This is a genomic window from Kitasatospora purpeofusca (assembly GCF_036010405.1).
In the GTDB taxonomy this organism is placed as follows: Bacteria; Actinomycetota; Actinomycetes; order Streptomycetales; family Streptomycetaceae; genus Kitasatospora; species Kitasatospora purpeofusca.
The window spans coordinates 1,775,978-1,831,069 of sequence record NZ_CP108561.1 but is presented as its reverse complement, the minus strand read 5'-3'; the positions used below and the strand labels follow the sequence as shown (position 1 = coordinate 1,831,069).

Here is a 55,092-nt window from a genome sequence, read left to right as displayed (position 1 = left end):
GCTGGGCCCCGATCACGACGAGCAGCAGCAGCTTCGCGCCGGTCGCTCCGACCGCGTCCTGGAAGATCTGTGCGGGCGGCACGGCGGCGGCAGACGCGCCGGCGTAGTCCTGGACGGCGAACAACAAACCGGCCAACAACACCGTGCCCGCCAGCAGGGAGACCCAGATCGAGCGGACGATGCCGCGCGGCGCGGCGACCCTGGCGTCCTTGGTCTCCTCCGACAGGTGCGCGGATGCGTCGTAGCCGCAGAACGTGTAGCCGCCCAGCAGCAGGCCGATCGCCGAGACGTAGATGGGGCTCGTCCAGCCGGTGCCGTTCTCGAAGTGCGTGAACACCCAGCCCACGGACTGGTGGTTGGAGGGGACGACGGTGAGCACGCCGACGATCAGGGCGACGCCCAGCAAGTGCCACCACACCGAGACGGCGTTGAGCAGGCTCACGACGCGGACCCCGACGACGTTCAGCAGGGCGTGCAGCACCAGGACGCCCGCGAAGATCGTCAGAATCAGGCCCGGCGTCGGGGCGACCCCCCACTGCAGCCCGGCGAACGCGGCGATGAAGCTGGCGGCGCCGTAGTCGATGCCGGCGATCCCGCCCAACAACCCGAGGAGGTTCAACCAGCCGGTCGTCCATCCCCACCGCGGACCGCCGAGCCGCTGGGCCATGTAGTAGAGGCCCCCGGACGTGGGGTAGGCACTAGTCACCTCTGCCAGAGCCATGCCGACCAGCAGCACAGCCAGGCCGACGCCTATCCAGCCCCACATCATCACCGCCGGGCCGCCCGTCACCAGGCCGAACCCGAACAGCGTCATACAGCCGCTGAGCACCGAGATGACCGAGAACGACACGGCGAAGTTGCCGAACGACCCCATACGGCGGACGAGTTCGGGCTCGTAGCCAAGGGAGCGAAGATGTTGATCCTCGGGTCCGGACGCGGTGCGCTGGGGCCAGGACATGGCGGAACCTCCAGAGGAAGACGGGGATCGGGCCCGGCTCGGCGCCGGGCGAAGGACTGGTCGGTGGCGGTCAGCCGGTGACGGCGTAGGACTGGACCATCGCCTGCCGCAGCAGCTCACCCGGCCGGTCCGCCGCCAGGCTCTGCCAGGGCTGCAAGGAGATGAACGGGGCCATCGCGGAGAAGACCTCGGCGGCCTCCCGGCGTTGGCGGCTCGCCCAGAGCGCGTGGGCGAGGTGGCTCTCGTCCGCCACCGGCCACCGGCTGCCCTGCCCGAGCGCGGCCCGCCAGTGCCCGAAGGCACGTAGCACCGTGTCGCGGACCGTCTCGTCGTTCGTCCACTGCAGCTGGACCGCTTCCTTGCGCTCGGCGCGGCGGTAGCGGTCGACATACAGGTACAAGGGCAGGGCGTGCAGCGCGGAGCCCTCCGGCCAGATGGCCTTGTAGGCCGCGAGAAAATCGGTCGCCGGGCCGCTCTCGCCGCAGGCCAGCCAGAAGCGGAGCATCCGGTGAAACGCTTCCCGACCCCACGGGTCGGTCCGGCGGGCCTGGTCGAACAGCCCCCACGGACCGGGCGGAAGCATCTGGTCCGGAGCCGGAACCCTGTGTTCGAGCCGCGCCTGCCCGAGGTCCAGCTGCGCGAGGGTGAGCAGCCCGAGCCACGGCACGGGATCGCCCCCGAGCACCGAAGCTGCCAGCCAGCACCACTGCCGAGCACGGCCTTCGAGCGCCACGGTGTCCCGCGAGGCCGGCTGCCGCTGGCCGACCAGCAGCGCCTGGTCGACGGCGACGCGCGTGTGCAGCGTGGTCAGGCCGAACGCGGCGGGCTCCTCGGCGCCCCAGTGACGCAGGACATCGTTGTGGCCGGCCACCGCGCCGAGGACCTGGGTGCGCGACGCCCACAAACCGGGGTCGCCCCAAGAGCAGGCCAGAAGCGTGCGTGCCGACCACCACTGCCCCTGCCTCAGCTCCTCTACCGCCGAACGCAGTTCACCGTCGTGACCGGCGGGGTGCTGCACGAGCTGATCGGCAGCCGTGGGCGCTGATGGCATGACCTGTTCCCCCTTCGTGGTCTGTCGAGTGCCGTCCCGGGCCGGCCGGTGAACCGAAGACGCGGGCAGGACGGCCAGCAGATAGCCGGATGCACCTTCGGTCGAGCAGGCAGACGGGAGTTGACTGGATCACCTCGCGTACTGCGGTTCAGTGATCGGCGACTCACTGTCTCGTTCTGGCCAGAACAGCGCCACGACAGCCGGGTGTCATCTGTCAGATGGCGATGTCAGCAACACGTCATCGAGACGTCATCTCGTCAGATCGCGCTGTGAAAAGCCTTCTTGTCGGGTATTGCTAGAGCCAGGCTCTCCCCGCGCAGGTCGCGGTCGGGCCAGGTTGAGACCACGGGGGCGGAGGCTGCGAAATGGCGAACAAGACGCTACTGGGTGCCCTGGTCGAGAAGGAGGGGTGGGAATTCCCGGACTTTCAAAGGGAATTCAGGGGCGCCGGGAACGAGCTGGCGCGCAACCTCAAGGACTCGCGGTTTCGCAACCTGGACATGTCGGAGGCGACGTTCCGGCGCTGGGTCGCGGGGACGGTCAGCCGGCCGACAGGGGTGTTCGTGCAGACGATCCGGCACCTGTTCGACGACAGACCGATCGCAGAACTCCTCGCTCCGCCCCGCGAGGGAGACCCGACCGCACTATCCCGGCAAGACCTTGAAAGAGAACTCGCGATGACCGCACGTGAAGCATCCGACCACGCCGCTTCCGTTGCGTCCGCCTTCCTCTCCGACCTGTCCATCGAACAGGTCCAGGAAGACGTGCGCCGACTCGCCCGCACCTACAACAACCGGCCGCCGTTCGACGTGCTCCGCGAAGCCCGGCAGCTCCGGGCAGATGCCGAGGAGCTCCTGGACCGCACCCACATTCCCGAACAGCGCCAGCAGCTGCTGATCGCGATCGGCCAGACGACGGCCTTGCTCGCCATGACGGCATTCGACCTCGGCTCCCTGGGCGAAGCCACCCGACTTGCCCGGTCCGCCGGTATGTACGCGGAAGCCACTCGGTTCAACCCCCTGGCGGCGTTCGCGGCCGGCACGCTCGGCATGCTCGCCTACTGGGAGGGCCGCCCCAGCGAGGCGATCCGCTTCATCCGCCAAGCCAACTCCTTCACCGGGGTCGGTGCGGCCGGCCGAACCCGCATCGCCGCCATCGAGGCCAGGGCCTACGGTCACCTCGGCGACCGGCAGCGAGCGACGACTGCGGTCGAGCGTGCACTCGACCTCGACACTGCAGAGGTGGATGACCTCCACGACGAGGTCGCCGGGGAGTTCCTCCACGGCCCGGAGCGGATCTCGCGCTCGCACGGCACAACGTTCCTGCTCCTGCGGGACAGCGCGGCTGCCCAGGAGCACGCCCGGCATGTGCTGGAGCTTCAAGCCGCCCTGCCCGAGGCGCAGCGGATGCCCCGGATCGAGGCGGAGGCGCGGGCGGACCTTGCAGCGGCGCTGATCCTCGGCAACGAGCTGGACGAGGCCGCGGAGGTGCTGAAGCCCATCACAGCGCTCGCTCCCGAGCGTCGCGCCGCAGGGCTGGTCGAGCGAGTCGTCCACGTCGGCCGACTGCTCACCACGGAGCCCGCCAGGACCTCACCCGGCGCCATCGCGCTCAAGGAAGCGCTGGAGGAGTACACCCGGGTGGCCGCCCCGAGGCAGATCGTCGGTGGCAGCGTCGCACGACTCGCTATCGAATAAGCACCGCAGTTCGACAGGTGTGGGGGGACCGGCACCGTGCCGGTCCCCCACTGCGGTCACCGCAAAGAGTCGGCGGCGGCCAGGATTTCCCGTTCCCGCCCCGGGGCGATGCCGTGGGCGGACGCGCGGGGGTGCGGGACCGGTGAGTTGCCAGCCCGGAGCCACTCCCAGGTGTCCCGCACCGTCTCCTCCAAGGGGCGGCAGGCGAATCCGGCCGCGTAGGCGGGTCCGGAGTCAACCAGCCAGACGCCCTCGTTGGTCCGCCACAACGGCAGCTCCGTCCACTGCCGCACCTCGTGCTCCAGCAGTACCCCATCCGGCACCCAGCGCAGCTCACCCCGGCTTCCCGTCACGTCCAGGCACGCCTGGAGGAAGCTGCCCATCGTGTCCCGTCCGATCGGCGCGGTCACGTTGTGGACTCCGCCGCCGGGCCGCTCGGCGGCATCGACGGCGAAGCGCGCGACATCGCGCACATCGACCGGCTGAATGGTCTTGCCCGAACTGCCAGGGGCGAGGATCTCGCCGCCTTGCTCGGCTCGACGGAGCCACCACGGGAGCCGGCCGACGTACTCGCCCGGACCAAGGATCACCCCAGGCCGAAGCAGCCAGGAACGGTCGGATCCGAAGGTCTCGACCACGGCCCGCTCACCGCCGGCCTTCTGCCGCCCGTAGTGGAGATCAGGGCCCAGCCAGCCCTCCGGGTTCCGGCCGTAGTCGCTCCCGGCGTCGGCGGGCCCGTCCATCAACGGGTCGCCCACCTTGAGAGGGTGGTCCGGCCACCCCGCGTACACCGACACCGTCGAGACGTAGACATAGCGGTCGGTGGTGCTCTCCAGCGCCCTCGCGCCGGCGAGCACCACCTTCGGCGGCTGCTCGCCGGCCGAGGTGTCGATCACCGCGTCCCACGGACCCTGCGCAGCCAGCCGGGCCAAGTCCTCAACCGACGTCCGGTCTCCCAGCACCTGCCGTACGCCGGGCAGAACAACTCCCGACCGCCCCCGGTTGAACGTCGTCACACTCCAGCCGCGCCCCAGCGCCTCCTCGACCACGGCCTTGCCCAGAAACCAGCCCCCACCGACCACCAAGATGTCCATGCCCGGCATCCTGCCCAGAACCGGTGCCCGCTGGCCACCCCGTCGCAGCGCCCGGGCCAAGTCGCCGCAGGTCGGGGCCCTGATCGTGGCGAAGATGACACCCCGATGACACTCGTGTGCGAATCCGCTCGCCAGATGACAGGCAGACGCCATGGCCCTGTCAGTCGTTACTCGGAACACTTGGCCACTCACCCGCTGCGACGCCTTCCGGCTTCCCGGAGGACCGAGCAGCGCCACGGGGAGAGGAGATCCGATGGAGAGCGCCGCACCCGCGGTCCAGCCGGAGGAGGAGGGCGGCCTGCTGGTCGCCGTCCGTGGCATCCGGGCCGCGCGTTCCCGGGCCGACGTGCCGTCCGACAACACCGGCGGCAAGTCCGACCAGAACGACACCTGAGCAGGAAGCCCACGATGCCCGAGACCGCCTCGTGGGCGGTGCGCCTGGGTGGGGACCAGTTCCTCACCCAGGCGCTCCACCGCTCCTACGCCGTGATCCCCGCTGAGGGGGCGGACACCGCCCCCCTCCTGTCCTGGGACGACCTCAACACCATCCTCGCCACCCACCGAATCGAGCCGCCCCGACTACGACTCTCGAAGGACGGACAGGCCGTCCCCGTCGGACGCTACTCGACCCCCGCCACCAACCGGCGAGGGGTGACCTGGAACCGGCTGCACCCCGCCCAGCTCCACGCCCAGCTCGCCGAAGGCGCCTCGCTCGTGGTGGACGCGATCGACGAGATCCACCCGCCGATCCGCGCCGCAGCCGAAGCACTGGAGCGCTTCATCGGCACGCCCGTGCAGACCAACCTGTACGCCTCCTGGACCCAGCGGGAAGGCTTCGGCCGGCACTGGGACGACCACGCGGTCGTTGTGGTCCAGCAGTACGGGGCGAAGCACTGGCGTCTGTGGGAGCCGACCCGGCAGGCCCCGACCTTCCGCGACGTGGACTCCCCGGAGGAACCCGAGGGCGAGCCGGTTGCGGACTTCGTCCTCCACCCGGGCGACGTCCTGTACCTGCCGCGCGGCTGGTGGCACAGCGTCACCGCCGACCAGGGCAGCGAGTCGCTGCACCTCACGTTCGGACTCGTGGCCCAGACCGGCGCCACTCTCCTCGGCTGGCTGATCGACGAGCTGCACGAGAGCCCCGCCGTACGGACGGATGTGCCGCTCCACGCCGCAGCGGACGAGCAGGCCACCTATCTGGCCGACCTGCGGAGCGCGGTGCTCACCGCGCTGTCGGACCCCGACCTGATCGACCGCTGGGCCTGGTCCTCCGGTACCACCCACTTCGGCCGGCCGGCCCCGTCCCTGCCCTACGTGGAGGCCCTCCCCGCGGACAGGGAAATCACGGTGCGGATAACCGCCCCGCGCGCCGATATCGCCAGCAACCCGGCCGCCGGGACCGTCACCCTGTCCGCTGCCGGAACCGCGTGGGACTTCTCCGAGCGGGCCGCGCCCGTCCTGCAAGCCCTGCTGACCGGAGACACGGTCAGCATCGGGGCCCTCGCCGACATCGCCGACCTGGAGGTCAAGGACGTGGCCGGCGTCCTGACCGTCCTCGTCGAGGGCCAGGCCCTCGCCGTCGTCGGGGTCGGCCGGTGAGCCCGGTTCTTGGCCTGGGGACCTACCGGGTGCGCGGCGTCGGCGAAGCGGCGCGCACCGTCCTCACGGCCGGGGCGAAGTGGATCGACACCGCCCCCAACTACGCCCACGGCCGGGCACACCACGACCTGGCCCCAGCGCTTGCCGAACACCCGACTGCCAAGGTGACGACGAAGACCGGCTTCCACCCGGACGGCCGCCACAGCATCGCCCCCGAGGACGTCCGCGCCCAGACCGAGGAATCGCTCGCTGTCCTCGGTCGTGCCGACATCGTCTTCGTGCACAACCCCGAACGGTCCGACCGCGACCGGCAGCAACTGCATCACAACCTCCGTGCCGCGTTCGCGGTGCTGGAGGAGTTCGCACAGGCTGGTCGCGTCGGAGGTTACGGCGTCGCCACCTGGGCCGGCTTCACCAACCAGGCGTTCACCATCGCCGAACTGATCGCGCTGGCCGGCGAAGCAGCCGGGTCGGTGAACCACCACCTCGCTGGCGTACAGCTGCCGGTCAGTCTCGTCATGGCCGAGCCGATCGACCAGGCCCTCGACGGAGCAGGCCCGCTCGTCGAGGCGCGCGACGCCGGGATGGTGACATTCGCGTCTGCGCCCCTGCACGGAGGCGAACTACCGGGCCTGATGACACCCGAACTGGTGAACCTCATCCAGCCGGGATCGACCCCGCACACCGCCGCGTTCCAGCTCATCGGGGCCTGCCCCGCTCTGGACGTCGTCCTCACCTCGACCAGCACCCTCCAGCACTGGGAGGATGCCCGGGACGCTCTCGCCCAGCCGATCCCCGACGAACGACTCAGGACGGTGCTCGATGTCCTTTCAGCCGGATGACGACACCCGGAACGACCTGACGGCAGCGCACACGAAGGCTGCCGGATTCCTTGGCCTGGTGTGCACCGGACCGCAGGTCTTCGGCACCTCCGGAACCACTGTGGGTTGCCGGGCCGAGAACGTCTGGCTCCGGGTCTCCAGGAGCAGCCGCCTTCAGGTGCCCCGGCCGACCGGCCAGGGCGCCCTCGGCGCTGAACAGCTCGTCCCTGCCTCCGTCCCGCGCCCCCGGCTCCACGACACCGTGGACTGGACGGAGGCCGGCTGGTTCTACCAGGCCGACGTCTTCGACCTGGTAGGTTCCACGGTCTCGTCAACGCCGGACCTCCGCGATGACCCCGGCCTGGACGACGGCTGGTGGACCGGGCTACGGAACGCGCTGGCCGCCATTGCAGAAGCACCGGGCACGAAGATCACTCTGCGCCAGGCGTGGGTTGATGAGGTCGTCCCGAAGTACCTCGGCATCCCAGCCCCTGTCGAAGTCGAGCGGACCACCGGGCACGGTGATCTCCAATGGGCCAACCTGACAGCCCGGCCGCTCAACATCCTCGACTGGGAGCGCTGGGGTCTGGTGCCGGTCGGCTACGACCCTGCGGTCCTGTGGGTCAGCAGCCTCCTCGTGCCCACGGTTGCGGACCGTATCCGCCAGGAGTTCGCTGACATCCTCGATACCCCGGTCGGACGCGTGGGCCAGCTCATCGCAATTGCGGAGATGCTGCAGGCCGTTGACCGCGGGTACTACCCGGAACTCGCCCCTCTCCTCGCTGACCGGGCACGTGAGCTGACCGGTGTCACCCCACCACAGGGCACCGACGCCGGCCTCGTCCGGTAGACCATGGACCTTCGGCAGGAGCCCGTCGATCGCGTCCTGGACCAAGTGGAGCAGCGCCTCGGCACGAGGCTGGACCGGCGCAACGTGGTGCGCAAGCGCCGGACGGTCGGAGCTGGCACCGATCGCGGCAGCTGGACCCGGGTCGAACGCCGCCCCTGGGCGCGGGCGCGGGAACAGGGCTGTGGCGGATTCGAAGCCGCAGCGGTGTTGGCCGGCGTGGCGATGCCACGCTGGTACGGGTCGACGACATGGCAGGACCCGGAAGACAGGGCGATCTGGCACGCGGACGAGACCTCGCTGCTGCCCGAGCTCCCGGTCGGGGCCGCGGTGGTGAGCGTCGACCCGGAGCTGCCGGATAAGTGGTGGTGCTCGCTGAACGCCTCGCTGGCGGTGCTGGCCGTTCACCGAACGGCTCGGGTGGCGGCCCCGGACACCGAACGGATCACGCAGCAGCTGGTCGACGACACAATTAAGGCCGCTTTCCCCGGAGCGCACGAGACTCGGGTGGAGCAGTGGTGTCCTGCTCACGCCGACCTGAACTGGGCGAATGTCACTGGCCCTAGTGAGTTCTGCATGTTCGATTGGGAGGACTGGGGAATGGCGCCACGTGGACTCGACTCGGCGTCGCTGTACGCCGCCTCCCTTGCCGTACCGGCGCTCGCGGATCGGGTACGCAGGGAGCGCCGGGCAGATCTTGAGAGCCGCGACGGGATGGTGATGCAGCTGTTCGTGCTGGCGAAGATCGTCGGGCCACACGCCGGTCCGAACGACCCGCGAATTGGGCCAGCACACCGGGAGGCTGCGCGGCTGATTTTCGCTCTTCAAGGGGACTGAACGACTGAACGTCACCCTGCCTACAAGGCGCCGATGTCAGCGAATAGGAAGGAGTACGCATGGACCCGACCACGCGCCGTCCGGTCGGCCACGACGCCGAGGACATCGCGAGCGCGAAGGAGCGAGGCTGGAGCTATCTGGCGCCCATCGACGACGCGTACCAGGCGAGCGAGATCACGGCCGCCGAGTGGCACACCGCCGTCCTGGGCGTCATCGAGCCGACCTACCTCAACGGCGACAACCCGCGGGCCCAGTCCGGCCACAGTGGCGACGAGGCCCGCTGGCGAGAAGCCCGCAGCCTGCTCGTCGACCTGCTCCCGCCTCACGGTGGGACGTTCCTCGACATCGGCTGCGCCAACGGCCACCTGATGGAGAGTCTGACCGACTGGGCGGCCGAAGCCGGGATCGTCATCGAGCCCTACGGGGTGGAGATCTCCACCGCCCTTGCCGACCTCGCCCGAACCCGCTGCCCGAAGTGGGCGCGTCGAATCTGGACCGCCAACGCGATGGGCTGGAAGCCTCCATACCGCTTCGACGCCGTCCGCACCGGCGTGGACTACGTGCCGGCGGACCTGCGTGGGGCGTACGTGGCCCATCTGCTGAACCATGTCGTCACCCCAGGCGGCCGATTGATCATCGGCGTGTACAACGAGGAACGAGACCAAGTCACAACGGCGGACCTGCTGCGGTCCTGCGGCTACACCCCGGCCGGTACCACCACACGAGACCACCGTCACCCCAAGATCCAGTACAAGGGTCTATGGCTGGCCAACGCTTGATTGAGCGCTTCTCTGCTAGCGCGGCACCCCGCCGCAGGACACCGACCCCGGCCGCGTCCGGGTGGACGTTGGACCTCCGGCAGGAGCCCGTCCATAGACCAGGTCTCCGCCGAAACGGATGCTCAGCCGCTCATGGCCTCGGCCTGAGATGCTGACGCTCGCGCCACCGTGACACCGAGTCGACGTGCCCCGTGTTGTGGAGTCAGGGACGATCAAACAGTCCCGCCTTGGCGCCCGCGAGGAAGTCGTCCCACTCACCCGCTGCGAAGAGAAGGGGGTCTCGGTCAGGATTCAGCGAGTCGCCGGTGCTGACGAGCCCACGGTCGAGAAACGCGACCCGAAGGCAGTTGCTCCCGCCGGTACTTGCTGTCAGCCACGTCGCGCGTTCGAGTTGGTCCTTGACCCAGGCCGGATCAAGGGAGTTCTTCTCTTCTGCCGTGACGATGCTGTCGGAATCGGACACTGAGTGGTGGGGTGCGAGATCGTGGGTCACGAGAGGTCCTTGGCGATTTGAGCGAGGAGTTCGAGCGATTCCTTCGGCGGTAGTGCGTCCGTCTTCAAGTGATCGCTGGTGGTGTGGTAGTCGGTGACGGTGTCGGGGTCGTTGAGGTGGAGGGCGGTCTTCATGCCCTCGATGGTGACGGAGTCGTGTCCGGTCGGGAACGTCCACGCCATGAACGGGCCGTCGCAGCCGGCATGCGCGCCGCGCGAGAGCGGGATCACCTGGATGACGATGTTCCTGTGCGTGCGGGCCAGTTCGATGAGGTGCAGTGCCTGGGCGCCGGCTGTGGCCCGGCCGCCGACCTCCTGGCGAAGTTGGGCTTCGGTCAGGACCGCCCGAATCCTAAGCGGGGCCTTGCGGGAGAGGGCGGCATGTCGGCTGTTGCGCCGCACGGTGATGAAGCGCTCGATGTCCTCGTCACTCTTCCAAGCACGGCCAGCGATGATCACGGCCAGCTCGTAGGCGTCGCACTGGAGTAGGCCGTGAACGGCCACGGGGGACCAGATGAACAGGCTGGATGCGATCTCCAGGTTGGCGAGGTAGTCGCCGAGTGGGTCGTCGGCGACACCGGGGTAGCGCTGGTGCCAGTCTTGATCGCGAGCGTTCCGGACCATGTCGCGCCAGGCTTCCTGCACCGCAGGTTCGGTGATCCCAAGAACCGCGAAGAAGTGCGGGAGTTGTTGCGGCTTGATCCCCTGAGTGCCGTTCTCGATCTTCGAGATGGTGGACGCGGAGCCGTATCCGAGTTCGACGGCTGCTTGTTCAACGCTCCAGCCGAGGCGCTTGCGGGCAAGCCGGACCTCGCTGGCGAGACGGCGTCGCCTGGGTGTCGGCTCGACGGGCACTGCGGCACCTCCCCTTCTTTAGGAAAGGCTAGCGCTTGGACAGCTGCTCGCATATGCCGGTTCAGCGAAAAAGACAGTGTTTCCTTTCCGATCCTCTTGCCGTTGGTCTGACGTAGCGTCATCATCGGTTCACGGTCGGAAACGGGACCGCGCGCCAGCCTACGTGGAGAGGCGCCCCCCTTCGGCCGATCGAACCTCGTTACACCACAGCCTGGTTGCTGCTCGCGGGCTCGACCCTGGTGCTACGACGTCGGTTCTGCGACGCGGCCGGGGCAGCTCTTCGCGGACTTCCGGGCGGACGGGAGGCACACGTGGATCAGACAACCGTCTTTGCGGCACTCACTACTGGTCCGGAGCGGGAGGCCGCGCTCGCGGCGCTGGGCGACGGCCCTCGGGCCATCGACTGTCCGGAGCTCGGCAGCGGACGGCTCGTCTTCACCCGCTACCGGGAGGTGCGCCACCTGCTCAGGCACCCGGGGTTCGTCTGCGCGCCGACCGCTGCCGGCCTGCTGGACGAGATCAACCCGGACCTGCGTCCGGCGCTGGAGCCGGTGATGTCCTGGGTGCTCTACGCGGATGCGCCGCAGCACTCGCGGTTGAGGGGCCTGTTGGCGCGCGCGTTCGCTCCGCGCCGCATCGCCGCCTTGGAGTCGCAGATTTCGGTGGTGGCAGATGCGTTGGTCTCGCGGTTCGTGAGGGCCGGCGGAGGTGACGCGGTGCGCAGTGTCGCGGAGCCCCTGCCGGTTCACACGATCTGCGCGTTGCTCGGCATTCCGGAAGGCGATCGGGAGCTCGTCAAGGGCTGGTCCGACGACGTCATCCTGCTGACCGAGCCGACGCTCACCGACGGCCAGGAGAAGCGGCTCGCCGCCGCATGGGCGGGCCTGTGGGACTACTTCAGCGGGCTCGTCGAGCGACGCCGTATCCATGCGTCCGCCGATATCGTCTCGGCCCTGGTGGAGGTGGAGGAGCAGGGTGAACGCCTCACGCTCGAAGAGGCCGTCTCCAACCTGATCGCTCTGCTGATCGGCGGCCACGAGACAACAACCGGCCTGATCGGCGCGGTCCTCCGGGCGATCGCCGATCACCCGGGGGAGGCCCGGGAGGCAGCCGCTTCGGCGGAGTCCGTCGGAGGCTTCGTCGAGGAGGTCCTGCGCCTGGACGGCCCGGCGCTCATCACCGCCCGGACGGCCGCGGAGGACTGCGAGGTTCTCGGCATACCTGTGCCCGCGGGCCGGCGCCTGGTCCTGCTCCAGGCATCCGCGAACCGCGACCCGGAGGTGTTCGAGGACCCGCAGGAGTTCCGTCCCGGCCGGCGGAACCCGCACGTCGCCTTCGGCTACGGCCCGCACGCCTGCTTCGGTGCCGCGCTGGCCCGCATGGAGGCCGCCGCAGTGCTGCGTGCCGTCGCCCGGCGGGGTTGCCGGCTCCATGCGGAGGACGGAGTGGTCTGGAAACCCTCGCAGGTGATCCGCTCCGCCACCTTCCTGCCGATGCGCGTCGAGCGGGAGGCGGACCGGTGATCCTTACCGGCGAGGCGATCCGGCGGTTCATCGGCCGGGGCGAGATCGTCTTCTCCCCGTACGACCGGGCCGGCGTCAACCCGAACAGCATCAACTACCACCTGGGCCGAGAGCTCAAGGTCTTCGACGATGCTGCCGGCACCTGGACGGGCGTCGAGCTGCCGGAGGACGGGTTCGAGCTGGAGCCGCATCGCATGTACCTCGGGCACACCGAGGAGGTGATCGGCAGCAGCCTGTTCGCGATGCGGCTGATCGGATGCAGCAGCAACGGCCGCCAGGGATTGTTCCTGCAGCTCTCGGCCGATCTGGGCCACACCACGTCCTGTCACCGTTGGACGCTGGAGATCGTCGCGGCCCTGCCGATGCGGATCTACCCAGGCATGGTCGCGGGCCAGGTCTCCTTCTGGCACAACACCGGGATCATCCAACCCACTCCGGCGACCTACGCCCTCTTCAACCACGCCTGCGAGACCCAGCCGCCGATGATCGGAGCGCCGTCGTGATCCTCACCGGACCCCAGATCGCCCGGGAAGTCGAGCAGGGCCGCATCAGGATCGACCCGTTCGACCCGGCCCGGTGCACCACCAACAGCTACGACCTGGCGTTGGGCAGCCTGGTCGGCGTCTACCTCGACGAGGTCCTGGACCCGAGGCACGAGCCCAAGGTCGAGTACCGCGAGATCCCGTCGACCGGGTACCGCCTCGAACGCGGCGACTTCGTCCTGGGCCACACCGTCGAACGCTTCGGCAGCGACGCGCTCGTCCCCATCGTGCACGCCAAGTCCGGGTTCGCCCGCCGCGGGACGTTCGCCCACTGCACCGCCGACCTCATCGACCTCGGCTTCTACGGCCGCTCCACCCTCCAGCTGTACGCCACTCTCCCGACGCTCCTGTACCCCGGCATGCCCGTGGCGCAGGTCAGCTTCTGGCAAACGTTCGGGGAGATCGACCAGCTGTACGACGGGAAGTACCAGGGCGCGGACGGCCCGATGGCCTCGCGAAGCCACCTCGACGCCTGGGCGGTGGCCGCCCGTGGCTGACAACGGCTTCGACCCCATCCGTCGCGGATCCGCCTGTCCGTTCGCCGCCCGGGCCCGCATCGAGGCTGCTCCCGACTACCCGGGGACCGAGCCGTACGAGGCCGGTCTGGCAGCCGGGCCCGTCCTGGCCGACTTCGCGTGCCGCGTGGAGGACGAGGAACTCGACGGCCTGGTCCTCCAGCTCACCGACCCCGGCCTCGGCGCCACCCTCGACGCCGTCGCCACCACCGTCCGAAAGACCGTCACCGGCCTGCTAGCCGCGACCGGCGCCGACCCGGCCGCCGAACTCGCGCACGCGGGTGCCGACGGCTGGTGGCTGCGGCTGGCCGGCATCCGCTGGTTCCTCGTCGTCTTCGCCCCCTGCTATCCCGGCACCTCCCCGCGCTCCACCCGAGGCTCGGCCTCCACCTTCCTCCTCCTCCAACCCGTTCACTCCTTCGACCGGCACGCCACCCCCAAGGGCACGGTCATCGCGCCCGCCGTCCGGGAGCGCATCCGCGACGCCCACCACGCCGCCGGCACCCCCTACGACTCCGACCTCGCCCAAGGGACGACCGAGGCAGCCAAGTTCGTCGCCGCACTCGGCCCCGGTGACCCGCCCGTCGCCTGGTGGCGCCCCGGCCCGACCGAACCGGAGCAGACATGACCACCACCAGCCTCGCCACCCTGGCCGACGCCATCGCCGCCACGCACGGCTCCACCGCACCCACGACGTGGGACGCGCCCACCGAACTGCTCAGCGCCGCCGCAGTGCTGTTCACCACCCACCCCGCCGACGGCACCGACGAACTCCTGGCCGGTATCGCCCGACTTCTCGGTCACGGCCCCCACCCCGCCGTCACCCTCCATGCCGACCCGCCCGCCCGGGGCCCGCGTGAACGGGACATCCTCCACCACGCCCTCGCCACCGCCGCCGAACCCGGCCGACCGCCCTGGCCCCACGGCCCCGCCGACCCCGCCCGCCTGGCCGCCACCGCCCACGCGCTCACCGTCACCATCCCCTGCCGCCTGACCGCCCTGCGCGCCGCTGCGGTCCTCCACCTCCTGCGCCTGCTCCCCGACACCGACGAACACCTCCACCGCGACCTGATCCGCCGCACCGCCTGGCTCCTCGACCCCCGCACCGACGACCCGGTCACCCTGCTGCTGACCCTCACCGCCTCCGACGACCCGCTCGCCCCGACCCCCCGTAGCCGCACCCACACGCGTGAACGCCCCCTGGAGCCACTCCCGCTCGCCGATTGGGACCTCTGGCCGGCTCCCGACCAAGTCCTCACCCTGTCCGGGCGCATCACCGCGGTCCGCGCGCACAGCCACATCGTCTTCGCCGACCTCGCCTGGGACCGCCACAGCGCCCAGCTCGCCGTCGACCCCACCGCCGGTGCCGACCTGCACGCCGGCGACCTCCTCGCCGCCCGGGGCACCTGCTCCACCAGCCGCTCAGGCCGCCCGACCCTGTTCGTCCGCCACCTGGAACGCCACGAGCCCGGTGCCCCACCGCCGTTACCGGGCGCCGCCCCGCTCACTCCGCTCCTCGGCCCGCTACGCGCGCACCTCGCCGCCGCCGACTTCCGCGAGACCATGAGCCCCGTCCTCACCGACGGCTACTTCGGCGGTGCAGCACGGCCGTTCACCACCTGGGCGCACGCCGCCGGCCGCCGCCAGTACCTGCGCGTCACCACCGAACTCAACCTGCTCGCCGTCATCGCGGCCGGCACCGCGCGCTGCTACGAGATCGGCCCGAGCTTCCGCAACGAGGGCCAACGCGGTCGGACCGCCGTCGAGTTCGTGATGCTGGAGGCGTACGCCGCCGACCTCACCCTCGACCAGGCCACCGTCTACCTCGCCGACCTCGTCACCGCCACCACGGGCATCACCGCGCCACTGGCCCGCCGCACCTTCGACGACGCCTTCGCCGAGATCAGCGGAATCCACCCCGCCGACACCACCGCCGTCCGGGCCCTCGCCGCCGAGCGCACCCCGTACACCGCCGAGCACACCGACGACCCCGACCGCCTCGCCCGTCGCCTGTGGCGCCACAGCGTCCGGCAGCACCTGCGCGGCCTGACCGCGATCACCCACATCCCCGGCCCCGCCTCCCCCCTGATCGCCGGCACCGGCCGCCGGGCCCAACGCGCCTGGCTCTACGCCGACGGCCTCGAACTCGCCGAGATCGCCGCCAACGAACGCGACCCCCACCAGATGGCCGCAGCCTTCGCCACCCAGTTCACGGCCGACCGCCACCTCGCCCACCGCACCTACCAGCAGGTCATCGACCTGTACGACAGCGCACTGCCCCCGTGCGTCGGCTTCGGCATGAGCGTCACCCGCCTGGCCGGCCTGCGCCCCGCCCCCGTACCGACCCAGCGCCGCACTCCCGCCCGTACCACCGAAAGGACCCCATGACCATCACGACCCAATGGCCCCTGTCCACGGTGCCCAGGTCCGCCGACGCCGTCCGGGCCGCCAGCTACCCCGACTTCGTCGCCATGACCAACCAGACCAACGTCATGCCCGGCGCCCACGCCACGCTGAACACCTGGGCACTGCACTCCCGCCTCGGCACCCAGCACCACCTCCTCGACGCCGCGTGCACCACCGGCTTCACCTCCCGCGAACTCGCCCGCCTCACCGGCTGCACCGCCACCGGGTTCGACCTCAGCCACGACTCGGTCGCCCTCGCCCGCTACAACCACCGCCTCCTCGACCCCACCCTCCGCCTCACCTACCACCAGGCCGACGGCACCACCTACCGGCCCGAGCACACCTTCAGCCACATCGCCGTCGGCGCCGCCCTCGGCTTCTTCCCCGACCCGCCCGCCATGGCGAGGCGGCTGCTCGGCTTCCTGGACGACGGCGGATACGTCCTCGCCGCCCCGTTCTGGGCCCCCGCGCCACTGCCCGAGCGTGCTGCCGCCGTCCGCCGCGAGGTCTTCGGCATCACCAGCCCCATGGAGACCCGCGAGCAGGCCCTCGCCCTGTTCGCCGGCCTCGACGTCCTCCACCAGGCCGACCACACCCTCACCGCCGAACCCGCCGACGCCATCGAGCGCTACTGCCGCTCCACCGTCGACCGCGCGTGCGAGCAGAGCGGCAATACCGACCCCGCCGTCCGCATCGCCATGACCGAGCGCCTTCGCGAGATCAAGCACGCCACCAACACCCTGCGCGCCCACCAGCGCTACACCGTGCTGGTCCTGCGTTACGACGCCCGCGCCTACCCGAACCGCTACGTCGAGCTCTTCTGACCGCCCGACGGAGAAAGGTCCCGACCGTGTTCGTCTTCGTCAACGGCCCGTTCGGTGTCGGCAAGAGCACCACCACCGCCCTGCTCGCCGAACGGCTGCCCCAGGCCCTGGTCATCAACCCCGAGGCCATCGGCCACATGCTCTGGGCCCAGCTCCCCGAGGCCCTGCGCACCGAGGAGTTCGAGCTGGAACCGCTCTGGCCGCCGCTCACCCACTGCATGCTTGACCAGGCCGCCCGGGCCTACGAACGCCCGGTCATCGTCCCGATGACCATCGCCCGCCACACCGTCTTCGACCGAATCGTCCGCCCCCTGCACGAGGCAGGCCACCACGTGCACCACTTCACCCTGCTCGCCCCGGCCGCCGTCATCCGCGCCCGCCTGCGCGAGCGCGGCGAAGGCCCGGACAAGTGGGGCCCGCTCAGCTGGGAGGGCAACCAGGTCGAACGCTGCCTCGAAGCCCTGCGACAACCGGCCTTCGCCGAGCACATCGACACCGAGCACCGTCCGGCCGCCGAGGTCGCCGACGAGATCCTCACCCGCACCGGACTCCAACCCGAAGCCTGACCCGACGCCGAGGGCCGGGCCGGAGCAGCACGCTCCGGCCCGGCCCTCGGATGCTTTGGCGAGGAAGCCGGCGACCATGGCCCCGGCCTCCCCGCGCTACGCGACGGTCAGCAGCGACCGGATCCGGTCCGCTCCGAGCGCCAGCAACAGGGTGGGCAGCCGCGGGCCGGTGTCCCGGCCGACAAGCAGCTCGTACAGCAGCACGAACAGCTCCCGCTGGGCCACCTTCAACTCCGGTGACGCCGGAGCATCCAGCGGAAGGCCCGCCAGGACCTTCGGCACCCCGTAGACCAGCGACGTCAGCCCATCGAGCGACCAGTGCCCGTCCAAGCCGTCCAACAGCAGCTTCAGCGCTTCCCGCTGCGCCGCCGGCAGCTGCTCCAGCCGCTCCCGGTCCGGCTCAGTGCGGACCTGGGTCCGCTCCTCGGCCGGGACGTAAGTACTCACCCACGCCTGCGCGCGGTCCAGCCGGGGCCGGGCATCCTCCAGGCCCGCCAACGGCTCCTCAACGGTGAAGTCCCGCAGAATACGAAGAGTCTGCTCCGGGTCGCTGGCCGCCACGTCCGCCACCGAGGCCAGCGTACGGAAAGGCAGTGGGCGAGGCGTGGCCGGCAACGGGCCGGACGCCGGGCCCACCGAACGGGCCCGCACCGCCGCCTCAAGGTCCGTTGCCGTACCCGAGGCCACCTTGCGGCCGAGTGCGTCCCACTCGTCGTAGACCCGCAGGATCTCCCCGTCCAGTGCGATCTGGAACGACTGCCGCGGCTGACGCCGGTTGTAGAGCCAGCGAAGCACCGCAGGCTCCAGCACCTCCAAGATGTCGATCGGAGTTGGCACGCCACCCTTCGAACTGCTCATCTTGGCCATACCACTGATTCCGACGAAGCTGTACCCGAGGTAGGACGGGGGGAGCCCGTCGAACACCTCACGCACCACCTGCGACCCGACCGTGAAGGACGAGCCCGGCGAGGAGTGATCGACACCGCCGGCCTCGAAGGTCACACCCTCGAACGCCCAGCGCATCGGCCAGTCCACCTTCCAGACCAGCTTCCCGCCATCGGTCTCGGCCAGCGCGAATCCGCCTCCGTGGCCGCACTCGCACCGATATTCCATGGCCGTACTGGCGTCATCGAAGCTGGTGACCGTTGTGGAGTCCCGGCCGCAGATCTCGCAGTACGGCCGGTAGGGGTAGTAGCCCCCGGCGCCGCCGGCAGCCACGTCCTCCTCGTCCTGCTCCACCTCCACGTCGGTCTTCTTCGTCCGGTACCGCCCGAGGACGCCGTCGATCTGCTGTCGGTGACGCATCGCGTGCACGACCTGCTCGCGGTAGGCCCCGGATTTGTACATCTCCGTCTGGCTGATCTCGTCGACCTCGACGCCGAGTTGGGCGAGGGCCGAACGGAGTGGGGCTTTGAAGTGCTCCGCCCAGCTGTCATGTTCGCCGCAGGGATCGGGCACCGCGGTCAGGGGTCGTCCGATGTGCTCGGCGAAGCCGGCCGGGACGCCAGCCGGCACCTTGCGGAGCCGGTCGTAGTCGTCCCAGGACAACAGATGCCGACACTCCAGCCCCCGGCGCCGAATCTCGTCCGCCACGAAGTGCGGCACCATGATCTCGCGAAGATTCCCCAAGTGCACCGGCCCGGACGGACTAATTCCGGATGCGCACACCAGCGGAGCCCCGCCACGGCGTTTGCCCTCGGCGATCACCTGGTCCGCAGCGGCGACCACCCAATCGCTCTGTTGCTTCACGCCCATGTCAAGTCCTCCGGCTGATGGGAATTCAGGTGGTCATAGATTAGAGCCGAAATCAGCTGATCCGAACCACAACGCGACGGTGCGTCACCGCCGGCACGTCCCTTCCGCGACCGCGCCCGGTTGGCAGAGGTGGGGGCGAGCTATGCAGGGATCATGAACGAATCCACCTGGCCCGCCGACTGGACCGACCGCAAGGCCGGTCTCGACTGCGGGATGTGCGCCAACCGGGGCCTGGAAGGCGCCGGGTACGCCTGCGCATCCTGAAAGGCAGCTACGCCGACGTCTACTTGAACCGGGCCGTCCTGCGCGGATACGCCGTGCGATCTGGAACGGCACACGTCTCCGAGCCGACCCAGCTCACCCCGGAAGAGGCGGTCGGCTTCTTCGACGAGGTGCTCCTCGCAGGCCGCGCGACCGAGCAGTGCCTGCGACTGGCCAAAATGAACTACGAACTGGTCCCACACCTCCACGCGCACGTGATCCCAAGGCATCGCGACGACCCCGCGCCCGGTGCGCAACTGCCCTCGGTGCTTCTCCAAGGCCGCTCCGCCCACGACCACCAGTTCGACATTGACACATTGAGCCTGCGGGAGTCCCTGAGCTGGTTCCCCGAGCCCTGTCGGTCTATGAGCAGAGCGGGCGAGCGAGGGCTGACGCCCGAAGCAGGTGGGCAGTCCAGCAGTGCGGGCAACTCCCGCCACAGGGACTGCAACCGCGTGCCCGGACTGTGATCGAGGTCGCTCGAACTGGGCTTCCGGTCATGGGACTTGTCTGTGCTACGTTCCGTAGTCCAATCGAACACAGGTGACCCCGGCGGTGCGCTAACACCCCGGGGTCCGGCAACAGGAGCTGTTACTCCCTTGCAGGTACATCGTAGCGCCCACGCGCGCAACTACACCGTGCTGCCCAACTCCATCCTCCAGGACCGACGGCTGACCATGGCCGCCCGCGGCCTTCTCAGCGACCTTCTGTCCCGGCCCAAGCGCTGGCGCGAGGACGCCCGGCAGATGGCCGACTCGGGCCCCGACAGCCGGGCGGCGGTCCGCAAGGCGCTGGCCGAGCTGATCGAGGCCGGCTACTACGTGGTTCGCAAGATCCGCGGGGCCGACGGGCGGATCCGCAGCGAGGCGCACGTCTACGACACCCCGCAGCTCCCGGGCCTGAAGGCCGCCGAGGAGCTGCTGGAGGCGGCAAAGCCGCAGGTGGGGCCGAGTGTGGCGCGTCCGGCGTCCGGTGTGCCGGACTCCGGTGGTGCTGGCGTCCTTGTACTAAAGGAACTGGAGAAAGAACCCTCCCTCCTTGTGCCCGGGGACGACGGTGACCGGAGGGCTTCCGCGCCGTCGGCGCGGCGCCCGGAGCCGAAGGGCGGGAGGGCGAAGGCTTCGATCGAGAACCTGGAGGGACCGCTGAGGGCGGCGGCCCTGGCCCTGTACCGGGTGCTGAAGGACGAGCCGCGTCTGCGGCTCGGCGAGGCGGAGGTGGTGGAGCTGGCGCCGCTGGTGGGGCGCTGGCTGGCGGCGGGCTGCGGTCCGGCGGAGCTGGCCGCCGCGCTGCTGCCGGGGCTGCCGGGACAGATCTTCTCCCCGGTGGCGGTGGTGCGCGACCGGCTCCTTCGCAAGATGCCGCCCCCGCCCCGCCGGGCGGAGCCGTCGGCGCCCGTGCGCACGCACGAGTGCGACAACTGCCAGGCTCCGATGGGCAGGCCGGGGCTGTGCGGGCCATGCTCGGGACGCTCCGGCCCCGTTGTCGCCGGGATCGGCAGCGGCGAGCCGTACACGGCGGCCGGGGCGGCGCGGGCCCGGGCTGCGATGCGCGGGCGGCGGCAGCCGGCCACGGTGTGACAGCGGGTACGCCGAGGGTGCTGTCGGCCGTCCCCTCCCCTCGAAGGGACGGCCGACACGGCTTGGCGGGGCTAGAGAACGGCGGAGACCGGGGTGGTGGTCAGGTCGCTGATGTCCTTGGCGGCCCGCAGGGTGTGGTGGATCAGCGGGCGCAGGTCTTCCGGCATCGTGCTGGTGGGCTTCAGCAGCAGGACGGAGCCCATGACCTGGGAGCGCCAGAACACGGGGGCCGCGACGCTGTCCCATCCCGCCATGCACTCCTGGCGGCCGATGGCGTAGCTGCGTTCGCGGATGACGAGCAGGGAGTCGGCCAGCTGCTGGTTGTCCCTGATCACGCCGGGGCCCGCGGTGGGGGGCACTTCCTCCGCGAGGACCTGCTCGCGGGCGTCCTGCGGCAGATAAGCGAGGATCGCCCGGCCGGAGGCCCCGGTGCGCAGCGACCGGGAGACCGAGACGACGTCCTCCGCCGTCATGCCGACCTCTGCCGGGTCCATGCCGCCGATTTCGTAGTCGGTGCACAGGCGCTTCGCGCCGCCGAACGCCGAAAGGACGTAAAGGAGGGCGAGGCCGCCGGTGGCCTGGTGGAGCCGGACGAGGTAGGTGTGCGTGCCGGTGGCTCCCGGAAGGCGGTTCATGGCCTGGACACCGGCGCGGGCGGTGCCGGTGCCGAGCCGGTACATGCCTCGGCCGACCTGCTCGAAGATGTGCTTGTCGACACCGTCCTGCAGGATGCGGTGGGTGGTGGCCTCGGGCAGCTTGGCCACGCGGGCGATGTCCCGCAGTGCGTGGACATGGCCCGGAAGCTGGGCGAGCGCCTGCTGGACCACGTAGGCGCGGGCGGCGAGGGAGCCGGACTTCGCGGGTTGTGCATTGCCCTGACGCTGCGCGGGAACGCTGTCCTCGCGCGCGGTGCTGATGGTCATGTGTAGGTTCCCCCAGAGGGTTAGTCGTGCCCTTCCGGGTCGCGACTGGGAGGTCGCCTGGCCCGCGCGGTGGGAGCCGGCGAGGAGCGGTGACCCCGGGGTCAGTTGCGGACGTTAAGGACGACCTTGCCGGAGGTCAGTCGGGCGGCGAGGTCGGTGTGCGCCTGGCGGGCCTGGCCGAGCTTGTAGACGGGGCCCGGCAGCGGCTTGAGCCAGCCTTCCTGGACGGCGTCGAACAGCGCGGTCATCGAGTCGTTGATGTGGGTGCGCGACGGGTAGAGGGAGGGCAGCCAGAATCCGGTGACCGACTTGCTCTGGCCGACGAGCTGCGTGATCGGGACGAGTCCTTCGACGCCGGTGACCGCGCCGAAGACGGACATCCGGCCGCGGGGGGTGAGGGCGTTGAGCGTGGCGTAGAAGACATCGCCGCCGGTCATCTCCAGAGCGGCGGTGACCTGCCCGCTGGCCGCCTCGACGATCCGCTCGGCGAGGTCCTCGGTAGTGGAGGAGTCGACGACGGCGTCGGCGCCGAGGCCGAGGGCGATCCGGCGCTTGTCCTCGGTGCCGGCCATGGCGACGACCTTCGCCCCGGTGCGCTTGGCGAGCTGCACGGCGAGCGAGCCGACGCCGCCTGCCGCGGCGGGCACCAGCAGGGTGTCCTCGGCTGTCAGCTTGAGGTCCGTGTGCAGAAGGTGCCAGGCCGTGTTGCCCTGGAGCATGAGCGCGACGGCGTCGTGGTCGCTGACGCCGTCGGGCACCTCGAAGGCCAGCTTCCGGTGCGCCGCGACGACCTCGGCGTAGCCGCCGCCCTTGCCGAGGGCCACGTAGCGCCGGCCGTCCTCGGCCTCGCCGAGGACCTCGTTGCCCGGGACGAACGGGCAGGGCATCGGCGCGGGGTAGGTGCCTTCCCGCAGGTGGATATCGGCGAAGTTCACGCCGGCGAGGATGGTGCGCAGCCGCAGCCGGCCCGGCCGGATCTCGGGCTCGGGTATCTCGCACAGCTCCAGGACCTCGGGGCCGCCGAATTCTTTCACAGCAATCGCACGCATTGTTCAACCCTGAACATTCGAAGTTGGTATTCATGCGAACCCGGGGGGCTCGACTATGGAATATACCGGCCGTCGAATCGGCGACTTCGATTTTGCATATAGGAGTCTCCGGTCGTCGAATCGATCAAGATCCGTTACCCAGTGTTCTATGTCACGTCACTCAGGGTTGCAGGAGTCGGGTCGTTGCTCACTGTGAGGATTGCAGGTCGTGATGTGCGCGTTGGCTGCCCACCCCCTTGCGGAGGGTGATTCCATCCGGCATTCCAAGATCATTTTCCAGCCTCTGGAAAACCGGTCGCGCTACCCGCGTAGATCCCGCGAATTCGTTGACCGGTATCCAGGTGGCTACCTATTGTCGTCCCCGGCGGTGCAGGCCTGCGCTGCATTTTTGACGGGGGGTCACATTTCGATGGCGGAACAATTTATATGGCCGGTTCCGACGTGGGTCGCTCCGCAAGTCGCCGACCTCCCGGCGGCGGCTGTCACGGTGGGTGAAAACCTGCGCAAGGTGCAGCCTGTACGAACAGTGACATCGCCTGCCGCCGTCGCTCGCCGCCGCGATCTCGGCAGCGGTCGGTGGTGACTCAGGGCGGCGACCCTGACTGAGCCCCGAGGGTCGGGGCGGAAACGACGACGGCGCCCGGAGCTGGAACTCCGAGCGCCTGTCGTAACACCGTGTGAGTCGTTCGACACAACCCGCAGGCGGCCTGCCTTTGGACGAGCCCGGCCAGCCTGCTACCACACAGAAGGTAGTGAACCATGCTTGCGCTTCTGCGTACAGGCGGAGCGGCACAGGGCCGACCCGCCGCGCACCACCCCGCAGTCCTGGACCGGATGTCGGAAGGCACCCGGCACGCCGTCACGGACAGTCTCCGACGGGTCGCCCCGGACGCCGACATCGTGCGGATCTCGGTGTCCGAGCCTCACGGTCTGTGGTTGGCCCGCGCCTACGACCGCGCCCACATGCCCGTCGGACTGCCGCTCGCGGTCGAGGAGGCGGTGGCCCACCGGGTCGCCCGAGACCTCCCCTCCCTGGACTGGCGCCACCAGCACGACGTCGACCTCGCCACCGGAACCGTGGTCCCGGCCGGCGCGCTCGCGAAGGCGGCGTGATGGCGGTCCAGGACGGGCGCATCCGCACCCACAAGCCTGAGATGTCCCGGGACGCCAAGCTGGCGGAGGTCTCCCTCAGCGCCGAGCGGACGTTCATCTACATGCTCAACTACGTCGACGACACCGGCCGGATCATCGACGACGCCGGCATCGTCCGCGGGCTCATCTGGAAGAGGAAGAAGAGCTGGGACGGCGGAGTCCACACCGCCGAGCGCGTCGAGGAGGACCTGAGTCAGCTGGCCGACGTCGGCCTCGTCTGCCGCTACCTCAACCCTGCTGACGACGGCGAGGAACTCCTCCACATCGTCACCTTCAACAAGCACCAGAAGATCGACCGCCCCAGCCGGAGCAGGCTGGCTCCCTGCCCGCTCCACCAGACCCAGGAAGCCGCACTCGACCGGCCGGCCCCCGCTGCCCGCGCTCGCAGGAAGGCCGCGACCGACCGCAACCCCGAGCACCTCTCCAGCGAGGTACCCGGCACCGGGAACCAGGACACCGCCGGACACACCGAGAGCGCCGAAGAGCAGACCCCGCACCCTTCGACGACACCCTCGACGACAGCCTCCACGAAGGGATCCAGGATCACGGATCCTGGATCACCCCCTCCGGGGGGCGGCTGCGCCGCGCCCGCCGAGGACTGCACGGTGGAGGGGCCGGACGCGGAGCGCGTTGCCGCGATGCACCCGCACACCACCGGTGCCAACGCTCTGGTCGCCGAATACGTCCGCACCTGCCCGCAGCCGCCCAGCCCGCGCTTTCGCGGGCACCTCGGGCGCGAGGTGCAGCAGCTCCTTGCCTCCGGCTACAGCCAGGAGCAGGTCCGGGCGGGCCTGCGGCTGCTGGCCCACAAGCCCATGAACCCCTCCGCACTGGAGGGCTTCGTCCAGGAAGCACTCACCCCCGGCCGCCCCCGCAGCGCCGGCGCGCCGTACCGGGCGTGGACCAACCCGACCGGCGGGTCCGCCGCCTACACCGGGGAGCTGTGATGGCCGGCCGCGACCGCGAACCGCGCCGGGCCGGCACAGGCCTGCAGGGCATCGTCGACCGCTTCGCGCGCCTCGGCGTCGACCCCGCCGTGATCGGCGTGCCCGAGCGCTCTGCGGTCCCGCAGCTCAACAACCGGGATGCCCTGGAGCTGGCCGCCTCGCGGATCCCGCCCCGCTTCCACGACGCCACGGCCGACGACCCGCAGGTCCTTGCCTGGGTCGAGCACGTCAAGCAGGCCGCCCGCCGCGGCCCCGAAGGGCAGCTCGGCATCGCTCGCGCCTCCTCGCTGCTGCTGCTCGGTGAGACCGGCACCGGCAAGACCCACCAGGCGTACGGTGCGATCCGCTTCCTGCTCGGCGCTGGCGTCCGGCTGCGCTGGCAGGCGATCACCTCGGTCGGCCTGCACGCCATGATGCGACCGCGCCCCGGCGCGGACGCCGAGCGCGAGATGCGAGACCTGGAGCGCACCCCCCTGCTGCTCGTGGACGACCTCGGCGCAGGCCGGGCCTCGGAGTTCACCGAGGAGACGACGTACCGGTTGATCAACCACCGGTACGAGCAGCAACTGCCGACCATCATCACGAGCAACGTCACCCCGGCCGAACTGGCCGGTCTGCTCGGAGACCGCACGGCCAGCCGCCTGCGCCAGATGTGCCACAAGGCAGTCCTCGCCGGACCCGACCGGCGACGCGCCCCCCTCGTCTGATCCCCGTACACCCAGCGCTCCCGCGCGAGGCCGGCCGAGCCGCCCCCGGGATCCGCCATGCCCGCCCGCCGATCCGGCGGCGCGACCGGAGACCTGCCCCGAATGAACACGACCACCGCTGTCGCGGCCGACCTCGATGCCGCCTACACCGTCCCGGACCGCCCGGACCCCCGCTGGCGCCTGAAGGCCGAGTGCGCCGAAATCCCCAACCCCGACATCTTCTTCGCCCCGCCCCGCGTCGCCGGCCACCGCCAGGCCCTCGCTCTGTGCCGGCAGTGCCCGGTCCGCAGCGAGTGCCTCCAGGACGCCGTCGAGTGCGGCGTGCGCGACGGCATCCGCGGAGGCCACACGGAAGACCAGCTAGACGAGATGGTCACTTACCACGAGGACCGCCGACTCGACCTCGACCGTGTCCGCACCACCCTGACCAGCACCCAGCGCCCGCGTCTGTCCGAACGCGAGAAGCGCGCGGTCGTCCGCGTCGCCATCGAGGCCGGCATCCCGCTCGCCGTCTGGTCCGAAGCACTGGGCATCGGCTACAAGGCCGCGGCCAAGCGCCGCAGCCGGGCCAACACCCAGCTGGAGAGCATCCCCGCCTCGATGCGCCACCAGGAGATCAGGCTGTCGAAGGAGCTGCGTAAGGTCCCCACGACGCGCCTGGCGGTCGCCGCGTGATCAACCGCCGACCCCGGGTATCCCCCTGGGACATCGCGGCGATCGGCGTGCTCGGCGCCTTCGGCTTCGCCCTCTCCTACGACGCTCTCCAGCAGATGGCACAGGCGATCCACGTCCGGGGACAGCTCTCCTACCTGTTCCCGGTCGTCGTCGACGGCTTCATCGGCTACGGCGTCCGCGCGCTGGTGATCCTGCGGGAAGCACCCTGGACCGCTCGCGCCTACACCTGGGCGCTGTTCTCCAGCGCCACCGGCACCAGCGTGTGGGCCAACGCCGCCCACGCCGTCCGCCTGAACCAACAGGCCGCCGCACAAGCGGACAGCCTGCAACTGGGCGACACCGCCGTCGGAGCCCTGAGCACCATCGCGCCCCTCGCACTGGCCGGCGCCGTCCACCTCGGGATCATCGTCACGCGCCACGGCACCACCACGCCCGAATCCGCCGACCAGCCCACCCTGCCGGCCGCAGTGGGCCCCGCTGCCGGAACAGGCACCAACCCGGCCGTCGAGGCGACCGACCACCTCGACGCCGCGACCAGCACACTGACGAAGGCCGTCACCCGTACCGTCCGAGCGGAACTGGAGCCCGCGCCCGAACGGACCCCGACGCCAGCGCCCAGGTCCGCCGAAGACAAACTCCGTGCGCACCGCAAGGGCACACGGCTCCGCGAGCGCATCGCGACACGGATCCGCCGACGCATCGACCGCGGTGGTCCGGGCGAGGGCGGTCCGGCTTCTCGGTCCGGTGGTCCGGGCGAGGGCGGTCCGGCTTCTCGGTCCGGTGGTCCGGGCGAGGGCGGTCCGGCTTCTCGGTCCGGTGGTCCGGGCGAGGGCGGTCCGGCTTCTCGGTCCGGTGGTCCGGGCGAGGGCGGTCCGGCTTCTCGGTCCGGTGGTCCGGGCGAGGGCGGTCCGGGCTCTCGGTCCGGTGGTCCGGGCGTGGACGGTCCGGGCTCTCGGTCCGGTGGTCCGGGCGTGGACGGTCCGGGCTCTCGGTCCGGTGGTCCGGGCGTGGACGGTCCGGGCTCTCGGTCCGGTGGTCCGGGCGAGGGCGGTCCGGGCTCTCGGTCCGGTGGTCCGGGCGAGGGCGGTCCGGGCTCTCGGTCCGGTGGTCCGGGCGAGGGCGGTCCGGCTTCTCGGTCCGGTGGTCCGGGCGAGGGCGGTCCGGGCTCTCGGTCCGGTGGTCCGGGCGAGGGCGGTCCGGGCTCTCGGTCCGGTGGTCCGGGCGTGGACGGTCCGGGCTCTCGGTCCGGTGGTCCGGGCGAGGGCGGTCCGGGCTCTCGGTCCGGTGGTTCCGACCCGGAGGAGATGTTGCGGATCGGCCGCGAAGCCGCAGCGAGGGCCGGACGGATCACCCGCGCCGTCGTGGCCACCGCCATCCGCGAGAGCGGGTTGCCCGTGTCCAACCAGGTGGCCGGCGAACTCGTCCAGCAGCTCCGCAGCGACAAACCCCCGCCACCGCACCGGTGACCGCGGACCCCACAGCCTCATCAACCCCCACCCAACCCCCCGGAGACACCTCATGAGCAACGCCGTCCTCGCCGACACCGACCTCGTCGCCGACTTCCTGACCGTCCTCGCCAGCCGCGGCCACCTCCACAGCGCCACGCCGGCGGGCGAGGGCCGCTGGACCGTCCGCCGTACGGCCAACAGCCAGGCCCAGCAGCTCACCAGCGACCAGGTGGAGGAGCTGGTGATGGACCACCTGGCCGTCGCGTTCGCCGCTCGGGGCCTGACCAACGACGACTTCTAGCCGTCACGTTCAGGTCCCTCACCACGGGCCGACACCGCTGTCCCGACCACCAACCGGCCCCATCCCGGACGGGTTGCCACCTACGGCGGAGCGAGCTAGTGCCGCGGACCGTCCTATCGGACGGTCCACGGCGCACGCCCCGCCCAAGGGGGCGGGGAAGCCGAAGCCGGGCCGAGCGGGGGCGCTCGACTCGACTTCGACTCGCCGAAGCCAGGGGGGCATCGGCGCACAGGACCAACTGACAGGAAGACCACCGATGACCGCCGCTGCCGACGACGAGCCGAATACCGTTCGCCGCCCGCGCCGCCGCTTCCACGAGCCGCAGCAGCGCCAGCGCAAGCTGACCGTCCGTCTGAGCCTGTCCGAAGAGTCCGAGATCAAGAGCGCCGCCACCGAACGCGCGCAGACCGCCGCCCGCTTCGTCGCCGCCGCAGCGCTCGCCGCCGCACGACGAAGTACCTCCTTCGACCCCGACGACCGTCTCGACCGATCGCTCGACGAACTCGCCGCCGCGCGCCGGCAGACCGCTCGCGTCGGCAACAACCTCAACCAGATCGCCCGCGAGCTGAACTCCGGGGGCCTGCCGAACCCGGCCGACCTGGTCGCCGCCCTCGCCGCCGTACGCACGACCGTCACCGCCATCGACACCGCCTCGGCCAAGCTCCTGAAGGGCCACTGACCGCATGGTGCCGAACATCGTCATGGGCTCGAAGACCTACGGACTGCTCGCCTACCTCTACGGCCCCGGCCGCCGCGACGAGCACACCGATCCACACCTGGTCGCCTCCTTCGACGGCTTCGCCCCCGACCCCGGCCGCGACATAGACGCCTCGCTCAAGCAGCTGCAGACCGTGCTCGACATGCGGGTCGACCAGCTCGGCCGCGCCCGCCGGCCCGCCAAGCACGTCTGGCACTGCTCCGTGCGCACCGCCCCGGACGACCGGCCCCTGACCGAGGAGGAGTGGGCCGAGGTCGCCCGCCGGGTCGTCGCCGCCACCGGCATCGCCCCGGACGGCGATCCGGACGGCTGCCGGTGGGTGGCCGTGCGCCACGCCACCGACCACATCCACATCGTCGCCACCACGGTCCGCGGGGACCTCACCCAGGCCCGCCTGCGCAGGGACTACCCCCGGGCCCAGGCCGCATGCCGCACGATCGAGAAGGAGTGGGGACTGCGGCAGCTCAACCCCGGCGACGGAACAGCGGCCAAGGAGCCGACGAACCGCGAGAAGCACAAGGCCCAACGCCTGGGGCAGGAGGACACGAGCCGCCAGCGGCTGCGCGACGCCGCCCGCCAGGCCCTGGCCGGCGCTCGCGACGAGGAGGAGTTCTTCGCCCGGCTGGAGGCCGCAGGCGTGTTGGTCAACCGGAAGACCGGGCCGTCCGGCGACACCCTCGGATACAGCGTGGCCCTGGTGGGCGAGCGCGACAGTGGGGGAGAGCCGGTGTTCTTCGGCGGGTACCGGCTCGCCCCGGACCTGACGCTGCCCAGGATCCGCCGCCGCCTCGCGGAGCCGCTCGACGACCGCACGGCCGACGACCAGAGCGCCGCGCCGGCGGGCGGCGGGCGAACGCCCGGCGGGCGCCGCTCCCCGGCCGCGACCGCACGGCTGTGGGCGGCCGACGCCGCCGCTGACGCCCTCGATGTGCTCGAAGGCGAGACACCGGCCGACGCCGCCGCGGTGACCGAGGCGACCGGAGAGGTCCTCGACGCGCTCGCCGCCACCGCCCTGCCCGCCCAGAAACAGCAGCTGCTCGCAGCCGCCCGGGCCTACGAGCGCGCCTCCCGATCGCACGTGCGCGCAGCCAACTCCTCCGCCCGCTCGGTGCGCAGCGCCGCCCGCGCCGTACTGTCCGGCGGGTACGCGGGCAACCGCGGCCCGGACGGATCGGCCGCAGCCACCCTGCTGTCGCTCCTGGTCCTGCTCGTCATCGCCACCGGCCGGTGGCACGCGGAGCAGGGCCACCGCCAGCAGGCCGCCGCCGCCCGAGAGGCCGCCGCCCACCTGCGCGCCGCCTACCGGCACGCCGCAGCCCGGCCCATGGCCGTCCTGCAGGAACGCGGACGGGCCCTGCCGCCGCAGGTGCGCGAGCGCCAGGAACAGGCCGTTCGCCGGGCGATGCCGGGCGAGGGTGCGCACCGCGTGCTGGCCGCGCCCGAGTTCGACGCGCTCGCCGCCGCGCTCGCCGAGGCCGAGGCGGCCGGGCACAACCCGAAGACGCTGCTGGAACGGGCCCGCTCATGGCGGGAGCTGGACAGCGCCGACTCGGAGACCGCCGTCCTCACCTGGCGGGTGCGGCACATCGCCAAGCTGCCCCACCTCGCCGCCGCAGACGGAGCCCGGCCCGGCCCGGCCAGCGCCCCTGCGGCGCCCGCCACCCCCGCCACCCCCGCCGACCCTCGACGGCGCCGCTGACCCGGCCGCCGACGGACGCCACCAGGGCTCCGTCGGCGGCCGATCCACCACCCCGGGCCCGGCCACCGAGCCCCTGTGCCATTCCCCGACGACGCCCGACCAAGAAGCGGACCCATGCCCGACGACACCAACCTCTACATCGACCACGCCGACCTGCGCAGCGAAGACTTCACCGCGTTCGAGAAGCTGCTCGCCGCCCACCGCGACCGCGTCCCCTGCACGGACCCCGACTGGGAGTCAGTGATGTTCGCCGGCCACCTGAGCGACGGAAAGTGGCACGAGCCGAGCGCCCTGTTCACACCCTCCCGCCGCTCCGCGCGGGCGGCTTCGGCAGCGGAGAAGTCCGTGCTGGTGTACTTCGACGAGGACGGCCGGGCCCTGCCCGACCGGCCGCGCGGCCCGGCACCCGACTCCGCGCTCGCCACGCACCTGGCCGAGCACCTGCCGCTCTGGTCCGCCGAGCCGTGCCACCTCACCCCCGGCCGCGATCTCGCCGACCTCCAGGACGAGACCTGGGGCTGGAGGGCGCCGTGGACCACCACAGCCGCCCCGCACGACGCCGCCTTCCTTACCGGACCGGCAGGCGAACGGCTCCTCGCCGTGCAGATGGGCGAGGACTCCCCGCTCATCGTGGGAGCCGCGGTCCCCGAAGGCCTGGGCGGGTACAACCTCGGTTCCGTCCGGAGGCCCGGCACCGTGTCCCTCGCCGCGGGCGCGGCCCCGGCCGCCCTTGCCGACGCGATCAACGACACCCTCGCACCGCAGTACCAGCGGGCACTGTGGGAGGCCCGGACCGTCGTGATGGGCTTCGCCGCCGAGGACATCCGGGACCTGGGCGCCGCCCGAAGCCGGAGTCCCTGGCGCCACGTCGAGACGATCCTCGCCAACGGACCGCACCTGGTCACCGGCATCCGGGCCGCCACCGTCGCCGACGACCACCTCGACCCGCTCGTGGGACCGCAGCTGCGAACACTGCACACGACGGCGGACACGCTCGCCCGCATCCAGGAGATCCGGACCGCCTGGAAGGAAGCCGCGGCCACGGCGCCCGGCGCCGAGTCCGCCCCGGAGCGGCGCCGCCTCGAAGAACTGCGCGACCACCAGGCATGGCCCTACGCCGTGCAGCTCGCGAACGGACCGCTGCCGGACCTGGCCGCGCACGTCACCGCGAGGATCGGCGCACCCGTTCCGGACCCCGACGAAACGGCCAGGGCGGCACGCGCCCGCTCCGCCCGCAGACCCACCCACGCCTCCCCGCCGACCGGCGCCGCCCCGGCCACCACGCCGCAACCCGGCCCACGGCGCCCCACCCGCTGAACCGCACTGCACCGACAGCGCGCACCGCCCACCACCAGGGCGACAGGCCATCACACCGCCGCCACCGACCGGACCGGTCACCCCCGCCGAACCCCGACGGCGCCGAGGACCCGGCCACCGACGGCATCGCTGGCATCGCCGCATCCGGCCCACCACCCCACCGCGCCCGACCAGGGAGACCGCCTTGCCCCGTCCGACCGCCGCAACCCGCCGCTACCGCCCAGCCGGCGCGGCCGAGCGCGACTGGCTGCTGCGCTGCTACCTCCTGCGCGCCACCGACTCCCTCGCCGCAGCCGTCGTGATGTACGCCGTGCCGCTGCTCGTCCTCACCCTCACCCGGTCGCCGGCCTGGGCCGGACTGGCGTTCCTCCTGGAATGGCTGCCGCGCCTGATCGCCATCGCGGGCGCAGGCCCGATCATCGACCGCCGAAGCCCCCGCGTCGCCGTTCTGACGACCAGCCTGCTGCGGGCGGGCGCCGCACTCGCCACCATCGCCGGCCTGGCCGCCGGAGCAGGCCCCTGGCTGGTGCTGGCCTTCGGCGTCACCGCGGGCATGCTGGCCGAGGCGAGCTTCCTGGCGAACGAGGCGGTCGGCGCCGAGGCCAGCCGACGAGCCGGCGACCGCGCCCACCGGGTGCAGGCCGTCCTCACCGGCACCGACCAGACCGCGCTCCTGACCGGCCCGCTGATCGGCGGACTGCTCCTGCTCGCCGGACCCGCACTGCTGCTGGCCGCCGTCGCCGTCCTGTCCACCGTCACCGCGACCGTCGCCGCCACCGTACGCACCCACCACCCGCGCCTGCACCTCGTCACCGCCGAACCCGCGGCCCGGTACCCGCTCACCGCCCTCGCCACCGGCCTCGGCACCCTGCGCCGCACCCCCGCGCTGGCCTGGCTGGTCGGCGCGCTCGCCTGCGTCAACCTCGCCAGCGGGCTCCTGCAGGTGTCCGCACCGATCACCGTCACCCGCACCCTGGACCACACCAGCGCGGCAGTCGGCCTGGTGTGGAGCATCGCCGCAGCCCTCTCGCTGGCCGCCGTCGCCGCCGCTCACCGCGCCATCGACCGGTGGGGCCTGCTCGCCGTCGGCACTGCCTCGGCCGCCGCCATGTGCGCCGCCACCATTGCCAGCGCCCTCGCACCCGACCTGGCCCTCTACACCACCGCCGTCGCACTGCTGATGGCCGGCGAGGGCGCGGTCACCGTCGCCCTGCGTACCGCCCGCACCCGGCTCATCCCCGAACGGGACTTCGCCGCCACGCTCGCCACCACCGTCCTGCTCATCCTCGCCCCGCTCCCGCTGGCCGGGCTGCTGGTCGCGCTCTGGCCCGCCGACCACCTGCGCGTGCTCATCGCGACCGCCGGCCTGGTCGTCGCGGCCGGCACCTGGGCCTGCTTCCGGGGACTTCGCGCCCACCGCACCGCCTGGGAGCACAACGACGACGCCGAACAGCACCTGAAGGCCGCCTGACCCGCAGGGCCCCTGCCCAACCCGTACGCCGACCCTCGGAGCGACACATCACCCACACCCCCACCGACCACGAGCGCACCCGCGCCCTCGGCGTCTGGTACGACACCATCGACGACGCCCCCGGCGACGACCACCGCGCGGCCCACCCCTCCCGGACCCGGCAGTGGACCGCCGCCTGGGAACACGTCAGCACCGAGCAGATCGACGCCCACTGCCACCTGCACATCACCGACCTCGACGCCGCCGTCACCGAGACCGTGCCGTACTTCCTCGTCGGCGCCAACGGCTGCCCGTACTGGACCAGCCAGGAAGTCGACGCGGGCGCCGCGCCCGTGTGGCCCGGCCCCGTCCTGTACTCCGGCAGTCCCCACGGCCAGTACGGCGGCGCCGGAGCCGCCACCGACCGGACGGCCGCCGTGACCGCCCGCGCGGGCCTCGACCTCGCCAACGAGCGCGGCGCCCGCGCCGTCGTCTACCCCGGCCTCGACACCGACCAGGCACAGCGGCTCGCCGCCGCCGGTCGGCGCCAGGGCGCCGCGCACGTCCTCGACCTGGCCACCGACGTCGCCCACGTCCGCGACCTCGACCCCGGCTCGGGGCTCGACCACTGGTGGGCGAACACCCCAACCGGCCACCGCCGGGACATCCGCCGCCAGTGGCGACGCGGAACCGAGGCCGGACTCGCACTCCACCCCCTGACCGGGAAGCGGATGCTGCCCCACCTGGAAGAGTTCACCCGACTCGCCGTCGGCACCGCCGAGCGCCACGGCGCCACCCTGTACGGCAGGGACATGTTCGAGCGCCTAGCCGAGGTGCCCGGTGCCGTCCTCCTCGCTGCCCGCACCGACCGCCACCTCGTCGGCGGCCTGTACAGCTGGCTCCACGACGACCGCCTCTACCTCTGGGCGTCCGGCATCGACTACCAGCACCCCCTCAGCCGCCTGGCCTACACCTGGCTGATGACCGAGGCACCCCGCTGGGCCATGGAGCAGGGCGCCCGACACATCGACGCCGGGCGGGCCAACTACCGGGCGAAGAAACGCCTCGGGTACCAGCCGCACGTCCTGCGCACCGTCGTGCACCTGCCCGCCCCCGACCCCGCCACCGCGAAGGCGCTCGCCGCCCTCTCCCGCAGCCTCGGCGAACAGGCCCTGCACCACCACCCCACCCTGCCCTGGTGACACCTGCCCCGTCCCCGCCCGCCTTCGGAAGGACCCCCCTGACCAGCACCATCCCCACGCTCCTGCTCGTATCCGCCGGCGACGAGCAGTACAGGCGCTACGCGCTGGAGCAGATCGCCGCCCGCCACCGCGTCGTCCTCCTCAGCCCGAGCGAGCCGACCTGGGAAGCGCCCTACATCCACGGACACGAAGTCGCCGACACCAGCGACCCGGACGCCAGCCTCGCCGCCGCCGAGCGCCTCGCCGCCGACCACCACATCAAGGGTGTCCTGACCTGGGACGAGTTCGCCCAGCACACCGCAGCCCACCTCGCCTGCCGGTTCGCCACGTCCGGGAACTCCACCGCCACCGCCCACACCTGCCGCGACAAGGCGGCCAGCCGTGCCGCGTTCGCCGCCTTCAACGTCCCCTCCGCCGCCAGCGTCCGCGCCGACACCCCCGACCAGGCCCGCGCCGCCGCAGCCACGATCGGGTACCCCGTCGTCCTCAAGCCCGCTGCGGCGGCCGGCAGCATCGGCGTCAGCCTCGCCGCCACCCCCAAGGACCTCACGGCGGCGTTCGACCTCGCCGACCAGGCGGCAGGCGACCACGAGCACGCCACCGGCCGGTGCGGCGTCCTGGTCGAGGAGTACCTCGACGGCCCGGAGATCAGCGTGGAGTGCGTCACCGTCCGCGGCGCCACCACCCCGGTCGCCGTCACCCGCAAGCGCCTCGGCCCGCCGCCCTACTTCGAGGAGACCGGCCACAGCGTCGAAGCCGGCGACCCACTCCTCGCCCTCGTCGGCCCCGTCGCTGTCCGGGCCCTCCACGCGGTCGGCTACGCCAACGGCGTCTCCCACGTCGAGATGCGCCTGACCGCCAGCGGCCCGCGCCTGATCGAGGTGAACGGCCGGCTCGCCGGGGACCTGATCCCGCACCTCGTCCGCGAGGCCACCGGCATCGACCTGCCGCTCGCCGCCGCAGACATCGCCGTCGGCCTTCGCCCCGACCTCACCCCCACCCGCCGCCGCGCCGCCGCCATCCACATGGCCTACGCCCCCGCGGACGGCCGACTCACCCGGGCCACCGCCGACCCCGCACTGCGCCACCAGCACTGGCTGGAACGCCTGGTGTGGGAGAAGCAGCCCGGCGACCACGTGGCCCTGCCGCCCGCGGGTAACCTCGGCACCGCCCGCGTCGCCCACCTCGTCGCCACCGCCGCCACCGCCGAGATCTGCCTCCAGCACCTCGCCGACGCCGCCCGCCAGCTCGACATCACCACCGACTGACAACACTGAAGGCCCGGGGCCGCGCACACTGTGCGCGGCCCCGGGCCTTCGTCGTAGCGGGGACAGGATTTGAACCTGCGACCTCTGGGTTATGAGCCCAGCGAGCTACCGAGCTGCTCCACCCCGCGTCGGTGAACCCGACTGTACGCCACCGCGGGCCATGGGAGAAACGCGATACTCCGCCCGGGAAAACCCGTGCGCCACAGAGCCCGGCACGCCACCATGCCCCCATGAGCGAACTCCCGGACGACTGGTCCCCGGCCGACAACCCGCACGCCATCGCCGTCTCCGAGGCGACCTGGTGGAACGCCACCGTCGCCCTGACGGTGCGCCGCATGCGTGAACAACCCACCCAGGTCCGCGGCTTCGACTCCCAGCAGATCGACGCCCGCACGCTCGTGACGGCCCTGCGCAACCTGCTGACGGCCGCCACCCTCCAGAAGGCCGCGCTCACCGAACTCGGCGCCGCCCAGACCCCGGCCGACGAACTCGACGCAGCCCGCCGCCGCTTCGAAGCAGCCCTTCCCGGACTGAAGGAGATACGCGACGGCCTGACCCACTTCGAGCACTGGTCCCGCGGAACCGGCCTGGGAGCACAGGCTGCCGCCCGGCGAGCTGGACAGCGCGAACGCGAGGTCGCCCGCGACTTCTGGAGCTTCCAGTTCGACCCCACCACCGACTCCGTCACGATGGGCCCCTTCACCATTCAGGTCACCGCAGCGGAAGCCGCCGCCGAGCTACTGCACGGCGCGATCTACACCGCCGCACTGGCGGTCGACGCCGCCCGGGCATCCGCAGTGCACGCCGACGCCGCCGCAGCACTCGCCACACAGCGGATCACCCACCAGCCGCTCGCCGGCCAGGTCCAACTGACCAGGGACCGGCTCCAGCGCGTCTGTGTGGCGCTCGGCCGACAGACCGAGAGCCCACGATCCCGTTACGACCTCGCCGCCCGGGTCGTCGCCGCACTCACCTCCGCAGGCCTCTCCCTCACCTCCGCCACCCACCCCCAGGCCGACGACGTGACCGACCGTCTCGCCGCAACCGAGACCCTCCTCGTCCGACGATCCTGACCAGGACCTGGGGTGACGCGGATCACTCGCAAAACCAGACAAAAGGGGAAGATGATTCGCCCTCTGGGCATTTCACTCTATACATCACGAGAGTTGGGGGCTCCTTGACCACGTCCGACGCCGGCGACGACCGCTACACCCACTTCCGCTTCGGCCACGAGCCGAAGCCCTCCGAGGCTGCCCCGGCCACCCTCGCCGTCCCTCATCCCGGCCCGCTGAACCCCCGCGGCATCCTCATCACCTGCGCCAACTGCGCCGCAGAACGCGACTGGCTCCTCATCCACGTCCACCCCGACCTGGTGTTCGTCCGCTGCCGCTGCGCGCACGAGTGGCGCGAGCGGGACCTGGAGGCCGCCGACGTCGAAGCCTCGCGGGACGCGACCGGCGACGAGCAGGAGTGGGAGTCGTTCGAGGCGATGTACGCCGCGCTCGGATTCGACGGGCTCCTCCGAGGTGCCTACTTCGCCTAACGAGCGGTATTGCATCGGATGCAACATCCGGCATGTGCTCCGCCTGGTTATGAGCTGCGACTTTGCCGGGGGATCGGCTGGGGCCGGTCCCCCGGTTGGCGTTCGTGGCGGGTCAGGCGTAACCGGTGCAACGATGTTGCATTGGATGCAACGTGGACAGAGTGCTGGACCTGCCGGGGTCGGCCCATCTGGTGCTGGCCTCCGGGGTTGCCTATCTCGACCCGGAGCCGGCCGCCTTCGAGGCGATGCTGGCCGCTTCACCCGAGTGGGGGCCCGAGAGGTACGCCGGCATCCGCCAAGGCTCGGAGGGCAGCGCACCCGCTGTCGTCGCTGAGGAGTAGGGCGCGAAGCCGCGGCCCACCTCCCAGTGCCGTGCGCGGCGGACCGAGCGGCCCACGCGCACGGCACCCGTACTACGCCTCTCGTGGTCCGGCCGGCCTGGCGGCCTTCTCGATCTTCGCGAAGTAGGCCGCGCGGGCTTCTTCGTTGATCTGCTGTTCGTGTTCGGGGCGCAGCCCGGTGCGGCCGTCGAGGCCCTCGCGCAGGATGTCGGCGTGCCCGGTGTGTCGGGTGGTCTCGCCGAGGACGTGGACCATGATGGCGAACAGGTTCGTGTTGGGGGAAGGCTCCGGCCACCACGGCACGTGGCCGGGGGCGTCGAGGGGAAGCTCGTCGATCGTCGTGTCCGAGTGTTCCCACGTGCGCCGGTAGAACCCGATGATCTGATCGCGGGTCTCGTGCTCGGCCGCCCACAGATCGCTGCCGTCGGCGTCCTGCCACCGGCACAGCGGTTCCGGGGAGGGGCGGTCGAAGACCTCGCCGAAGTACCTGGCCTCGACGGTGGCCACGTGTTTGACCAGGCCGAGGAGGTTGGTCCCGGTCGCGGTCAGCGGCCGGCGGGCGTCGTACTCGGACAGGCCGTCGAGCTTTCAGAGCAGCGCCTCGCGGTCACGCCGCAGTCGCCCGCGAAGGTTGTCCTTCGCGAATTCGTCGATCATGCGGCACGAGCCTGCCACGGACTGCCCGTGGTCTCAAGATCACGTACGTGGTCCGCGACGACTGGCGGAGCCGAGGCATGGTCCTGGCCGCCGCCCTGACCTTCTGCAAGAACCTCGCGGAACCTGTCACGTGCGACAGCTTCCGGCCGGCCGGGGTTCCTGCCGTTCGACGGCCCGGTCTTCGCCGGCGGACTGCCCGTCTTCACCGGCGAGCAGGGGGACCAGCCGGGGGTGTCTAGAGCTCCAGCGTGGCCTCGATGCGGCACAGGTGGTGGCGGGCCATGGTGAGGTTGGTTCGAGTGCGGTCCAGGACGAGGTACAGGAAGAGGCTGCTGCCGTTGGTTCGGGTGAGCGGTCGGATCAGGTGGTACTGGCCGGTGAGGGCGGCGAGGATGTCCTCGACCTCCTCGGCGCCCAGGTTCAGTGTGTCCAGGGTGCGGCGGGTGGCGCGGACGATGTCCGTGCACCCGGCGGCGGCCAGGGTCAGGTCGAGGCGGGCGACCGCTGCGACACGAGTGCCCAGGGCCATGCCGCTGTCGTAGTCGACGAGGGCCGCGCCGGTGTCCGTGAGGCTACGGATCGCGTCGCAGTGGCACGAGGCTGCGACCGCAACCGATCACGGTCGACTCGCCGCCGCCCGGACACGACTTGCTTTGATCGCAAGTTGAAGAATTCTTCACATTCATAGATGCTGCATCCTTGTGGTGAGAGGTTCTGCGCCGTCGGACGTCCCGATGTCCGGCTATGGGAGGGCGACGATGAGCGACGTGTTCGACGAGGAGCTGCGTGCGCAGCTGGCCGAGGCCCGGCAGATGCGCGCCCGGGCCCGGGAGAGCGGCGACGAGGACGGTGCCCAGGCGTACGGGGGGCGGATCACGCAGCTGCTGCGCATCGCCGCCCACCACGGCATCGTGCTGGAGACCGGCGCGGACGAAGAGGAAGAGGACTGAGCGATGGCGGTGCCGCTGTACCAGGCGAAGGCGGAGTTCTTCCGCACCCTCGGCCACCCGGTCCGCATCCGCGTCCTGGAGCTGCTCCAGGACGGGCCGCGCCCGGTGCGAGACCTGCTGGCCGCGATCGAGGTCGAGCCCTCCAACCTGTCCCAGCAGCTGGCGGTGCTGCGCCGTACCCAGCTGGTCACGGCCACCCGGGAGGGCAACACCGTGGTGTACGCGCTGGCCACCCCGGACGTGGCCGAGCTGCTGCGCGCGGCCCGTCGCATCCTCACCGAGATGATCACCGACCAGGGGGCGCTGCTCGCCGAACTGCGCGAGCCCGAACGACAGGCGCACCGGGCATGAGCGGGGCGTCCACAGACCTGAGAGGCTCTTCCGCGTTCGGGGCGTTCGCCCGGCGGGCGGGTGCGCGGCTGCGGGCGGTGCTGCCCGACCGGGCGGGGCTGGCGACGATGGGCCGCTCGCCGCGCAAGGACCTGCTGGCGGGGCTGACGGTGGCGATCGTCGCGCTGCCGCTGGCGCTAGGCTTCGGGGTCGCGTCCGGCGCGGGGGCCGAGGCGGGGCTGGCGACCGCGGTGGTGGCCGGCGCGCTCGCCGCGTTCTTCGGCGGCTCCAACCTCCAGGTCAGCGGGCCGACCGGAGCGATGACGGTGGTCCTGGTCCCGATCGTCCACCGGTTCGGCACCGAAGGCGTCCTGACGGTGGGCCTGATGGCCGGAGTGCTGCTGGTAGCAGCCGCGCTCGGCGGCGCCGGCCGGTTCATGGCGTACGTGCCGGCCCCGGTGGTGGAGGGTTTCACCCTGGGAATCGCCGCAGTGATCGGCCTCCAGCAGATACCGGCCGCACTGGGTGTGAAGGCGTCGGGCGCGCAGAACGTCGTGGTCACCGCCTGGGACGCGGTCAAGGACTTCGCCCATGCCCCGCACGCGGCCCCGCTCGCGCTGGCGGGCGGCGTCGCCCTGGTCATGCTGGTCGGCGCCCGGTTGCGCCCGGGCATCCCGTTCTCGCTGCTCGCCGTCATCGCGGCCACCCTGGTCACATCGTTGGCGGGCTTGCACGTGGCGACGATCGGGCACCTGCCCGCCGGACTGCCCGCCCCCTCGCTCGGCTTCCTCCACGTGGGTGATGTGCCGCAGCTGGCGACCGCCGCGCTGGCGGTCGCGGCGCTGGCGGCGCTGGAGTCGCTGATGTCGGCGACGGCGGCGGATGCGATGAGCGTCAGTGAACGCCACGACAGCGACCGCGAACTGTTCGGCCAAGGCATCGCCAACCTGGTGGCACCGTTGTTCGGCGGCGTCGCCGCGACCGGGGCGATCGCCCGCACCGCCGTCAACGTCCGCTCCGGCGCCGCCTCACGCCTGGCCGCCCTCGTCCACGCCGCCGTGCTCGCGGTAGTGGTGTTCGCCGCTGCCCCGCTGGTGTCGGGCATCCCGCTGGCGGCGCTGGCCGGCGTGCTGATCGCCACCGCGATCCGCATGGTCGAGGTCGCCTCCGTCCGGGCGCTGGCAGGCAGCGGCCGGGGCGAGGCGGCGGTCCTCGCACTGACCGCGGCGGCGACCCTGGCATTCGACCTGGTCACGGCGGTCATCGTCGGCCTGCTCGTCGCGGGGGCGCTGGCGCTGCGCCAGGTCGCCCGCTCGGCAGCCCTCACCCGGGTCGCGTTGCACGAGGGCCTGGCGCCGGCCGACCACCATGGCGAGGAGCAGGAACTGCTGGCCGATCACATCGTGGCCTACCGCATCGACGGGCCGGTGTTCTTCGCGGGCGCGCACCGCTTCCTGCTCGAACTCGCCGAGACGAGTGACGTGAAGGCGGTGATCCTGCGGCTCTCCCGGGTGAGTGCGATCGACGCCACCGGCGCCCTGGTGCTGGGTGATGCCATCGCGAAGCTGGAGCGCCGCGGCATCCTCGTCCTGGTCTCCGGCGCGCGCGAGGAGCACCTCAAGACACTCGACGCCCTCGGTGCGCTGGACGCCCTGCACGCCGAGCAGCGCGTGTTCGAGGCGACCCCGCAGGCCATCGCGTACGCGAGGGACCACCTGAGCGGCGTACTGCCGACCGCCACCGGCAAGGGACGCTGATGGCCGCCGACCGGGGAGGCCGCGCGTGAGCGGGCGGTGGCAGCTGTTCGGGCGCCGGCACCGGAACGTGCCACTGGTGCGGCGCCCCGCGCCGGTGCGGGGACCGGCCTACACCGTGACGCTGGCCAACACCCCGGCGGCAATCGCCTTGTCCGCCCGCACCGCCCGCACCGTCTTCACCAGCTGGGGAGTGCCGGGGCGCGCCAGCACACTGGACGCCGTCGTTCTCGTCGTCACCGAACTGACGGTCAATACCGTCCGCCACGCCCGCTCCAGTCACCTGGCCCTGACCTTCGCCATGACGGACGACCACCTGGACATCAGTGTCCACGACGAGGACCCGTACCTGCCCGCGCTGGCACGGCCACGACCGGCCCCGCGCGCCGGGTACGGGCTCGCGGTGATCGCCGAGATCGCCGACGACTTCGGAGGCCACCTGTCAGCCGGTCACGACCCGGGCGGCAACGGCAAATTCGTCCGTGTCCTGCTCCCCTGCCCCCCGCCCTGACCGCACACCGGCGAAAGGAGACCCCCGTTGCGTTTCGAGATCACCGCCTTCGACGACCACGGCGCCGCGCTGGCACCCGTCACCGCGGACGCGACCACCCTGCGAGAGCGACTGAGGCGTGCCGCCGCCACGGGCGAGCGCCTGCACATCCGACCCCGCCCCCGCACAGGGGCGCCCCGCCCCGCCCGAAAGGGGAACACCGGTCATGAGTGATGCCGTCAGCGACGAGAAGGCCAAGCGCAAGGCGATGCTGGTGCGCGCGTCGTTCTACATCGCCGGCACCCACCTGTTCGCCGGCTTCGTGATCCTGCTCTTCGCCCTCGGCAACCGCCACTGACCCCCACACCGGCCCGATGGCCCGACCCCTGTTGACAGCGAACCCGACGGAGGACGTCGTCGATCCCCGGACCACATCGCCCCAAAGGCAGCGCACCACAGCTCGGCGCCACCGGCCCCGGCCGCGCCGGGCCCTTCGGCATCCGACCGCACGAGGACGAAGACCGGGTCGAACCCGGCCTGTGCCCCCAGGGCGCGTCCGCGGACAGCGGTGCCGGGCGCCGACCCCGCGCACCCGACGCCCTGACCCGCTCGCACCCGACGCCCTGACCCGCTCGCACCCGCGACGTCCGCACGCACACCGCACAAACCGCCCCACTACGAAAGATACTGTTGCCAATATGAGTGAGAACCTCCCCTCTTGCCCGAAGTGCTCGGGTGAGTACACCTACGAGATGGACGCGCTGATGGTCTGCCCGGAGTGCGGCCACGAATGGGCCCTCACCGAGGACGGCACCGAGGACACCGGCGCCGCGGGCGAGCGCGTGATCAAGGACGCGGTCGGCAACGTGCTGAGCGACGGCGACACCGTCACGGTCGTCAAGGCGCTCAAGGTCAAGGGCAGCCCCTCGGGCATCAAGGCGGGCACCAAGGTCCGCAACATCCGCCTGGTCGACGGCGTGGACGGCCACGACATCGACTGCAAGGTGGACGGCTTCGGCCCGATGCAGCTCAAGTCCAGCGTCGTCAAGAAAGCCTGACCGGCCGTCCCGCGACCACCTCTCCACCAGGACCGGTCAGTCGGAGAAGGTGACCTCGCCGGTGTCCAGGCGGTAGTACGCGCCGACCACTCGCAGCCGCCCGGCCGCCACCAGGGGAGACAGCAGACGGTCGCCGCGCAGCGCGGCGACCGTCTGCCGGGTCTGGGCCCGGATCGTCGCCTCCACCAGCTGTCCCGGCGCGACACCCTGGCGGCGGGCCTCGTCGTAGGGAGCCCGCAGGTCGTGCACGATGTCGGCGAGATGGCCGGGAAGCCTGCGGCCCTCCCGCAGGCACTCCACGGCTGCGGTCACCGCTCCGCAGTTCTGGTGGCCCAGGACCACCACGAGCGGGGTGGCGAGCTCGGCCGGGCCGTACTCCAGACTCCCCGCCACCAGCGCATCGTGGGTGTGCGCGGCAGTGCGCACCACCATCAGGTCACCCAAGCCCTGGTCGAAGACCAGCTCCGGCGGCACCCGCGAGTCGATGCACGAGAACACCACCGCGAACGGCTCCTGGCCACCGGCCACCTGCACGCGCCTGGCCGCACCGACGTCCGGACGGGTGGCCCGGTCGGCGACCCACCTGTCGTTGCCCGCCTTCAACCGCGCCAGCGCCAGCTCGGGAGTACCGGCCTCCGGCGCAGCCGCCACCCCGGCAGGCGGCGCCACCGCAGGCGCCGCCAGGCACACGGCCGCCAGCGCGCCGCTCCGCAGAACGCTGCGGCGGCCCACCGCCATCGACCCCCGATTCCCCGGCACACCGCCCTCACGACGGGACACCACGCTCTCACCACCGGCCGCGGGTCAGATGGTAGGCGGTCAGCCGCTCGGGGCGCAGGAGCAACAAGTGCTCGTTGCCCTCGTCCGGCCACGCCCGCATCGGCACCCGGTAGCGGGCGAGCTCGCCCGGCTCCACGACCCGGCGCACCGCCCCCGTCACCCGCACCAGCCAGCCCGTGTGCTCCTCCGGGTCGATCCGCTGCGCCAGATAGGTCAGACGCTGCGGGTGGCCGGCCCCGCCAGGCGGCAGGTGCACACGCAGGTACACGCGCTCGCCCTCCACCAGGTGGCTCACCACCACCAGGCCGGCCGGACCCGGCGCGGCCCGGTCCGCGACGAGCCGGCCCGCGCCAAGACCCGCCAGCAGTACAAGAGCCTGGCCACGGGGAAGCTCCAGCAGGGAAGGCACTGGCTGATCGTCCATCGGCCACCTCGGGAACAACGGTCCGGCGGGCCCGCACCGCCACGGAGCCGACGGGCAGGCCCAGCCGGAGGCCCGCCCCGGCACCGGGGGGCCAGCCTCCGACAGCGGCACCGAGGGCCACCAGGCAAAGACTTTAGCAGTTGCGAATATCAGCAACTATGTGCGAGCGGCCGAGTCGCCCGGCCCCGAACAAGAGCGCCGACCCGCCCGCGACCGGCCGCAGGCGGCGCAACCACCCCGGACCGCGCTTCGGCGCCGACAGTCCCCCTGCGACGCGCTTCTTCCCGAAAGGTCGGGCCGCCCAGGCGTCGGTTCCCGGGCGGCCCACCCCGCGACGGACGCTTCCGGCAGCCCGCCACATTGCAGACCTTAGCAGTTGCTAATATTGGCAATCACGAGGAGAGGGGACTGGGATGCACATCCCACCGCACCGCTGCGCCCGGGCATCGCTCGCCGCACCCGTGGTCGCGTGCGACTTGTGGCGCCCGGCCGCAGGCGGACGGAGCCCGCACCGCGGGCACATCCCCCCGCACCCGATGGGTCGTCGGGACCTCGTGAACGCTCACCGCCGCCCCTGGCGTGCGACCAGGAGGCAGCGGTGAGCATTCAATGGGACCTCGACCACAGCGACGGAGTCGACCTGCTGCGACTGTCCGGCCACCTGGGCCAGGACGCACTGCACCGCTTCACCGGAGCCGTGGACTGGACCCGGGCCCGGCGCACCGGGCCGGTCATCATCGACCTGTCCGCCCTGCGAGGCTGGAACACCGAGGGCGAGGCGGCGATCGTCGACGCCGCCGCCCGCCTCGGCGCACACCACGGCCCGTCGGCGGTGTGCGGACTCGGAGACCGCGTGGCGCCCCTGATCGCCACCGCCCACGGCCTGGGCATCCACCCTGACAGCGCCACGACCCGCACCACGCTCACCACGCCCTGAGCAGCCCCATTTGCCCCATTGCTAGAGTCACAGCCGATGAAGCCCAACCCAACCAGCACCAGATAAGGGGACGGTGATCTCCCTGAACGCCGACACCCCGCGACAGCCCTCCGTCGTCACGGTGCCGCTCTACCAGCACAAGGCCGAGTTCTTCAAAACCCTCGGCCACCCGGTGCGCATCCGCGTCCTGGAACTGCTGAGCGAGCGCGAACGCGCCGTCGCCGACATGCTCCCCGAAGTCGGCATCGAGGCCGCCCACCTCTCCCAGCAGCTCGCCATCCTGCGCCGCGCCGGAGTCGTCGCCTCCCGCCGCGACGGTGCCAGCGTCGTCTACCGCCTCACCAGCCCCGAGGTCGCCGACCTGCTCAAGGTCGCCCGCTCCATCCTCAGCACCCTACTGACCGACCGCGCCGAACTCCTCAACGACCTCCACCCCGGCAGCGATCCAACACCCCCACACTGACCCGACGGCCAGGCCCGCCGTCAACCCGCCAAGGCCGAGCCGACCCACCCCGGGCCAGCATCGTGCACCCGCTCCCACCTGCGGGCCACTCGCCGTTCGGCGGGGTGAGCCACCCGCCGTGCCATCAATCGGCTGCCGCCCCTTCATGCGGGGCCAAGTCACACGCAACGATGTTGCGTGTGACGCAACATCGTTCGACGAGCCGCAGCTAGCTGGCGTGCACAAGGATCGATGCGGGCCCGGCTCCAGGCTGAGTCGGGCCCGCTTTGCTGCACTGGGTCAGTCTGCGACGGCGGCGGCCTGGGCCTCCAGGTCGGCCAGCGAGGCGAGGTAGCGCTCGGCGTCCAGGGCGGCGGAGCAGCCGGTGCCGGAGGCGGTGATGGCCTGGCGGTAGGTGTGGTCGACGACGTCGCCGGCGGCGAAGACACCCGGGATGTTGGTGCGGGTGGAGGGGGCCTCGACCTTGAGGTAGCCCTCGGCGTCGAGCTCCAGCTGGCCCTTGAAGAGCTCGGTGCGCGGGTCGTGGCCGATCGCGATGAACAGGCCGGTGACGGGGAGCTCGCGCAGCTCGCCGGTGGTGGTGTCGCGCAGGGTGACACCGGTCAGCTTCGGGTCGCCGTGGATGGCCTCGACGGCGCTGTCCCATTCGAAGCTGATCTTCTCGTCGGCGAAGGCGCGCTCCTGCATCGCCTTGGAGGCGCGCAGGGTGTCCCGGCGGTGGATCACCTTGACGCTGCGGGCGAAGCGGGAGAGGAAGGTCGCCTCCTCCAGGGCGGTGTCGCCGCCGCCGACCACCGCGATGTCCTGGTCGCGGAAGAAGAAGCCGTCGCAGGTCGCGCACCAGGAGACGCCCCCGGCCGGACAGCTTGTCCTCGTTGGGCAGGTCCAGCTTGCGGTGCTGGGAGCCGGTGGTGACGATCACCGCGCGGGCCCTGTGGACGTTGCCCTCGGAGTCGGTGACGGTCTTGATGTCGCCGGTGAGGTCGACCGAGACGATGTCGTCGGGGATCAGCTCGGCGCCGAAGCGCTCGGCCTGGGCCCGCATGCTGTCCATCAGCTCGGGACCCATGATGCCGTCCCGGAAGCCCGGGAAGTTCTCGACCTCGGTGGTGTTCATCAGCGCGCCACCGGCGGTGACGGCGCCCTCGAAGACCAGGGGCTTGAGGGAGGCGCGGGCCGTGTAGAGGGCGGCGGTGTATCCGGCGGGGCCGGAACCGATGATGATCACGTCACGGACGTCGCTGTCGCCCGTGATCTCTGCGTTCGCCGTCATGAGAATGCTCAGCTCTCCTGTCCGGCGGCGGTCTTGGCGTCGATCTCGGCGATCAGGTGCTCGATGAGGGTCTTGATCTCGTCGCGGATGGGGCGGACGGCCTCGACGCCCTGGCCGGCCGGGTCGTCCAGCTTCCAGTCGAGGTACTTCTTGCCGGGGAAGTACGGGCAGGCGTCGCCGCAGCCCATGGTGATGACGTAGTCGGAGGCCTGGACGGCCTCGGTGGTGAGGATCTTCGGCCTCTGGTCGGAGATGTCGATGCCGAGCTCGGCCATCGCCGCGACGGCCGAGGGGTTGATCTGGTCGCCGGGGATGGATCCGGCGGAGCGGACCTCGACGCGGTCACCCGCGAGGTGGCGCAGGAAGCCGGCGGCCATCTGCGAGCGGCCGGCGTTGTGGATGCAGACGAACAGCACGGAGGCGGTCGGCGCGGTGGTCATCGTGGGCGGTTCCTTCGGTTGGTGCGGACTTCCGTGCCCGGGTGTGGGCCGGGCGCGTAGGCGGGGCTACTTCGGCCGGGTGGGGAGGAGGTCGGCGATCAGGGCCTGGACGCGGGAGCCGATCTGGTCGCGGATCGCGCGCACGCGCTCGATCGGGGCACCGTCCGGGTCGGGCACCGGCCAGTCCAGGTAGCGGCGTCCGGCCGGCAGGGGGCAGGTGTCGCCGCAGCCCATGGTGACCACGATGTCGGCGGCGGCCACGACCTCCTCGGTCAGCGGCTTCGGGAACGCGCCTTCGGGCAGCGGCACGCCGGCCTCGGCGAGGACGTCGGCGATGTGGGTGTCCAGGTCGGCGGCGGGCCGGGTGCCGGCGGAGGAGACCTGCACGGTGCCCTTCGCGAGGTGGGCGAGGATCGCGGCGGCGAGCTGGGAGCGTCCGGCGTTGCCGGTGCAGACGAACAGCACTCGCGGCGCCGCCCCGGCCGTCGGCCCGGTGGTGCGGGCGAGGGCGTCCAGGCGCTCGGTCGCGAGGCGCTCCGCCAGGACGACCAGGTGGGTGCGGACTGCGGCGCCCTCGGCGAGGCGCCGGTAGGAGTCGTGCAGCAGGTGCCGGACGGTCTCGGTGGAGAACGTGCCGTCGTAGTGCGCGGCCAGGCGGGCGGTGCCCGCCTGGAGTCTCGGGTCCGGCGCCGGAGGCGGGGATTCGTTCATCAGGGGTTCCAGCCCTTCAGGGGGCAGCGGGTCGTGGTGGAGCGGACGCGCAGGTGTCCCCGGTGGCGGCCGGGAGGAAGGGGGGCTCGCTTCGCGGGCCCGGCACGGGTAACGTATCAGCCCATGGTGACATCAGTCGACAGTGATGTATTGAAGGCTCTGGCCGACCCGCTCCGGATGCAGATCGTCGCGCTCCTCGCCAAGGAGGCGCTGTGCACGACGCACCTGGTCGAGGAGACCGGCGCCCGGCAGACGAACCTGTCGAACCACCTGAAGATCCTGCGCGACGCCGGGCTGGTCGACACCGAGCCCTGCGGGCGCTTCACGTACTACAAGCTCCGCGCCGACGCCTTGGAGGCCGTCGCCGCGGAGTTCGCCTCTCTGGCCGCCACCGCCCGCGAAGCCGCCGCGGAAGGCCGCAAGCGGTCCTGCTGAACCACCCGCCCGACCCCCGGCGGCCATCCCGCCCCCCGTACGAGGAGTACCCCGTTGAGCGCCATAGACGAGGCCGGACCCGACGCCACCGACGCGGAGCCGCTTGGCGTCGAGCCGCCGGCGGTCCCGCTGCTGAACCGGGTGGCGGCCGAGCTGGTCGGCACCGCCGCCCTGGTCGCGGTCGTCGTCGGCTCCGGCATCCAGGCCACCGAACTCACCCAGGACATCGGCCTGCAGCTGCTGGCCAACTCCACCGCCACCGTCTTCGGTCTCGGCGTGCTGATCCTGCTGCTCGGTCCGGTCTCCGGCGCCCACTTCAACCCGGTCGTCACGCTGGCCGAATGGTGGACCGGCCGCAAGGACCCCAAGGGCCTGGGTCCGCGCGAGGTCGCCGCCTACATCCCCGCACAGATCGTCGGCGCGATCGGCGGGGCGATCCTGGCGGACGCAATGTTCGGCGAGGCCCTGGTGAAGTGGTCCACGCACGACCGCTCCGCCGGGCACCTGCTGCTCGGCGAGGTCGTCGCCACCGCCGGCCTGGTCCTGCTGATCTTCGGCCTCGCCAAGACCGACCACCTGCGCTTCGCCCCCGTCGCGGTCGCCTCCTACATCGGCGCGGCATACTGGTTCACTTCCTCCACCTCCTTCGCCAACCCCGCCGTCACCATCGGCCGAGCCTTCACCGACACCTTCGCCGGCATCGCCCCCGCCTCGCTGCCCGGCTTCATCGGCATGCAGCTGATCGGCGGCACGCTCGGCCTGGCCCTGGTGGCGCTGATCTTCACCCACCGCCGCCCGGCCGGGGCGAAATGAGCCCGGTCCGGCGCGTCCAGGTCCTCGTCGTCGGCGCCGGCCAGGCCGGGTTAGCCGCCGGGTACTACCTGCGGCGTACCGGACTCGACTTCGCGGTCCTCGACGCCTCCGGGGCGCCGGGCGGGGCGTGGCAGCACTACTGGGACAGCCTGCGGCTGTTCTCCCCCGCCGCCTACTCGTCCCTGCCGGGCCGGCCGATGCCGGGCCAGGCCGGACAGTCCTACCCGGACGCCGACCACGCCGCCCGGTACCTCGCCGAGTACGAGAAGCGCTTCGACCTGCCCGTCCACCGCCCCGTGAAGGTCCTCGCGGTGGAGGACGCCCAGGACGGCGGTCTGCTGGCCCGTACCGACGACGGCACCTGGCACACGCGGGCACTGGTCAGTGCCACCGGTTCCTGGTCGCGGCCCTTCGTCCCGGCCGTCCCGGGCCGGGAGCTGTTCACCGGACGCCAGCTCCACACCACCGGCTACGGGCGGGCCGAGGACTTCACCGGTGCGCGGGTGGTCGTGGTGGGCGGCGGCAACTCCGGCGCGCAGATCGCCGCCGACCTCACCGGCCACGCCGCCGCCGTCCGGTGGGTCACCCGCCGACCGGCCCGGCTCCTGCCCGACGAGGTCGACGGCCGGGCCCTGTTCGAGATCGCCACCCGCCGCGTCACCGGCGGCGGCCCGCGCATCTCGGACCTCGGCGACATCGTCGCCACCGCGCCCGTACGCGCCGCCCGCGACGCCGGACTCCTCACCGACCACCGCATGTTCACCGCCCTCACCCCCCAAGGGCCCCGCTTCGCCGACGGCGCGGTGCGACCGGCCGACGCCATCATCTGGTGCACCGGTTTCCGCCCTGCCCTGGCCCATCTCGCCCCACTCGGCCTTCGCGGCGGCGAGCGCGGCCGGATCGCCACCGCCGGCACCCGCGCGGCGGCGGATCCGCGGGTGCACCTGCTCGGCTACGGCGACTGGACCGGCCCCGCCTCCGCCACCCTCATCGGCGTCGGCCGTACCGCCCGCCAGGCCGTCGCCGAGATCACCGGCCTCCTGCGCTGACCCGCCTGTCGCGCCGGGCCGGCCGGCTCAGGTGGCGAGGGTCGCGGTGTCGATCCAGCGGGCCAGCACGCTGAACGCCGCCAGCTGTTCCAGGGCCTCGTGCTCGGGCAGTTCGGGCAGGCCGTCCTCGTGGCTGTTGGGGTTGCGGATGGCGGCGAAGCAGCCCTCCGCAAACGCGGTGACGCCGCGGTGGACGCTGCGGAAGGTGTCGCTGTTGTCGTCGGCCGTCAGCCGAAGCCTCGGCTGGCCGGTCTTCGGGGCGTCCTTGGAAAAGACGCTCTGGAAGAGCGCGGTCTCGCTCGCGTCGCGGCGGCCGACCTTGTTCTGCGTCTCCGCGTTGACCTTCCGCGCGGCGGCGGTGACCGCCTCGCGGAAGTGGCCGCTCTGCCACAGCGACCGAGCGCCCTCCCACACCCACGGGTGCATCGTCGCGGCGCTCAGCTGCGGCGCGTCGTCGCCGAGCTTCTCCCGCACCTCCGCGTCCCGCTGCAACACCACATCGGCGCGCTGGACCGCCTCCCGGTGCTGGCACCACCGGTTGACCATCCCGTTGCGGTCGTCGGGGACTTCGGTGCGCCACCGCGGCAGGACCCGGTCGAGGATCCGCTCGACGACCTGGGCGCTGGCGACGACGTCGGCCTGTGCGCCCCGGTTCGACAGCCGGGAACTCACCGTGAGCACGCCGGGCGGGTCGGCCGGCCTGTAGAGCTCGGTGAGCTGGAGGAACTGGGCGAACTCCTGGCGGGCCCAGGCGATGTCGATGGTCATCGCCGCATGATCCTCCGCCTCGGCCCGAGCGCGCCACCCCTTTGCGCGCGAAACGGTCCGCACCTCTCGCCCCGGCGGGTCTGTCGGAGGCCGTCGCTATGGTGATCGGATGGTCGAAGTCCCCTGGGCCCTGCTGGCATCACAGCCCAAGGCCGTCGAGTCGCTGATCGGCATGCTGGTCCTTCGCCTGCGCCCGCGGGCCGTCCCGGTGGACGGCTCCGGGGGCGACGGCGGCCGCGACCTGTTCGAGTACGCGCAAAGCGGCGAGCTCGTCCTCTACGAGGTGAAGTCGTTCACCGGCCGCATGACCAACGGGCGGCGCAAGCAGGTCGTGGACTCCCTGGTGTCCGCCGCGCGCCACCAGCCCGACCACTGGGACCTGCTGGTCCCCATCGACCCCGCTCCCGCCGAGGCGCGGTGGTTCGAGGGCCTGCGCCTGCGGTTCCCCTTCGTCCGCCACTGGCGCGGGCTCACCTGGCTCAACACCCACTTCGCCGCGCACCCCGACCTCGTCCGGTACAGCCTGCACAGCAGCAGCGACGAGATCCTCGGGATGATCAAGGAGGTGTGTGCCGAACGGGCTGCCATGCTCAGCGTGGTCCCGGACCTGGCCGAACGCCATGCGACGCTGGTGCGGCGCGCGAACGAGGCCTCCCCGCACTACGGCCTGCGCGTGGCCACCGACGACGACGGGGCGAGCGTCGTGGAGATCGTCCCCAGGACGGCGCACATCCCGGCGGACGAACTGATCACGCTGACCGGCCAGGTGGCCCTGCGCAAGGACGACCCGGAGCACGTGCGCCTGCGCGAGAGGCTCGACGCCGTCATCCGCTTCGGGGACGGCGACATCCAGCTGACCGGGGAGCACCTGGCCGCCTTCGACGTGCACGCGCCGGCCGGCCTCGGTATCGCCGGAAGCGACATCCCCGACCGGATCCGCATCAGTGCCCTGTACGAGACCCTCGAGCCGCCCCTCGACGCCACCGTCGTCGTGAGGACGGAAGCCGGCCTGCCCGCCGCCTCGCTGCCCGTCAGGTTCACCGAGCGCTCCCGGGGAAGCGACGGCGGCCACCTCTACGGCAGCGACCTCACCGGGATGTTCCGTCTGCGGCTGCGACTGGACCTCCCCGCGGGGCGAACCCAGTTCACGATGACGTTCGCGCCGCCGGAGCAGGCCATGCCGTCCGCCTACCTGCCGGCACTGTCCCTGATCGCCCGGATGCTGCCCGGCCGGACCGTGGAACTGATCACACGCACGGACGGACGGAGCCAGATCAGCCAACCCGTCCCGACGTCGACCGGGATCATGGCCCCGGACCTGGCCCGCCGATGGGCGGACGCACTCGAGGACCTCGCCCGCCTGCAGCGGCTCACCGGCCACTTCTTCCCGCTCCCCAACGACTTCACCCTGGGCGACGCCCGCGACGTCCGGGAGGCCCTCGACCTCCTGGACGGCGAGAAGGTGCAGCGCACCGGGGGCACCGTGTCCGTCGTGGTGATCGCCCCCGAGGCCTTCGACCACCTCGCCACCACCGGCCCGGCCCGCCTGGCGGTCGTCCACCGTCAGGTGGTCTTCGACTTCAGCGGCAACGAGGTGGACCTCGGCCCCATGGTCGAGACGGTCGTCGTCGACCGGGTACTGAACCTCCCCGAAGCCCGCCGCGACTTCGACCGCGACGGCCGGGCCACCGTACGTCTGCGCATCGCCGCGGACGTTCCGCTGATCCGCTACCTGGGAAGCGAGCTTCCCGACTGACGCCCGCCCCCGCCCGGCCTGCCGACGACCGGGCTGCGGCGCTCGATCAGCAGGACGTCGCGCCAGACGCCGCGCAGGCGGCCGATGCGCTCGCGGGTGCCGACGACCCGGAAGCCGGCCTTGGCGTGGACGGCGAGACTGGCCGTGTTCTCCGGGAACACCCCGGACTGGACCGTCCAGATCCCGGCCGCCTCCGTCGAGTCGATCAGTGCCCCCAGCAGCCGGCCCGCCACACCCCGCCCCCGGGCGTCCGGGTGGACGTAGACGGAGTGCTCGAACACCCCTGCGTACGCGCACCGCTCCGAGACCTTCGATGCGGCCACCCAGCCCAGCACCCGGCCAGCCGTGTCGAGGGCGACCCAGCGGTGCTCGGGCAGCCTGGCCGCCGTGAAAGCCTCCCAGGTCGGGGCGTTCGTCTCGAAGGTGGCGTTCCCCTCGTCGATCCCGGCCCGGTAGATCGCCGGGACCTGGCCGGCGTGGTCGGCGGTCATCGGCACGACGGTGGTCGCGGCCCGACCCGTGGGGGCCTCCGCAGGGGTCAGCACGGGGTCGGGGTGGGGGGTTCGCCCTCGCCGAGGACGGCGCGCACGGCGTCCGGGAAGACGGTCAGGCAGGTGCGGTTGACCCGGTAGCGGGTGGAGGTGCCCTGCTTGTCGGGCAGCACGAAGCGGACCTCGGCGAGGACCTTCAGGTGGTGGGAGACCGTGGACTGCCCCACCGGGGAGCGCTCCACGATCTCGCCGACGCTCATCGGCCGCCAGCAGGTGCAGCAGCTGGACCCGCGTCGGGTCGGCGAGTACCCGGAACCACGACGCGTACAGCCGCGCGGTATCGGCGTCCAGGACGGGGCTGGTGCTCCTCGAGTCATTCATCGACAATCGACGATAGTCGATCGATGAGCCCGTGCGACAGTCCCCGGCCGGCGCGGGGCGGGTCAGCGGCCGGCGGCGGTGAGCAGGCCGGCCATGCCGGCGAGCACGGAGGGGGCGACGCGGTAGTAGACCCAGGTGCCGCGCCGCTCGGAGGTGAGCAGGCCGGCCTCTCGGAGCTTCTTGAGGTGGTGGGAGACGGTGGGCTGGGAGACGCCGACGTCCTGGATGTCGCACACGCACGCCTCCCCGCCCTCGTGCGAGGCGACCCGGGAGAACAACCGCAGCCGCACCGGGTCGGCGAGTGCCTTGAACATGGCCGCCATCCTCACCGAGTCCTCCTCGGACAGCGGGGCGGAGGTCAGCGGGGGGCAGCACGGGGCGGCCCCGTCCGTCTCCAGCAGCGACAACGACACGTTGTTCGACATGCGTCAATATTTACATCCGCCGAATCAGCATGGAAGGGCGGCGCCCCTGCGGCCGCGTCGGCACTCCGCCGCGGGTCGTCGGCGGCCGGCGGCGCGGGACACGGGCACCCGGCCACCATCGACGGCATCGACAGTCTTCTATGTTGACGTCTGTCTAATCAGATGCGAGGCTGGCCGCACAAGCAGGACATCGACAAATGTCGAATCAGAGGGAGTGGCCACTGTGAACGCCTCCGCCGCCGAACAGCTGCCCGTCGTCGTCGTCGGGGCCGGGCCCGTCGGCCTGGCCGCCGCCGCCCACCTGGCCGGGCGCGGCATCGAACCCCTGGTACTGGAGGCCGGCCCGAGCGCGGGTACGGCGGTGCGCGCCTGGTCGCACGTGCGCCTGTTCTCGCCGTGGGCCGAGGTGATAGACCCCGCCGCCGAGAAACTGCTCGCCCCCACCGGCTGGACCCGCCCCGAGGCGGCCGCCTACCCCTCGGGCGGCGAGTGGGCCGAGCGCTACCTTCAGCCGCTCGCCGACGTCCTGGGCGGGCGCGTGCGCTACGGCGCCCGGGTCACCGGCGTCGCCCGCGCCGGGCGCGACCGCATCGTCGACTCCGGCCGCACCGAGCAGCCCTTCACCGTCCACGTCGAGCACGCCGACGGATCCGAGGGGCGCGTCCTGGCCCGCGCCGTGATCGACGCCTCCGGCACCTGGTCCACCCCCAACCCGCTCGGCGCCGACGGCCTGCCCGCCCTCGGCGAGCGCACCGCGAACGACCGCATCACCTACCGCGTCCCCGACCTGACCGACCCGGCCGTGCGCGAGCGCTTCGCCGGCGGGCGCACCGCCGTCGTCGGCACCGGCGCCTCCGCGTTCACGGCCCTCGCCCTCCTCGCCGACCTCGCCCGGGAGGAGCCCGGCACCCACGCCGTGTGGGTCCTGCGCCGGGGCATCACCGGTTCCACCTACGGCGGCGGCG

At 71.8% G+C, this 55,092-nt stretch carries 61 protein-coding genes, 1 tRNA gene and 3 pseudogenes (2 of these 65 only partly in view); 45 read left to right on the top strand and 20 right to left on the bottom strand.

Translation table 11 applies throughout. From position 1 onward, the window contains the following. Positions 1–958, bottom strand: the 5' portion of a protein-coding gene (locus OG715_RS07820) for an amino acid permease (RefSeq protein WP_266276117.1). It extends 536 nt beyond the left edge of the window; 958 of the gene's 1,494 nt are visible here — the first part of the coding sequence; it begins with the start codon at positions 956–958; its stop codon lies off the left edge, out of view. Between the two features lie 70 nt (positions 959–1,028). Further along, positions 1,029–1,862, bottom strand: a complete 834-nt coding sequence (locus tag OG715_RS07815) for a hypothetical protein (RefSeq protein WP_266276119.1) — start codon at positions 1,860–1,862, stop codon at positions 1,029–1,031. Positions 1,863–2,374: 512 nt separating this feature from the next. Here OG715_RS07815 and OG715_RS07810 point away from each other — a divergent pair. Then, a complete protein-coding gene (locus OG715_RS07810; protein ID WP_266276121.1) occupies positions 2,375–3,706 on the top strand; it encodes a tetratricopeptide repeat protein in 1,332 nt (443 codons plus the stop codon). Between the two features lie 56 nt (positions 3,707–3,762). On the opposite strand, the gene OG715_RS07805 is transcribed toward OG715_RS07810, so the two are convergent. Continuing rightward, positions 3,763–4,800 carry an NAD-dependent epimerase/dehydratase family protein gene (locus tag OG715_RS07805; protein WP_266276123.1) on the bottom strand — a complete coding sequence of 346 codons (1,038 nt, stop codon included), beginning with the start codon at positions 4,798–4,800 and terminating at the stop codon, positions 3,763–3,765. 253 nt (positions 4,801–5,053) lie between these two features. On the opposite strand from OG715_RS07805, the gene OG715_RS07800 reads away from it, so the two are divergent. The 6 genes from OG715_RS07800 to OG715_RS07775 are packed head-to-tail and all read left to right on the top strand — an operon-like array spanning position 5,054 to position 9,683. Beyond that, positions 5,054–5,194 (top strand): hypothetical protein, encoded by a 141-nt coding sequence (locus OG715_RS07800; RefSeq protein WP_238863324.1) that lies wholly within the window; start codon positions 5,054–5,056, stop codon positions 5,192–5,194. A gap of 14 nt (positions 5,195–5,208) precedes the next feature. Then, positions 5,209–6,399, top strand: coding sequence for a cupin domain-containing protein (locus OG715_RS07795; protein ID WP_266276125.1), 1,191 nt, complete (start codon positions 5,209–5,211; stop codon positions 6,397–6,399). Then, on the top strand, positions 6,396–7,241 hold the full coding sequence (locus OG715_RS07790; protein WP_266276127.1) for an aldo/keto reductase: 846 nt from the start codon (positions 6,396–6,398) through the stop codon (positions 7,239–7,241). The genes OG715_RS07795 and OG715_RS07790 overlap by 4 nt, the downstream gene beginning before the upstream one ends. Beyond that, positions 7,222–8,070, top strand: coding sequence for a hypothetical protein (locus OG715_RS07785; protein WP_266276129.1), 849 nt, complete (start codon positions 7,222–7,224; stop codon positions 8,068–8,070). The genes OG715_RS07790 and OG715_RS07785 overlap by 20 nt, the downstream gene beginning before the upstream one ends. A gap of 3 nt (positions 8,071–8,073) precedes the next feature. Continuing rightward, complete coding sequence (locus tag OG715_RS07780; RefSeq protein WP_323182283.1) at positions 8,074–8,904, top strand: hypothetical protein; 831 nt, start codon at positions 8,074–8,076, stop codon at positions 8,902–8,904. 59 nt (positions 8,905–8,963) lie between these two features. After that, a complete protein-coding gene (locus OG715_RS07775; protein WP_266276133.1) occupies positions 8,964–9,683 on the top strand; it encodes a class I SAM-dependent methyltransferase in 720 nt (239 codons plus the stop codon). 202 nt (positions 9,684–9,885) lie between these two features. On the opposite strand, the gene OG715_RS07770 is transcribed toward OG715_RS07775, so the two are convergent. After that, the gene (locus tag OG715_RS07770; protein ID WP_266276135.1) at positions 9,886–10,176 is read right to left on the bottom strand and encodes a DUF397 domain-containing protein; all 291 of its coding nucleotides are present in this window, start codon (positions 10,174–10,176) and stop codon (positions 9,886–9,888) included. Beyond that, entirely contained in the window at positions 10,173–11,030 is an 858-nt protein-coding gene (locus OG715_RS07765; protein ID WP_266276137.1) for a helix-turn-helix domain-containing protein, read from the bottom strand. The genes OG715_RS07770 and OG715_RS07765 overlap by 4 nt, the downstream gene beginning before the upstream one ends. Positions 11,031–11,341: 311 nt before the next feature. Here OG715_RS07765 and OG715_RS07760 point away from each other — a divergent pair, with 311 nt between their 5' ends. From OG715_RS07760 to OG715_RS07730, 7 genes are read left to right on the top strand one after another with little or no spacing between them, the layout of a single operon-like run. After that, on the top strand, positions 11,342–12,553 hold the full coding sequence (locus OG715_RS07760) for a cytochrome P450 (RefSeq protein ID WP_266276139.1): 1,212 nt from the start codon (positions 11,342–11,344) through the stop codon (positions 12,551–12,553). Further along, the gene (locus tag OG715_RS07755; RefSeq protein ID WP_266276141.1) at positions 12,550–13,056 is read left to right on the top strand and encodes a dCTP deaminase; all 507 of its coding nucleotides are present in this window, start codon (positions 12,550–12,552) and stop codon (positions 13,054–13,056) included. The genes OG715_RS07760 and OG715_RS07755 overlap by 4 nt, the downstream gene beginning before the upstream one ends. Further along, positions 13,053–13,592, top strand: a complete 540-nt coding sequence (gene dcd / locus OG715_RS07750) for a dCTP deaminase (protein WP_266276144.1) — start codon at positions 13,053–13,055, stop codon at positions 13,590–13,592. The genes OG715_RS07755 and dcd overlap by 4 nt, the downstream gene beginning before the upstream one ends. Further along, positions 13,585–14,238, top strand: coding sequence for a hypothetical protein (locus tag OG715_RS07745; RefSeq protein ID WP_266276146.1), 654 nt, complete (start codon positions 13,585–13,587; stop codon positions 14,236–14,238). Before dcd ends, OG715_RS07745 begins: the two co-directional genes overlap by 8 nt. Then, on the top strand, positions 14,235–15,998 hold the full coding sequence (locus tag OG715_RS07740) for an amino acid--tRNA ligase-related protein (RefSeq protein ID WP_266276148.1): 1,764 nt from the start codon (positions 14,235–14,237) through the stop codon (positions 15,996–15,998). The genes OG715_RS07745 and OG715_RS07740 overlap by 4 nt, the downstream gene beginning before the upstream one ends. Continuing rightward, positions 15,995–16,840 carry a class I SAM-dependent methyltransferase gene (locus OG715_RS07735; protein ID WP_266276150.1) on the top strand — a complete coding sequence of 282 codons (846 nt, stop codon included), beginning with the start codon at positions 15,995–15,997 and terminating at the stop codon, positions 16,838–16,840. The genes OG715_RS07740 and OG715_RS07735 overlap by 4 nt, the downstream gene beginning before the upstream one ends. Before the next feature lie 26 nt (positions 16,841–16,866). Then, a complete protein-coding gene (locus OG715_RS07730; RefSeq protein ID WP_266276152.1) occupies positions 16,867–17,406 on the top strand; it encodes an AAA family ATPase in 540 nt (179 codons plus the stop codon). A gap of 96 nt (positions 17,407–17,502) precedes the next feature. On the opposite strand, the gene lysS is transcribed toward OG715_RS07730, so the two are convergent. Beyond that, on the bottom strand, positions 17,503–19,161 hold the full coding sequence (lysS, locus tag OG715_RS07725) for a lysine--tRNA ligase (RefSeq protein WP_266276154.1): 1,659 nt from the start codon (positions 19,159–19,161) through the stop codon (positions 17,503–17,505). A gap of 860 nt (positions 19,162–20,021) precedes the next feature. Between lysS and OG715_RS07720 the strand changes: the two genes are divergently transcribed. Beyond that, positions 20,022–21,002, top strand: coding sequence for a helix-turn-helix domain-containing protein (locus OG715_RS07720; RefSeq protein WP_266276156.1), 981 nt, complete (start codon positions 20,022–20,024; stop codon positions 21,000–21,002). A gap of 71 nt (positions 21,003–21,073) precedes the next feature. Here OG715_RS07720 and OG715_RS07715 read toward each other — a convergent pair whose 3' ends face one another. Both OG715_RS07715 and OG715_RS07710 read right to left on the bottom strand, forming a co-directional pair. After that, positions 21,074–21,925, bottom strand: a complete 852-nt coding sequence (locus tag OG715_RS07715) for an IclR family transcriptional regulator domain-containing protein (protein ID WP_266276158.1) — start codon at positions 21,923–21,925, stop codon at positions 21,074–21,076. Positions 21,926–22,026: 101 nt separating this feature from the next. Then, the gene (locus OG715_RS07710; RefSeq protein ID WP_266276160.1) at positions 22,027–22,974 is read right to left on the bottom strand and encodes a quinone oxidoreductase family protein; all 948 of its coding nucleotides are present in this window, start codon (positions 22,972–22,974) and stop codon (positions 22,027–22,029) included. 834 nt (positions 22,975–23,808) lie between these two features. Between OG715_RS07710 and OG715_RS07705 the strand changes: the two genes are divergently transcribed. From OG715_RS07705 to OG715_RS07645, 13 genes and pseudogenes are all read left to right on the top strand, one after another. Then, the gene (locus OG715_RS07705; protein ID WP_266276162.1) at positions 23,809–24,087 is read left to right on the top strand and encodes a hypothetical protein; all 279 of its coding nucleotides are present in this window, start codon (positions 23,809–23,811) and stop codon (positions 24,085–24,087) included. Further along, positions 24,087–25,073 carry a hypothetical protein gene (locus OG715_RS07700; protein WP_266276164.1) on the top strand — a complete coding sequence of 329 codons (987 nt, stop codon included), beginning with the start codon at positions 24,087–24,089 and terminating at the stop codon, positions 25,071–25,073. The genes OG715_RS07705 and OG715_RS07700 overlap by 1 nt, the downstream gene beginning before the upstream one ends. Next, the gene (locus tag OG715_RS07695; RefSeq protein ID WP_266276166.1) at positions 25,073–25,780 is read left to right on the top strand and encodes an ATP-binding protein; all 708 of its coding nucleotides are present in this window, start codon (positions 25,073–25,075) and stop codon (positions 25,778–25,780) included. Before OG715_RS07700 ends, OG715_RS07695 begins: the two co-directional genes overlap by 1 nt. 102 nt (positions 25,781–25,882) lie before the next feature. Further along, positions 25,883–26,455 (top strand): WhiB family transcriptional regulator, encoded by a 573-nt coding sequence (locus OG715_RS07690; protein WP_266276168.1) that lies wholly within the window; start codon positions 25,883–25,885, stop codon positions 26,453–26,455. A gap of 95 nt (positions 26,456–26,550) precedes the next feature. Further along, a pseudogene (locus OG715_RS42375) lies at positions 26,551–26,700 on the top strand (DUF2637 domain-containing protein); the annotation flags it as partial. Between the two features lie 1,059 nt (positions 26,701–27,759). Next, positions 27,760–27,921 (top strand): hypothetical protein, encoded by a 162-nt coding sequence (locus tag OG715_RS07680; RefSeq protein WP_327064246.1) that lies wholly within the window; start codon positions 27,760–27,762, stop codon positions 27,919–27,921. 52 nt (positions 27,922–27,973) lie between these two features. Next, a complete protein-coding gene (locus OG715_RS07675) occupies positions 27,974–28,204 on the top strand; it encodes a hypothetical protein (RefSeq protein WP_266276170.1) in 231 nt (76 codons plus the stop codon). 256 nt (positions 28,205–28,460) lie between these two features. Further along, positions 28,461–28,883: a plasmid mobilization relaxosome protein MobC gene (gene mobC, locus OG715_RS07670; protein WP_266276172.1), complete on the top strand. Its 423-nt coding sequence runs from the start codon at positions 28,461–28,463 to the stop codon at positions 28,881–28,883. A gap of 4 nt (positions 28,884–28,887) precedes the next feature. Continuing rightward, positions 28,888–30,621, top strand: a complete 1,734-nt coding sequence (locus OG715_RS07665) for a relaxase/mobilization nuclease domain-containing protein (RefSeq protein ID WP_266276174.1) — start codon at positions 28,888–28,890, stop codon at positions 30,619–30,621. Between the two features lie 114 nt (positions 30,622–30,735). Beyond that, entirely contained in the window at positions 30,736–31,938 is a 1,203-nt protein-coding gene (locus OG715_RS07660; protein ID WP_266276176.1) for a hypothetical protein, read from the top strand. A 184-nt stretch (positions 31,939–32,122) separates the two neighbouring features. Next, entirely contained in the window at positions 32,123–33,409 is a 1,287-nt protein-coding gene (locus tag OG715_RS07655) for an MFS transporter (RefSeq protein ID WP_266276178.1), read from the top strand. A gap of 257 nt (positions 33,410–33,666) precedes the next feature. After that, positions 33,667–34,590, top strand: coding sequence for a GNAT family N-acetyltransferase (locus OG715_RS07650; RefSeq protein ID WP_266276180.1), 924 nt, complete (start codon positions 33,667–33,669; stop codon positions 34,588–34,590). Next, complete coding sequence (locus tag OG715_RS07645) at positions 34,587–35,858, top strand: ATP-binding protein (protein WP_266276182.1); 1,272 nt, start codon at positions 34,587–34,589, stop codon at positions 35,856–35,858. Before OG715_RS07650 ends, OG715_RS07645 begins: the two co-directional genes overlap by 4 nt. 54 nt (positions 35,859–35,912) lie before the next feature. Here OG715_RS07645 and OG715_RS07640 read toward each other — a convergent pair. Beyond that, positions 35,913–35,986 (bottom strand) — tRNA-Met (locus OG715_RS07640). Between the two features lie 102 nt (positions 35,987–36,088). Between OG715_RS07640 and OG715_RS07635 the strand changes: the two genes are divergently transcribed. The 3 genes from OG715_RS07635 (at position 36,089) to OG715_RS07625 (ending at position 37,742) form a co-directional block, all read left to right on the top strand. After that, on the top strand, positions 36,089–36,931 hold the full coding sequence (locus OG715_RS07635; protein WP_266276184.1) for a hypothetical protein: 843 nt from the start codon (positions 36,089–36,091) through the stop codon (positions 36,929–36,931). A 104-nt stretch (positions 36,932–37,035) separates the two neighbouring features. Continuing rightward, positions 37,036–37,401, top strand: coding sequence for a hypothetical protein (locus OG715_RS07630; protein WP_266276186.1), 366 nt, complete (start codon positions 37,036–37,038; stop codon positions 37,399–37,401). Positions 37,402–37,553: 152 nt separating this feature from the next. Then, the gene (locus tag OG715_RS07625) at positions 37,554–37,742 is read left to right on the top strand and encodes a hypothetical protein (RefSeq protein ID WP_266276188.1); all 189 of its coding nucleotides are present in this window, start codon (positions 37,554–37,556) and stop codon (positions 37,740–37,742) included. Between the two features lie 72 nt (positions 37,743–37,814). Here OG715_RS07625 and OG715_RS07620 read toward each other — a convergent pair. Both OG715_RS07620 and OG715_RS07615 read right to left on the bottom strand, forming a co-directional pair. Then, positions 37,815–38,399, bottom strand: a pseudogene (locus OG715_RS07620) (DinB family protein). A gap of 235 nt (positions 38,400–38,634) precedes the next feature. Further along, positions 38,635–38,928, bottom strand: a complete 294-nt coding sequence (locus OG715_RS07615; RefSeq protein WP_323182284.1) for a hypothetical protein — start codon at positions 38,926–38,928, stop codon at positions 38,635–38,637. 229 nt (positions 38,929–39,157) lie between these two features. Between OG715_RS07615 and OG715_RS07610 the strand changes: the two genes are divergently transcribed. From OG715_RS07610 to OG715_RS07580, 7 genes are all read left to right on the top strand, one after another. Next, a complete protein-coding gene (locus OG715_RS07610; RefSeq protein ID WP_266276190.1) occupies positions 39,158–39,349 on the top strand; it encodes a hypothetical protein in 192 nt (63 codons plus the stop codon). Positions 39,350–39,352: 3 nt separating this feature from the next. Continuing rightward, positions 39,353–39,700, top strand: a complete 348-nt coding sequence (locus OG715_RS07605; protein WP_266276192.1) for an ArsR/SmtB family transcription factor — start codon at positions 39,353–39,355, stop codon at positions 39,698–39,700. Beyond that, positions 39,697–41,436 carry a SulP family inorganic anion transporter gene (locus OG715_RS07600; RefSeq protein ID WP_407660952.1) on the top strand — a complete coding sequence of 580 codons (1,740 nt, stop codon included), beginning with the start codon at positions 39,697–39,699 and terminating at the stop codon, positions 41,434–41,436. Before OG715_RS07605 ends, OG715_RS07600 begins: the two co-directional genes overlap by 4 nt. Positions 41,437–41,461: 25 nt before the next feature. Then, positions 41,462–41,944: an ATP-binding protein gene (locus OG715_RS07595; protein ID WP_266276194.1), complete on the top strand. Its 483-nt coding sequence runs from the start codon at positions 41,462–41,464 to the stop codon at positions 41,942–41,944. 27 nt (positions 41,945–41,971) lie between these two features. Next, complete coding sequence (locus OG715_RS07590) at positions 41,972–42,157, top strand: hypothetical protein (RefSeq protein ID WP_266276196.1); 186 nt, start codon at positions 41,972–41,974, stop codon at positions 42,155–42,157. Further along, the gene (locus tag OG715_RS07585) at positions 42,150–42,281 is read left to right on the top strand and encodes a DUF6126 family protein (protein ID WP_266271919.1); all 132 of its coding nucleotides are present in this window, start codon (positions 42,150–42,152) and stop codon (positions 42,279–42,281) included. Before OG715_RS07590 ends, OG715_RS07585 begins: the two co-directional genes overlap by 8 nt. Before the next feature lie 340 nt (positions 42,282–42,621). Further along, a complete protein-coding gene (locus tag OG715_RS07580; protein WP_266276198.1) occupies positions 42,622–42,981 on the top strand; it encodes a zinc ribbon domain-containing protein YjdM in 360 nt (119 codons plus the stop codon). A gap of 36 nt (positions 42,982–43,017) precedes the next feature. Here OG715_RS07580 and OG715_RS07575 read toward each other — a convergent pair whose 3' ends face one another. Further along, positions 43,018–43,719, bottom strand: a complete 702-nt coding sequence (locus tag OG715_RS07575) for a carbonic anhydrase (protein ID WP_266276199.1) — start codon at positions 43,717–43,719, stop codon at positions 43,018–43,020. 49 nt (positions 43,720–43,768) lie between these two features. After that, positions 43,769–44,185, bottom strand: a complete 417-nt coding sequence (locus OG715_RS07570) for a pyridoxamine 5'-phosphate oxidase family protein (RefSeq protein ID WP_266276201.1) — start codon at positions 44,183–44,185, stop codon at positions 43,769–43,771. A 598-nt stretch (positions 44,186–44,783) separates the two neighbouring features. Here OG715_RS07570 and OG715_RS07565 point away from each other — a divergent pair. Both OG715_RS07565 and OG715_RS07560 read left to right on the top strand, forming a co-directional pair. After that, positions 44,784–45,122 carry an STAS domain-containing protein gene (locus tag OG715_RS07565; RefSeq protein WP_266276202.1) on the top strand — a complete coding sequence of 113 codons (339 nt, stop codon included), beginning with the start codon at positions 44,784–44,786 and terminating at the stop codon, positions 45,120–45,122. 73 nt (positions 45,123–45,195) lie between these two features. Continuing rightward, positions 45,196–45,585, top strand: coding sequence for an ArsR/SmtB family transcription factor (locus OG715_RS07560; protein WP_323182285.1), 390 nt, complete (start codon positions 45,196–45,198; stop codon positions 45,583–45,585). A 279-nt stretch (positions 45,586–45,864) separates the two neighbouring features. Here the strand turns inward: OG715_RS07560 and trxB are convergent. The 3 genes and pseudogenes from trxB to OG715_RS07545 form a co-directional block, all read right to left on the bottom strand. Beyond that, positions 45,865–46,858: pseudogene (gene trxB / locus OG715_RS07555) on the bottom strand (thioredoxin-disulfide reductase). A gap of 8 nt (positions 46,859–46,866) precedes the next feature. After that, positions 46,867–47,298, bottom strand: coding sequence for an arsenate reductase ArsC (locus OG715_RS07550; protein WP_266276204.1), 432 nt, complete (start codon positions 47,296–47,298; stop codon positions 46,867–46,869). A 66-nt stretch (positions 47,299–47,364) separates the two neighbouring features. Continuing rightward, positions 47,365–48,009 carry an arsenate reductase/protein-tyrosine-phosphatase family protein gene (locus OG715_RS07545; protein ID WP_266276206.1) on the bottom strand — a complete coding sequence of 215 codons (645 nt, stop codon included), beginning with the start codon at positions 48,007–48,009 and terminating at the stop codon, positions 47,365–47,367. Positions 48,010–48,132: 123 nt separating this feature from the next. Between OG715_RS07545 and OG715_RS07540 the strand changes: the two genes are divergently transcribed. The 3 genes from OG715_RS07540 to OG715_RS07530 are packed head-to-tail and all read left to right on the top strand — an operon-like array spanning position 48,133 to position 50,306. Next, positions 48,133–48,444, top strand: coding sequence for an ArsR/SmtB family transcription factor (locus tag OG715_RS07540; protein WP_266276207.1), 312 nt, complete (start codon positions 48,133–48,135; stop codon positions 48,442–48,444). A gap of 54 nt (positions 48,445–48,498) precedes the next feature. Continuing rightward, a complete protein-coding gene (locus OG715_RS07535; RefSeq protein ID WP_266276208.1) occupies positions 48,499–49,257 on the top strand; it encodes an aquaporin in 759 nt (252 codons plus the stop codon). After that, positions 49,254–50,306 carry an ArsO family NAD(P)H-dependent flavin-containing monooxygenase gene (locus OG715_RS07530; protein ID WP_266276209.1) on the top strand — a complete coding sequence of 351 codons (1,053 nt, stop codon included), beginning with the start codon at positions 49,254–49,256 and terminating at the stop codon, positions 50,304–50,306. The genes OG715_RS07535 and OG715_RS07530 overlap by 4 nt, the downstream gene beginning before the upstream one ends. Positions 50,307–50,333: 27 nt before the next feature. Here the strand turns inward: OG715_RS07530 and OG715_RS07525 are convergent, their stop codons facing one another. Next, positions 50,334–51,074 (bottom strand): TIGR02391 family protein, encoded by a 741-nt coding sequence (locus OG715_RS07525; protein ID WP_266276211.1) that lies wholly within the window; start codon positions 51,072–51,074, stop codon positions 50,334–50,336. A gap of 109 nt (positions 51,075–51,183) precedes the next feature. On the opposite strand from OG715_RS07525, the gene OG715_RS07520 reads away from it, so the two are divergent. Further along, a complete protein-coding gene (locus OG715_RS07520) occupies positions 51,184–52,830 on the top strand; it encodes a hypothetical protein (protein WP_266276213.1) in 1,647 nt (548 codons plus the stop codon). Here OG715_RS07520 and OG715_RS07515 read toward each other — a convergent pair. The 3 genes from OG715_RS07515 to OG715_RS07505 all read right to left on the bottom strand — a co-directional run bounded on the left by OG715_RS07515 (position 52,803) and on the right by OG715_RS07505 (position 54,127). Continuing rightward, positions 52,803–53,321 (bottom strand): GNAT family N-acetyltransferase, encoded by a 519-nt coding sequence (locus OG715_RS07515; protein WP_266276214.1) that lies wholly within the window; start codon positions 53,319–53,321, stop codon positions 52,803–52,805. The two genes, OG715_RS07520 and OG715_RS07515, sit on opposite strands and share 28 nt — an antisense overlap. Positions 53,322–53,368: 47 nt before the next feature. Further along, positions 53,369–53,581: an ArsR/SmtB family transcription factor gene (locus OG715_RS07510; protein WP_266276215.1), complete on the bottom strand. Its 213-nt coding sequence runs from the start codon at positions 53,579–53,581 to the stop codon at positions 53,369–53,371. A 183-nt stretch (positions 53,582–53,764) separates the two neighbouring features. After that, complete coding sequence (locus OG715_RS07505; RefSeq protein WP_266276216.1) at positions 53,765–54,127, bottom strand: ArsR/SmtB family transcription factor; 363 nt, start codon at positions 54,125–54,127, stop codon at positions 53,765–53,767. A gap of 223 nt (positions 54,128–54,350) precedes the next feature. Between OG715_RS07505 and OG715_RS07500 the strand changes: the two genes are divergently transcribed. Next, a protein-coding gene (locus OG715_RS07500; RefSeq protein ID WP_266277405.1) for an NAD(P)-binding domain-containing protein crosses the window boundary here: on the top strand, positions 54,351–55,092 show its 5' portion. Its footprint extends 641 nt past the window's final position; the window shows 742 of its 1,383 coding nt (coding positions 1–742); it begins with the start codon at positions 54,351–54,353; its stop codon lies off the right edge, out of view.

Excerpts from the sequence above, each read along its gene's own strand:
- OG715_RS07505 (WP_266276216.1), bottom strand. The coding sequence starts at position 54,127 with ATGTCGAACAACGTGTCGTTGTCGCTGCTGGAGACGGACGGGGCCGCC.
- OG715_RS07550 (WP_266276204.1), bottom strand. The coding sequence starts at position 47,298 with ATGACCACCGCGCCGACCGCCTCCGTGCTGTTCGTCTGCATCCACAAC.
- OG715_RS07530 (WP_266276209.1), top strand. The coding sequence starts at position 49,254 with ATGAGCCCGGTCCGGCGCGTCCAGGTCCTCGTCGTCGGCGCCGGCCAG.
- OG715_RS07680 (WP_327064246.1), top strand. The coding sequence starts at position 27,760 with ATGTTGCGGATCGGCCGCGAAGCCGCAGCGAGGGCCGGACGGATCACC.
- OG715_RS07615 (WP_323182284.1), bottom strand. The coding sequence starts at position 38,928 with ATGGCCCTGGGCACTCGTGTCGCAGCGGTCGCCCGCCTCGACCTGACC.
- OG715_RS07605 (WP_266276192.1), top strand. The coding sequence starts at position 39,353 with ATGGCGGTGCCGCTGTACCAGGCGAAGGCGGAGTTCTTCCGCACCCTC.
- OG715_RS07785 (WP_266276129.1), top strand. The coding sequence starts at position 7,222 with ATGTCCTTTCAGCCGGATGACGACACCCGGAACGACCTGACGGCAGCG.
- OG715_RS07610 (WP_266276190.1), top strand. The coding sequence starts at position 39,158 with ATGAGCGACGTGTTCGACGAGGAGCTGCGTGCGCAGCTGGCCGAGGCC.
- OG715_RS07510 (WP_266276215.1), bottom strand. The coding sequence starts at position 53,581 with ATGAGCGTCGGCGAGATCGTGGAGCGCTCCCCGGTGGGGCAGTCCACG.
- OG715_RS07690 (WP_266276168.1), top strand. The coding sequence starts at position 25,883 with ATGAACACGACCACCGCTGTCGCGGCCGACCTCGATGCCGCCTACACC.
- OG715_RS07580 (WP_266276198.1), top strand. The coding sequence starts at position 42,622 with ATGAGTGAGAACCTCCCCTCTTGCCCGAAGTGCTCGGGTGAGTACACC.
- OG715_RS07600 (WP_407660952.1), top strand. The coding sequence starts at position 39,697 with ATGAGCGGGGCGTCCACAGACCTGAGAGGCTCTTCCGCGTTCGGGGCG.
- lysS (WP_266276154.1), bottom strand. The coding sequence starts at position 19,161 with ATGGGCGTGAAGCAACAGAGCGATTGGGTGGTCGCCGCTGCGGACCAG.
- OG715_RS07585 (WP_266271919.1), top strand. The coding sequence starts at position 42,150 with ATGAGTGATGCCGTCAGCGACGAGAAGGCCAAGCGCAAGGCGATGCTG.
- OG715_RS07540 (WP_266276207.1), top strand. The coding sequence starts at position 48,133 with ATGGTGACATCAGTCGACAGTGATGTATTGAAGGCTCTGGCCGACCCG.
- OG715_RS07675 (WP_266276170.1), top strand. The coding sequence starts at position 27,974 with ATGAGCAACGCCGTCCTCGCCGACACCGACCTCGTCGCCGACTTCCTG.
- OG715_RS07545 (WP_266276206.1), bottom strand. The coding sequence starts at position 48,009 with ATGAACGAATCCCCGCCTCCGGCGCCGGACCCGAGACTCCAGGCGGGC.
- OG715_RS07710 (WP_266276160.1), bottom strand. The coding sequence starts at position 22,974 with ATGCGTGCGATTGCTGTGAAAGAATTCGGCGGCCCCGAGGTCCTGGAG.
- OG715_RS07780 (WP_323182283.1), top strand. The coding sequence starts at position 8,074 with ATGGACCTTCGGCAGGAGCCCGTCGATCGCGTCCTGGACCAAGTGGAG.
- OG715_RS07525 (WP_266276211.1), bottom strand. The coding sequence starts at position 51,074 with ATGACCATCGACATCGCCTGGGCCCGCCAGGAGTTCGCCCAGTTCCTC.
- OG715_RS07810 (WP_266276121.1), top strand. The coding sequence starts at position 2,375 with ATGGCGAACAAGACGCTACTGGGTGCCCTGGTCGAGAAGGAGGGGTGG.
- OG715_RS07805 (WP_266276123.1), bottom strand. The coding sequence starts at position 4,800 with ATGGACATCTTGGTGGTCGGTGGGGGCTGGTTTCTGGGCAAGGCCGTG.
- OG715_RS07515 (WP_266276214.1), bottom strand. The coding sequence starts at position 53,321 with ATGACCGCCGACCACGCCGGCCAGGTCCCGGCGATCTACCGGGCCGGG.
- OG715_RS07795 (WP_266276125.1), top strand. The coding sequence starts at position 5,209 with ATGCCCGAGACCGCCTCGTGGGCGGTGCGCCTGGGTGGGGACCAGTTC.
- OG715_RS07520 (WP_266276213.1), top strand. The coding sequence starts at position 51,184 with ATGGTCGAAGTCCCCTGGGCCCTGCTGGCATCACAGCCCAAGGCCGTC.
- OG715_RS07635 (WP_266276184.1), top strand. The coding sequence starts at position 36,089 with ATGAGCGAACTCCCGGACGACTGGTCCCCGGCCGACAACCCGCACGCC.
- OG715_RS07695 (WP_266276166.1), top strand. The coding sequence starts at position 25,073 with ATGGCCGGCCGCGACCGCGAACCGCGCCGGGCCGGCACAGGCCTGCAG.
- OG715_RS07740 (WP_266276148.1), top strand. The coding sequence starts at position 14,235 with ATGACCACCACCAGCCTCGCCACCCTGGCCGACGCCATCGCCGCCACG.
- OG715_RS07575 (WP_266276199.1), bottom strand. The coding sequence starts at position 43,719 with ATGGCGGTGGGCCGCCGCAGCGTTCTGCGGAGCGGCGCGCTGGCGGCC.
- OG715_RS07570 (WP_266276201.1), bottom strand. The coding sequence starts at position 44,185 with ATGGACGATCAGCCAGTGCCTTCCCTGCTGGAGCTTCCCCGTGGCCAG.
- OG715_RS07700 (WP_266276164.1), top strand. The coding sequence starts at position 24,087 with ATGGCGGTCCAGGACGGGCGCATCCGCACCCACAAGCCTGAGATGTCC.
- OG715_RS07715 (WP_266276158.1), bottom strand. The coding sequence starts at position 21,925 with ATGACCATCAGCACCGCGCGCGAGGACAGCGTTCCCGCGCAGCGTCAG.
- OG715_RS07660 (WP_266276176.1), top strand. The coding sequence starts at position 30,736 with ATGCCCGACGACACCAACCTCTACATCGACCACGCCGACCTGCGCAGC.
- mobC (WP_266276172.1), top strand. The coding sequence starts at position 28,461 with ATGACCGCCGCTGCCGACGACGAGCCGAATACCGTTCGCCGCCCGCGC.
- OG715_RS07775 (WP_266276133.1), top strand. The coding sequence starts at position 8,964 with ATGGACCCGACCACGCGCCGTCCGGTCGGCCACGACGCCGAGGACATC.
- OG715_RS07800 (WP_238863324.1), top strand. The coding sequence starts at position 5,054 with ATGGAGAGCGCCGCACCCGCGGTCCAGCCGGAGGAGGAGGGCGGCCTG.
- OG715_RS07665 (WP_266276174.1), top strand. The coding sequence starts at position 28,888 with ATGGTGCCGAACATCGTCATGGGCTCGAAGACCTACGGACTGCTCGCC.
- OG715_RS07735 (WP_266276150.1), top strand. The coding sequence starts at position 15,995 with ATGACCATCACGACCCAATGGCCCCTGTCCACGGTGCCCAGGTCCGCC.
- OG715_RS07705 (WP_266276162.1), top strand. The coding sequence starts at position 23,809 with ATGTCGGAAGGCACCCGGCACGCCGTCACGGACAGTCTCCGACGGGTC.